Origin of the sequence: Nonomuraea sp. NPDC050691 (assembly GCF_040654455.1) — a bacterium.
Lineage (GTDB): Bacteria > Actinomycetota > Actinomycetes > Streptosporangiales > Streptosporangiaceae > Nonomuraea.
This window is the reverse complement of record NZ_JBFAIA010000042.1, coordinates 1-50,933: the sequence shown is the minus strand read 5'-3', so window position 1 is coordinate 50,933 and position 50,933 is coordinate 1. Positions and strand designations below refer to the sequence as shown.

Below are 50,933 nucleotides of genomic sequence, written 5' to 3'. Positions count from 1 at the left end.
GGCGGGCCGCGCGATCGCGCGGCCCGCCGCCGCTCCCACCGCCGCCACTCTCATCGCGTCTCAGCGCGTCCCGTCGAGTCGGGTCTCATCGGGGTGGGTCTCATCGCGGTGGGTCTCATCGGGGTGGGTCTCATCGCGGTGGGTCTCATCGCGGTGGGTCTCATCGCGGTGACGCTGCCTTCCGGACGCGGGGCAGCACCTCGGCGCCGAGCCGGCGGACGTTCTCCACGGCGCGGCGGTGGTCGCCGATCCCCTCGACCATGAGGATGATCCGCCGCACTCCCGTGGCCTCGGCCGTGCCGAGGATCGCCTCCGCGCACCGGTCCGCCGACCCGACGGGGTGCACGCGGGTCAGGAAGTCCACGTACGCGGGCACGTCCCGCGCGGGCCGCCTCCGCCCGTCCACCGGCACGTACCCGGCCAGACCTGGGACCAGCCAGCGCGGCATCGCCTCCTTGAGCTCCCGGACGGCCTGCCGCGTCGAGTCGGCCACATGCCCCACGGCCGCCGCCACATGCCCGCCCGAATGCCCGTCCGGCCCGGCACGAAGGGCCTCGTCCTGAGGGGCCGCGTTCTGGAAGGACTGGTACGCCGCCACGGCCGCCGCCTTCTCGCGGTCGTCCACGTGCATCCCGAGCAGCATCGGCAGCCCCCGCCGCGCCGCCAGCTCCAGCGTCGCCTCCGACGTGCAGGCGACCACGGGCCGCAGCGTGGCCGCGGGCACCAGGTCCACCTCCCTGAACCGGAAGAACTCCCCCTCGGCCGACACCCGCCCGCCCGACAGCGCCCGCACCAGCACGTCCAGCGACTCGCCGAAGCCCCGCTCGAACCGCTCCAGCCCGGTCCCGAACACCTCCAGGTCCATCCACGGCCCGCCCCGCCCCACCCCCAGCGTGAACCGGCCGCCCGACAGGTGGTGCAGCATGGCCGCCTGCTCGGCCAGCGCCACAGGATGCCAGGTGGACAGCACGCTCACCGCGGTCCCGAGGCCGATCCGCGAGGTGCGCCCGATCGCCACGGCGGCCAGCGTGGCCGCCGACGGGCAAACCCCGTAGGTCATGAAGTGATGCTCGGCGACCCAGGCGTCGTCGAACCCGGCCTCCTCGGCCGCCACCACCAGCTCGACGGTGTCGGCCAGCACCCGGCCCGGATCGCGCCCCGGGAAGCCGGCCGCCACCAGGAAGACGCCGACGCGCACCGGACCTCCTCGACCGAACCTAACCGAACAGGCTGACCTGACCCTCGCTCGCCGCCGGATCCCGGTGCCGCTTGAGATGGCGCCACTGCGGCAGGTCGTCGAGGTAGGACCACGACATGCGGTGGTGCTCGGTGGGCCCGAGCCGGGCCAGCGCCTCCTGGTGGACGGGCGAGGGGTATCCGGCGTTGTCGGCGAAGCCGTAGGCGTCGCAGCCGAGCGTCGCCATGTGGGCGTCGCGCCGGACCTTGGCCAGCACGGACGCGGCGGCCACCGAGACGCTGGCCGCGTCGCCCCTGACCTCGAGGCGCACCGGCCAGGGCGCGCCGATGTAGTCGTGGGAGCCGTCGAGGATGACCGCGCCCGGCCGTACCGGGAGGGCGGCGAGGGCGCGGCGGGCGGCCCGGCGCAGCGCCTCGGTCATGCCGAGCGCGTCGACCTCCTCGTGCGTGGCGTCGCCGAAGCCGATGCCGGCGGCCCACGAGCGCACCTCGGCCGCGAGCGCCTCCCGCCGGGCGGGGGTGAGCTGCTTGGAGTCGGTCAGCCCGGCGGGCGGCTCGGACAGGTCGGTGACGACCGCGCAGACGGTCACGGGCCCCGCCCAGGCGCCGCGGCCGACCTCGTCCACGCCGGCCACCGTGCTGACGCTGGGCTGGGAGAGCAGGAGGTGCTCGATGTCGTACGTCGGCGCCATAGCCGAACACGCTACCGCTCGGCGGGGCCGATCGGGTCGAGGTCGGCGGTGAGGTAGCGCGCCGCCACGTGGACGGCCCGCAGCGTCACCGACACCGACGGCCGGTGGACGCTCGACCCGCGGGCGACCGCGTGGACCTCGCGGCCCACCGGGTTGCCCGGGAACTGCCGCACCGCCACCCCGCGCACCCCCGCCGCGAGCGCGAGCGCCGGCACGGCGGCGATGCCGAGCCCCTTGGCCACCAGCGACAGGATCGTCCCCAGCCCCTCGAACTCCCAGGGCGTCGGCCGCGTGCCGCCCACGTCGGACAGGAGCCGGTCCACGGCCAGCCGCGACGGCTCGCCGTCCGGGGTGGCCATCCACGGCTCGTCGCGCAGCTCGCGCAGGTCGATCGGCACCTCGGGGTCGGCCAGCCGGTGCTTGCGCGGCACCACCAGCACGAGAGGGTCGCTCAGCAGCGGGAAGACGCGCAGGTGCTCGCTGTCGCGGACGCGGCCGTACCAGTCGTCGACCAGCGCGATGTCCACCTCGCCCGACTGCACCTCGCGCATGCCCCGGCCCGACCTGCTCTGCCGCAGCCGCAGCGTCAGCTCGGTGTGGCGGCGCAGCGAGCGGGCGAGCGCCGGGGCGAACGCCACGGCCGCCGTCGGGAAGGCCGTCACCACGACGCGTCCCGAGGGCGTGCCCGCGTGCGCGGACAGGTCCGACTCGGCCTCCTCGGCCATGGCGAGGATGCGCTCGGCGTGCGCCACGAGACGGCGGCCGGCGTCGGTGAGCTCGGCGCTGCGCGCGGTGCGGTCGAGCAGGGCCGTGCCGGTCTCCCGCTCCAGCGCGACGAGCTGCTGGGAAACCGCCGAGGCGCTGTAGCCGAGCGACGCGGCGGTGGCGGCGATGCTGCCTCGTCGCGCGAACTCGCAGATCAACATCAACCGCCGCAAATCAAGCATCGAACTTCCTTATGCCTACCCACGAAAAGCCTCGCTTGTTCTGATGCAATACTGCAAGCAGGCTGGGAACGTGACAAACATGAGCATTACCCTCTCCGCCACCCTGGCGGCCAACGAAGACATCGAACGAAGACGACGCGCCGGGGAACGCGTGCTGCACCTGGCCTTCGGCGAGGCAGGTCTGCCCGTCCACCCGGCGCTGCGCGACAGGCTGGTGGCCGCGTCCGGCCGCAACGGCTACGGCCCCGTCGCCGGCGCCCCCGAGCTGCGCGCGGCCGCCGCGGGTTACTGGACCCGGCGCGGGCTCCCCACCGATCCCGGCCTGGTCGTCTGCGGGCCGGGCAGCAAGCCCCTCCTGTACGGCCTGCTCCTCGCGATCGGCGGCGACATCGTGCTGCCCAAGCCGAGCTGGGTCAGCTATGCCGCGCAGGCCGACCTGGTCGGCTCCCGACCGCTCCTGGTGCCCCCGCCCGCCGGCGAGGGCGGCGTGCCGGACCCGGCGGGGGTCGCCGAGGCGGTGCGCCAGGCCCGGGCGCGGGGCCGCGCCGTCGGCTCCCTCCTCGTGACGTTGCCGGACAACCCGACCGGCCGCCTCGCCACCCCCGAGACCATCGGCCGCCTGGTGGACGTGGCCCGCGAGCTGGACCTCGTGATCATCTCGGACGAGATCTACCGCGACCTGCTGCACGAGCCCGCCCCTGCCTACGTCTCGCCCGCCGACCTCGCGCCCGAGCGCACCGTCATCACCACCGGGCTGAGCAAGAGCCTCGCCCTGGGCGGCTGGCGGATCGGCGTGACGCGGCTGCCCGAGGGCGCGCACGACCTGCGCGAGAGGATGCTCGCGGTGGCCAGCGAGATCTGGTCGGCGCCGGCCGCGCCGGTGCAGCAGGCCGCCGCGTACGCCTTCTCCGAGCCGCCGGAGCTGGCCGAGCGCGTGGCGCTCAGCCGCCGGCTGCACGGCGCGGTGGCGCGCGCGGTCCACGCCCGTTTCGCCGCGATCGGCGCCCGCACGCCGGACCCGCAGGGCGGCTTCTATCTTTATCCGGACCTCGGCCACCTTGGGCTCGGCGGCTCCGCGGCGCTGACCCGCCGGCTGCTGGACGACCACGGCATCGGTGTCCTGCCCGGTCACGCGTTCGGCGACGACCCCGAAGCCGCCCGCGTGCGGGTCGCGGTCAGCCTCCTGTACGGCGAGACGGCCGAGCAGCGGCTGGCCGCCCTGAACGCCTCGAACCCGGTCACGCTGCCGTGGATCTCGGCCGCGCTGGACCACCTGTCGGACGGTCTCGCGGGGCTCGCCGAGGCCCGTCCGGGAGCGGTGCGTGAACGGCGGCCGGCCCTCGTGCCGACCGCATGTCACGGTTAGGCGAAATCTTCGCCCAGAGGGTCTGCCCGAAACCCCGAATCAACCCTCTGACCTGGGCAAACAGCACATGATCCGAAACCCGCGAAAGAAGCGTGAAAGAAGGTGGCCGTTGCCTGGTCACAACCGGCCCGGTCAGCCCTCATCATGTGCTCATGCCCGCTCTTGTCACCCTGTCCGGGCGCTCCGTGCGCCTGGAACCTCTCAGCCCCGCGGCGGTCGACGACCTCGTCGCCGCGGCGAGTGAAGACCGCTCCACGTATGCCTTCACTCGCGTCCCGAACGGCCGGGACGAGATGGTCTCCTATGTGGAGGCCGCGCTGGCTGAGCAGGCGGGGGGCCGCACGATGCCCTTCGCCATCCGGTGGCTGCACACCGATCGCCTGATCGGTGCCACCCGTCTCATGAACCTGGAGTACTGGCAGGGCCCCATGCCCTGGCCTCCCGGCTCACTGGGCGCGGTGGGCGATATCCCGTCCGTGGCGGACATCGGCTACACGTGGCTGGGCGCGTCCGCCCAGGGCACGGGTGCCAACCGGGAGAGCAAGTTCCTGTTGCTCTCACACGCCTTCGAGGTCTGGAACGTCCACCGCATCACGCTCAAGGCTGATGTACGCAACGTCAAATCCCGGGCCGCCATCGAGGCCCTCGGCGCACACTTCGACGGGGTGCGGCGAGCGGAAAGCCGAGGCGCCGACGACACGGTCCGAGATACGGCGTTCTATTCCATCCTGAACTCTGAGTGGCCGGCCGTTCGTGAGCGGCTGGCGCGAAGACTCGGGCTGGTGGAGGCCGCCTAGGAACCATGTCCGTCCAGGCCCCGCCCGCATGATCAGGCGGGGCCGGTATTCCAGACACGGGAGGCATGACCGCCCCCGCGTTTCGGGGTCACGCCTCACTGACCCTCAGCATCTGGTCTGTCGCTCAACACCCGATCAACACCGAATCAACGCCTCCACCCGAAACGCCGGGCGTATTCCCGGCGAGGTAACGTACTCCCCGCGCGTGAGAAAGGCCCCCGTCACCTCTTCCGGGGAACGTCTCCTCGGACGGGAAGATTTACGGCGGACGGGCATGCCTATGTGTTAGGCAAGGTTCGCTCTATGATTTGGTAACAAATCGTTCCATTGCCCTGGAGACATACCGCATGGCTGGTCAGAGCGTCGAAGGCGGCCTTCGGTTCGCCGTGCTCGGTCCCGTGCGCGCGTGGCGTGATGGCGAGGAACTCGACCTGGGCACCCCCTTGCAGCGCTCCATTCTCGGGATGCTGCTGCTCCGCGAGGGCCGCGCGGTGACCCCCACCGAGATGATCGACGCCGTCTGGGGGGACGACTCGCCCCCGCGGGCCCTCGGCGCCCTGCGCACGTACGTCTCCCGGCTGCGCACGGTCCTCGAACCCGACCGGCCCGCCCGGTCCCGTCCCGAGATCCTCACCTCCGTGGGCCGCGGCTACGCGTTGCGTCTGCCCGACGGGGCGCTCGACCTGGTCCGCTTCGAACGCGGCGTCCACGAGGCAGAGGCGGCCCGCAAGGCCGGACGGCCCTCCGCCGCGGCCGAGGCGCTGCGCGCCGCACTCGCCCTGTTCGAGGGCGAGCCGCTGGCCGGCGCCGTCGGCCCCTACGCCGAGCACCAGCGCGACCGTCTCGTCGAGCGCCGGCTCAGCGTCGTCGAGACGCTCATGGACGTGGACCTGGAGCTGGGCTGCCACGCGGACGTGGTCTCCGAGCTGATCGCGCTCACCGCCGAGCACCCGCTGCGCGAGCGGCTGCGCGCGCAGCTCATGCTGGCTTTGTACCGGTGCGGGCGGCAGGGCGACGCGCTGGCCGTCTTCACCGAGACGCGCCTGGCGCTGATCGACGAGCTGGGCATCGAGCCCGGCCCCGACCTGTCCTCCCTGCACCAGCGGATCCTGGCCGCCGACCCGGGCCTCGCCGCCGCGCCCGTCGTGGTCACCCCCGCGATCGGCCCCGAGGCCGCCGAGGAGCCGGAGCCGGCCGAGGAGGAGCAGGCCCCCGAGCTGCCCCGCCCGGCCCAGCTTCCGGCCGCGGTGAGCGACTTCACCGGCCGCAAGGAGATCGCCGGGCGGCTGCGCGGCCTGCTGTCGTCGCCGTCGGCGGCCGAGGGCGTCCCGGTGGCGGTGATCTGCGGCATCGGCGGCGTCGGCAAGACCACGCTGGCCGTCCACGTGGCCCACGCCGCCGACGACCTCTTCCCCGACGGGCAGCTCTACGCCGACCTGCGCGGCTACACCGGCGAGGCGACCGCGCCCGAGTCGGCCCTGGGCGCGTTCCTGCGGGCGCTCGGCATCCCGCCCGACGTGATCCCCGAGGTGCCGGCCGAGCGGTCGGCGCTGTTCCGCTCGCTGCTGGCCGACCGGCGCATCCTCGTCCTGCTCGACAACGCCCGCGACGCCGCACAGGTCATCCCGCTGCTGCCGGGCTCCCCCGGCTGCGCCGCCATCGTCACGAGCCGGGTCAAGCTGGCCGACCTGCCCTCGGCCCGGCTGTTCGACCTCGACGTGATGGAGCCCGACGAGGCGCTGTCGCTGTTCTCGTCCGTCGCCGGGCCGGAGCGCGTCGCCGCCGAGCACGGGGCCGCCATGGACGTGGTGGCCGCCTGCGGGTTCCTGCCGCTGGCCGTGCGCATCCTCGCGGCGCGGCTGGCCGCGCGGCCGTCCTGGACGGTGGCCTCGCTCGTGCCGCGGCTGGCCGACGAGCAGCGCCGCCTCGACGAGCTGCGCGTCGGCAACCTCGCCGTGGAGGCCACCTTCGCCCTCGGCTACGGCCAGCTCGACCCGGCCCAGCAGCGCGGGTTCCGGCTGCTGTCGCTGCCCAACGGCCCCGACATCTCGGCCGGGGCCGCCGCCGCGGTGCTGGAGATGAGCGCGTTCGAGGCCGAGGACCTGCTGGAGTCGCTGGTCGACACGAGCCTGCTCGAGGCGCCCGCGCCGGGCCGCTACCGCTTCCACGACCTGCTCAAGCTCTTCGCCCGGCGCATCCTGCACAAGACCGAGTCGCAGCAGGCCAAGACGCTCGCGCTGCGCCGGCTGCTCGGCTTCTACCTGGCCTCCGCGCAGTCGGCGCACCGGCTGGCCTACGAGGGCAGCCTGATCGCCGACAATCTCGCGGCGGTCGGCACGGGCCGGACGTTCGGCGCCGCCGACGAGGCCGTGGCGTGGCTGATCGCCGAGGGCGACTCGCTCTTCGCCGCGATCAACCAGGCCGCCACCGACTCGCTCACGGCCGAGGAGCTCCTGCCGGCGGCCGACCTGCTGGTGGCCATGGAGCCGTTGATGGAGTCGGGCACCCACACCCGCGAGTTCGACCACGGCACCCGGGCGGTGCTGGCCGCGGCGCTGCGCATCGGCGCCGCCGGGAGCGAGCTGCGCGCCCGCTACGTGCTCGGCCGGGTGCTGTTCGCCGGCAACCGGCTGACGGAGGCCGAGGAGCAGTTCAGGATCGTCCACGAGCTGTCCGTCGCGCGCGGCGAGAAGATCGTCACCGGCGAGGTCAAGAACGCCCTCGCCGTGGTCGTCGGCCGGCAGCGGCGCCACACCGAGGCGCTGTCGTGGTTCGACTCGGCCATGGGCTGGTACCGGGAGAACGGCGTGCCCGCCGGCGAGGCGCTGGTGCTCAGCTACTCCGCGCGCGACCACCTCGGCCTCAACCGGCCGGAGGACGCGATCGCCGCCGCCGAGAAGGGGCTGGCCATCTTCACCGAGATCGGCAGCGGCGCCGGCACCGCCCGCGCCCGCTACCACCTCGGCATCGTGCTGTCCCGCGTCGGCCGCCTCACCGAGGCCGTCCACCACCACGCCGAGTGCCTGGCGTTCTTCCGGGCCAGCAAGCAGCGCGTGTGGGAGCAGCGGGTGTGCTCGCGGCTGGCGGAGACGTTCATCGCGGCCAAGCGCTACCCGGAGGCGGTGCGCCACGCGGAGCAGGCGCTCGTCGTGTCCCGGGAGATCGGCCATCCGTACGGCGAGGCGCTGTCGCTGACCGTGCTCGGCAGGGCGCTCAGGGGCCTCGGCAGCACCGCGCGCAGCACCGACTGCCTACGGCAGGCCTTCGACATCTTCTCCAGGCTCGGCGCTCCCGAGGCCGGAGACCTCAGGGCTCTTCTCGACTCCGCCCGGGTCGCCAAGCCCGCTTCCGAGTCCGCTTCCGGGCCCGTCGTCGAGTCCTGAGTACAGCGCGTCGTCCAGTCGCGTCATCCACACATGGTTGATCAAGGCTGTCCTTAGGAGTCCCCAGACCAGTGGTGCAGCCCGGCCGGTCATCTCGGTCGCCGCGCCTCGCCAGGGGGCCCGGATGTCGGGTCGCTCGGCACGGCGGCCAGCCGCCTCACATCGACGACCGGCCGGACCCGACGCCGGCCTCGAACCCCCCGGGACCGGCGTCGTGCTTCCGAGCTTCCTCCCGAGGGCTCAACATCGGATCAACACCGGATTGCCTCACCGGTCAACGCGGTTGTCACGTGGCTCGTACGGACGGATCGGCTCGTACGGACGATCAGAGGGTGAAGTAGCCCTCGGCGATGAGGGGGCGCAGGGCGTCGGCGTGCAGCACCTGACCGTCGCCGACCAGCTCGGCGATCACGTTGAGCAGCGGCCCCAGCGCCAGGTCGCCGTCGCACACCCCCGCCAGCGCGGCCTCGACCGTGCCGACCTCCCGGCTGCGGCGCAGACCGTCCGTCTGGCGCAGCACGATCCGCATCGGGTCCTCGGCGCCGGGCAGCCCGATGCGCTCGTCCAGCAGTCCCTCGGCCGTGCGCAGCCGCGCCGCCTGGAGGTCCTCGACGCGGTGGGCCGTAGCGATGGCGTCGAGCACGCCGTCCACGTAGTCGCCCACCGGCAGAGCGACCTGGTGCGTGAGCTGCTCCAGGCGCACCACCGGGTCGAGCGTGCCGGAGTTGCGCATGGAGATCCAGCCGAAGCCGACCGCCTCGATCTTCCGCTCGTCGAACCACGCCAGCCAGCGGTCGTAGTGCTCCGCGTAGCCGGGGGTGCCCTGCTCGGCCGCGTCGCGCAACCACAGCTCGACGTACTCGGCGGGGTCCTGGACGTCGCGCTCCACCACCCAGGCGTCGCACCCGGTGCCCGCCAGCCAGCCGCCGACCCGGTCGCGCCAGTCCTCACCCTCGACGTGCAGCCAGTTGGCCAGGAAGTGGGCCTGGCCGCCGGGGGCGAGGTGGCGGGGCGCCTGCCGTACGAGGTCGCGGCAGAACGCGTCGCCGTCGCCGCCCGTCTCGCGGTACGTCAGGCGGCCACCGGGCGAGATCACGAACGGCGGGTTGGACACCACCAGGTCGAACAGCTCGTCCTCGACCGGCTCGAACATCGAGCCCGTACGGGCGTCCACGCCCGTGACGCCCGACAGCTCCCAGCTCAGCCGGGCCAGCTCGACGGCGCGCGGGTTGACGTCCGTGGCGGTGATCTCCTCGGCCCGCCCCGCCAGGTGGAGCACCTGCACGCCGCAGCCCGTGCCCAGGTCGAGGGCCCGCTGGACGGGGCGGCGGGTGACGAGCTGGGCGAGGTTCGCCGAGGCTCCGCCGGCGCCCACCACGTGGCCGGGGCGCAGGGCGGGGTCGCCCGGGCGCACCTTGCGGTCGGAGACCACGTAACCGCCGGTCTCCCACGGCTGGAGGTGCACCTGGGCGCGAACCGTGCCGCCTTCGGCGCTGACCAGCCCCGACTCGCGCACGGCGGCCGGTACCCGGTGGGCCGGGACCGGTACGCCGAGCCACCACAGCCGGATGAGCGTGCCCAGCGGATCGCCGTCGGCCGTCGCGCGCAGCGCCGGCACCAGTTCCTCTCGGGAGAGCGCCGAGGCCGCCACGTCGCCCAGGCGCTCGCGGACGCCGTCGATCGTGTAGCCGATCTCCAGCAGGTGGTCGCGCAGTCGTGCCAGTTCCACAGAGTCCATCCTTTCATCGCATAGGCCCGCGCATGATCCGATACCTACAGTGACCGTACTGTTACCGAGATACCCAAGCGTTCTGCAAGCGTGGGACAAGCCGGGCGCGATATCTCTTAGGAACCCTGCTCGACCGTTCGAAAGAGGAGCGGCCCCATGCTCATCCCGTGCCTGGCCTGCGAGTCCCGGTTCGTGCCTGACGAGTACTTCCGCGCCTGCTCCGACTACAACCGCGGCATGGACCTGGTGTCGTGGACCTGCCCACGTTGCGGCAACCGTGACGATCTGCGGGTGCTGCCCGGCGAGCTGGGCTTCGGCTACCCGTACAGGGGACGGTTCGACGTGCACGCCCGGGTGCGGGTGCCCGGCCTGCGCAGGCAGCGCGGTGACCTGCGGCTCGACATCTCGCTGGACAAGGCGTCGTGGCGGGTGGCGACCCGGGTGCGTCAGGCCGCCTGACCGCGCCGGCCGGGCTTGGAACGCGCCAGAGCGCCCCCAGGCCGGTTCTCCTGGCCCTGTCAGCTTTCGGCGCGCTGACGCAGGCTCTGCCAGGCGGCCTCGCCCAGTCCCTTGATCTCCTCGTCGGTGGGCGCGTGGGCGCCGGCGAACCACAGCCGGCACATCTCCTGCGCCGGGCCGAGCCACAGGACGTAGCACATGGTCGGGTGGACGGGCTGGAGCAGGTCGTTGTCCATGTGGGGCCGCCACCAGTCGGAGACGCGGCGGAAGAAGCCGCGGCGCAGCTCGTGGACCTCGTCGCCGCCCGGCTCGTTCTTGCGCGGCGGCCGCTCGCTGACCAGGAGCCTGGCCCGCTCGGGGTGCTCGCCGGCCCAGCGCATGTGGAAGGCCACGACGGCCTCGATGCCCTCGCGGGCCGTCTCGTGGCTCTCCAGCTCGGCGACGAACGCCTCCTGGTAGGTCGCGAGGATCTCGGCGTACAGCACGCCGAAGACGTGTTCCTTGCTGGCGAAGTGGTGGTAGAAGCTGCCGACGCTGACGCCGCTCTCCTCGCGGAGGCTGGCCAGCGTGGTGGCCGAGACCCCGTCCTGGCTGAATCGGCGCAGGGCTCCCTCGATGATGCGGGTGCGCCCGTCGCGTCCGTTCTTGGCACTCTTCACATTGTCAATGGTGAGGCACCAGAACGTTATTCCGCAAATACGGACGTCCGGTTGATCATAGCCGTCACCTCGACCGACCCGGAGACCACCTTCATCACCGCGTCCGGCCACTGCCTGCGGATCATCCTCAGCACCCGCCGGTTCTCGCCCAGGACGTCCATGCCGACCGTGGTCGCGCCACGTACGGCGGCCCGGAGCAGCAGCGCGTCGATCAGGCGCGGCCCGAGCCCGAGGCCCTGCCACTGGTCCGCCACCACCACGGCGACCTCCACGTCGGCCGCGCCGCCCCGGTAGCTCATGGCGTGACCGATGATCTCGCCGTCGAGCGTGGCCACCAGGGCGTCCCGCCGCTCGTCCAGGGCGATGAGCGCGCGCACGAGGCTCGCGGCCGGGCGGCTGACGCCGGTGAAGAAGCGCAGCGTCTGGGTCTGCAGCGAGAGCCCGGTCAGGAAGCGCCCGATCCGCTCCTCGTCGTCGGCGCGGGCGGGGCGGATCTGAGTTCCTAACATGGACTCAGCTTCTCCCGAACCGCCTGAGTCTGTCAATTGAACTCAGGTAAGATATGAGGCATGATCCTGCCTTTCCGGGCTGACAACTGCTCCATCGAGCGCACCCTGGAAGTCGTCGGCGAGAAGTGGACCTTCCTGGTGCTGCGCGAGGCGTTCCGCGGGGTACGCCGCTTCGCCGACATGCAGGCCGCCACCGGCGCCCCCCGGCAGGTCCTCAGCGCCCGGCTGGCCCGCCTGGTCGAGGAGGGCCTGCTGCGCAAGGAGCCGTACCGCGAGCCCGGTCAGCGCCAGCGCGACGAGTACCGGCTGACCGACAAGGGGCGCGACCTGTATCCGCTGCTGGTCGCGCTCATGCAGTGGGGCGACAGGTACCTCGCCGACGCCGACGGCCCTCCGGTGCTGCTGACGCACCGCGACTGCGGGGCGGCGATCGAGCTGCACCTGCGGTGCGCCGAAGGGCACGAGGTGGCCGGGCCGCGCCAGGTCACGGCGCTCCCCGGGACGGGCGCCCGCCTCCAGAGCGCCTGACGGCGGCCCCGAGGCCGCGCGCCCCTCAGGCGCGCCACCCGCCCGGCTCGCACCGCCGCCTGCCCGGGTTCAGGCACGCCACCCGTCCGGGTTCAGCGGGCCGTCCGGAGGTTCAGCGGGACGGGCGCAGGTGCCGCAGGCAGGAGCGGAAGTCCAGCACCGTCAGCAGCGCCGCCGCCGACAGCAGCACCGCGACCGCCGACGTCCGCACCAGCAGGTACGTCTCGATCGACTGGCTCAGCAGCAGCCACAGACTCAGCGTCGCGTTGCCGAGCTGCGCGCAGCCCCACACGAGCGACTGCCGGCCGAAGAAGCGCCGCATGACCGGCTCCTCCATCACGTGCGGCGGCAGCGGCACGAGGTCCTCCGCCACCCGCCGGGCCAGCGGCCTGCGCACCCGCGCGGTGCCCAGGAAGGCCGCGCTCGCGCAGAACACGCCCAGCGTCGGCTGGAGGAAGAACAGCACCGGGCTGCCCGACAGCAGCGCCAGCACCGCCCGCACGGTCACCATGCCGGCCGCCAGCAGCACCCCGCCCGGCACGCTCGTACGCCGGACCAGCCGGTAGATCACGCCCCCGTACACCCACGCCACGGACACCACCACGCCCCCCACGAACCCGGAGACGATCAGGCCCGCGTAGAAGACGGCGACGGGCAGGATCATGCCCTCGAACACCCGCGGCAGGGCGTGGCGGAGCAGGACGGCGAGCTTGGGCAGCTCGAACGCGTGTCCCTCGGGGGGCGCGGCAAGCACGGTCATGGGGCTCTTGGAGGGCCTCTCGGGGGGCTCGGCTGAAGGGGCGTCCGCGGGTCCGGAGCGGGCCTCGCGGCACGAATCACGACCGTACGCGATGAACTGACTTTCGGTAAGGGTTTCGACCAGATTGCGATAAGGTCACGCCCGCGCCACGGCCATGGTGTACCGCCCCGGAACCCCGAGGTGAGGCGCGTGAGGGGGCACAGGGGGCGGTGCCTACCCTTGAAGGGTGTACCGGTTCCTGCTGACGCCCCGCTGGATCGCGCTCCACGTCGTGGTGTTGCTCGTGATCCCCGCCTTCGTGTTCCTGGGACGCTGGCAGTTCGGACGGTTCGAGGAACGATCGGCCAACAGCCACGACGTCACCGCCAACCTGGAGGCCGCTCCGGCGCCCCTGGAGAGCCTGGCCGGGCAGGGGGTCAAGCAGTCCGACCGCTTCCGCGCCGTCACGGCGACCGGCACCTACGACCCCGCCCACGCCCTGGTGGTGCGCAGGCGGCCCCAGGAGGGCCGGCCGGGCTTCTACGTCCTCACCCCGCTGAAGCTGGCCGACGGCCGCGGCGTGATCGTCAACCGGGGCTGGGTGAAGGCCGGGGCGACCGCGGACACGCCGCCGGACGTGCCTCCGCCGCCGAGTGGTCAGGTAACTGTCACCGGCCGGCTACGTCTCGGCGAGACCGAGGAGTCGAGCGGCATCAAGGAACGACCCGGTCTGCCTCCCGGCCAGGTCCTGCTCATCAACCCCGGCTCGATCGGCAAGGGCCTGCCGTACAAACTGCTGGACGGATACGTCGAGCTCACGCGGCAGCAGCCCGCCACCGATCCGGCGCCCGCCCCGGTGCCCGAGCCCGACGTGGGCGCCGGCGGCGGACTCAACTTCGCGTACGGCGTGCAGTGGTGGCTGTTCATCGGCGTGGCCGTCGGCGGCTGGATCCTGCTGATCAGGCGCGAGGTGGCCGACCGGAAGGGCGGCGAGAGCTCCGGATCCCCGGCGGATCCGGCGAACCGGAGTGAGTCGATCTCCGGTGGGTAGGAGGCGCGCCGGGGTTCGCATGAGCGGCATCCTCACGAAGCGGACCCCTCACGGCCCGGGATCGTCCGTCATCCCCCTCCCGGCGATCCCGGGTCTCGAACACCGCCCCGGCCCCACCGGCCCGCCGCACCCGCGCGCCCCGCGGCTCGCCGCCCGGCACCCCGCCGCACCGCACCTCGCGGCTCCGCTCGTCCCGCGCCCGGCCGCCCCGAACGTGGCGGCCGGGGCCGTCCGGAGCGCCCGGCGGCGCCGCGGTGGATACCCAACGGAGACTTCGCAGCTTGTTCGACGTTATCCCGCCGTCGTACGGTTACCTGCGTGACTACGCCGCTGCTCCCCGATCCTGACCCAAGGCGGCGCGACTATGTGATCATCTCCGCCGACGATCACCTGATCGAGCCCCCCGACCTCTTCGAGGGCCGGCTCGCGGAGAAATATGCCGAGGTCGCGCCCAAGGTCGTGGAGACGGAGGCCGGTCACCAGGTGTGGCGCTACGGCGGCGCCACCTACCCGTGCGCCGGCATGGACGTCGGCGCCGGGCTCCCCCGCGAGCAGTGGACCCTCGACCCCATCCGCTTCGAGAGCATGCGCCCGGGCTGCCACGACATCGAGGCCCGCATCGAGGACATGGACCTCGCGGGCGTCTGGGCGGCCCTGTGCTTCCCCGGCATGCTGGCCGGTCAGGCGGGCATGCCGTTCGCCAAGACCCGCGACCAGGAGCTCGGCCTCGCCCTCGTCCGCGCGTGGAACGACTGGCACATCGACGTCTGGGCCGGCACCTACCCGGAGCGGATCATCGGCCTGCAACTGCCCTGGCTGCCCGATCCCGACGTCGCCGCCAAGGAGATCCGCGCCAACGCCTCCCGCGGGTTCAAGGCCGTGGTGTTCCCCGAGTTCCCGACGCGGCTGCGGCTGCCGTCGATCCACACCGGCCACTGGGACCCGTTCTTCGCCGCCTGCGAGGAGACCGGCACGGTCGTCGCCCTGCACACCGGGGCGTCGAGCTGGTCGCCGGTGCCGTCGCCCGACACGCCCATCGAGGCGATCACCACGCTGATCCCGACGAGCGCGATGTTCGCCTGCGCCGACTGGCTGTGGTCCGGCGTGCCGCTGCGCTTCCCCAACCTGCGCATCCTCATCGTCGAGGGCGGCGTGGGCTGGCTGCCGCTGCTCGCCCAGCGCGCCGACTACGCGCTCGACCACCCCGTGGCGGGCGAGGCGCAGTGGGACGGCGGCCTCAAGCCCAGCGAGGTGCTGCGCCGCAACTTCTTCTTCGGCACGCTGAACGACCACTCCCTGTCGGGGGTGCGGCTGGCGGTCGGGCTCGACCACGTGCTCCAGGAGAGCGGCTACCCGCACTCCGACTCGACGTGGCCCGACACGCAGAAGTCCGTCGCGCGCAACCTGGGAGCGCTGCCACCGGCCGACATCGCCAGGGTCGCGTACGGCAACGCCGCCCGGCTGTTCGGCCACCCGCTGCCGTCACGCGCCTGGCTGCGCATGGAGGAGATCTAGCCCTCGCCTACTCCACCGCCGGAGCGCCGTCCAGGGTGCCTCGCACGATCTTGCGCTCGTGGTCGAGGTAGCGGCCGCTCTCACCGAGCAGCGAGCCCAGCAGCCAGAGGAACACCCCGAAGTCGTCGGCCACGCCGACCAGGACGAGGAAGTCGGGCACGAGGTCGATCGGGGAGATCAGGTAGAGCACGCCCAGCCCCATCATGGCGAGCTTGCCCTTGCCCATGCCCTCGTACCGGCCGCTGGTCACCGCGCCGATCAGCCGTGGGATCGCGCGCACTCGCGCCATCAGGCCGGGGGTGCCGGGCTTGGAGACGTCCCGGTACACCTTCCACGCGGCTGCGGCTCGTGCTGCTTTCGCCATCATGCGCCCTCCTCTACCCAGGCCTCTCACGACATAACGCGTCAGCCGGGGCGCGGGTTCCCGCGGACAGCTCGGAGTCCGGCGGTTCGCGCGTACGCCTCAGAGTTGGGGGGCGAGGTCCCGTACGGCCTGCTCCAGCGGAACCTCGCCGCCGGGGACGGGCGCGAGGACGGGGGTGTCCAGCCCGTTGGCGACGTACTCGCGGATCCGGGCCCGGCACGTCGCCGCGTCCCCGTGCACCACCAGGGCGTCGACCACCTCGTCCGGGATCGCCTTGAGCGCCGCCTGCCGGTCGCCCGCCGCCCACGCCTCGCGCATGGGCCGCAGCACCTCTCCGCGCCCCAGCCACTCGTGGAAGGCCGCGTACACCGGCACGGTCAGGTACGCGGCCAGCATCCGGCGGGCCAGCGCCCGTACCCGGTCCGCGTCCTCGCTCACGCACACGAACAGCCGGGCGATCAGCTCGGTGTCCGGCCCGATCTCCGCGCGCACCCGCCGGACGTCCTCGGGCGAGAGCCAGTTGGTGATGGCGCCGTCCGCCTCCTCCGCCGCCAGCCGCAGCATGCGGGGCCGCAGCGCGGCCAGCACGATCCTGGGCGGCTCCACAGGGGCCTTCTCCAGCCTGAACCCACCGATCTCGAACGTCTCGTACTTCTCGGTCACCTTCTCGCCCGCCAGCGCCCTCCTGAGGAAGCGCAGCGTGTCGCGGGTCCGCGCGTACGGCTTGGCGAACGTGCCGGCGTTCCAGCGCTCGACGATCGCCGGCGAGGAGGAGCCGATGCCGAGCACGAACCGGCCGGGCGCCAGGTCGGCCAGCGTGGCGGCGGACATGGCGAGCAGCCCCGGGCCGCGCGTCGAGACGGGCACGATCGCGGTGCCCAGCCGGACCCGGGGCGCCCACTGCGCGGTCAGGGCCAGCGGCACGAACCCGTCCACACCGCTCACCTCGGCCGACCAGACGTCGGTGTAGCCGAGCGCGGGCAGCTCCTCCACCAGTTCGCGGGACTCGGCCAGCGAGCGGTCCTGGAAGGGCAGGGTCATGCCCCAGTTCCGGCCCTGAGTCGTCTGCGGGGTCATCTGCTGCGTCATCGCGGCCTCCGGCTCGGCGTCCGTACCCGGTGACCATACCAACCGGACGGTATGCCGTCGCGGGGGCTCACGCCCGCAGTTCGTGGACCGCCGCGATGAAGTCCTTGGTGATCCCGCGCAGCCCCGGCAGGTGCGACAGCCCCACGAGCCGGTCCACCAGCGGCACGGTCACGTCGATCAGCCGGTACGTGCGCTCGCAGCCCGGCGAGGTGTCGTGCACCCAGAACAGCACCATGCCCATCGACAGCAGCCAGAGCAGCTCGGGCAGCTCCTCGCGCAGGTCCTCGTTCATGCGGTCGCGCGAGCCCTCGACGACCTGCCGGTAGACGGCGATCGACGCCTCGCGGGCCGGCGAGGTCTGCGCGCTGAACGGGCTCAGCGGGTTGGTCGGCTCCGCCGCGTGCTTGAAGAACTTCACCGCGAACTCGTGGTACGGCTCCGACACGCGCACCCACTCGCGCAGCACGCCGCTGAGCCGCGCGGCGAAGGAGGTCTCCGTGTCGAGCAGGTCGCGGCAGGCCACCTCGTGCTCGGTCTGGGCGCGGTCGTAGTACGCCTGGATCAACGCCTCCTTGCTCTCGAAGTAGTAGTAGGCGTTACCCACGGACACCCCGGCCTCTGCCGCGATGGCGCGCATGGTCGTCGCGTCGAAGCCGCGCTCCCGGAACAGTCGCAATGCCGTCTCGACGATGACCTCTCGGGTGCTCTCCGATCCTCGGTTTCGGGCTTCGGACACGTTCGTCACTTTACGGCTTCGTACCGGGTTAGGTCATGGAGCCGCACGGTGATCGACACCACAGGGCAAAAACCAGGAGGGACGCGGGTTATCCGGTGTGAAGCATGGGATTGATGTTTTCAGGCGGAAGGGCTATTTCCGCGAAAAGGCATCGACATGTGGATACGTGGAAGAGTGCGGCCTCTGCTGGTCGCGTTCCTCGGCATTGAGATCTCCATCATCGCGCTGGCGTCCACCGCCTCGGCCGCACCCGTGACCACGGACGGCGAACCGGGGGTGACGCCGCCCGTGATCATCAGGTCGTACTCCGTCGCCCTCCCGCGACGGGGCTCAGCCAAGCGCCGGGAGGCGCGCGTGGCGGACCTCGACCAGGTCCGCGTCCGCAACGCGCCGATGGTGCGGATGTCGCACGACCTCGCCGCGGGATTCCTGGAGGAGGCGGGGATGCGCTACAAGTCGTCCGGGCACTGCACGAACCGGCGCATCTTCACCTGCACGTCGCTCGACAAGGTCCGCACCGGCACGATCAACCGGATCATCGACCTGAAGCGCGAGAGCGGCTGCCCGATCACGGTGACGGGCGGCACCGAGGCCGGCCACGCGCCGGGCCGCTTCAGCCACGGCTCCGGCTACAAGCTCGACATCTCACACAACCGCTGCATCGACCGGTACGTCACCGACCACTACCCGCGGACCAGGACGCGCGGCGACGGCTCGGCCCTGTACCGCTCGGACGCCGGCACGGTCTTCGCCGACGAGTCGGACCACTGGGACATCCTGTTCCGCTGAGGCTCCACCTGAACCGACGGGCCACTTGAACCGACCGGCCACGTGAACCGACCGGCCGCGCATCCCCAGGTGGACGGCCCACGCACGCCTGAAGGGCGCACGCGGACCCTCGCGGGACCACGCACGCCCTTGACCTGCGGCTACGGCGTCAGAGCTCGCTCGCGACCAGTTCGGCGATCTCCGCCGCGTTGAGGGCCGCGCCCTTGCGCAGGTTGTCGCCGCACACGAACAGGTCGAGCGTGTTGGGGAAGTCGAACGCCTGCCGGATCCGGCCCACGTAGGTGGGATCGTTGCCGACCACGTCGAGCGGCGTCGGATAGACCCCGTTGGCCGGGTCGTCCATGAGCACCACGGTCGGCGCCGCCTCCAGCACCCGGTGGGCGTCGGCGACCGTGATGTCGCGTTCGAAACGGGCGTGGACGGCCAGCGAGTGCGTGGTCACCACGGGCACCCTGACGCAGGTCGCGGAGACCTTGAGGTCGGGGATGCCGAGGATCTTGCGCGACTCGTTGCGCAGCTTGACCTCCTCGGAGGCCCAGCCGCCGTCCTTGTACGAGCCCGCCCACGGCACCACGTTGAACGCGACGGGCGCCGGGAACGGCGAGTCGTCGGACAGCTTGTTGGCCAGGGCCTTGCGCACGTCGCCGGCCGTCTGGCCGACCGAGCGGTCGCCGGCCAGCGCCTCGACCTCGTCGTACAGCCGGGCAGGGCCGGCCACGCCGGCGCCCGACACCGCCTGGTAGGAGGCGACGACGAGCTCCTTGAGGCCGTACTCGGCGTGCAGCGCGCCCATGGCGGCCATCATCGACAGCGTGGTGCAGTTGGGCGTGGAGATGATGCCCCGGGGACGCTGACGCGCGTCCTGCGGGTTGACCTCCGGCACGACCAGCGGGACGTCGGGCTCCATGCGGAAGGTGCCGGACTTGTCGATCGCGATCGCGCCGCGCCCGGCGGCGATCGGCACCCACTCGGCGGCGACCTCGTCCGGCACGTCGAAGATGGCGATGTCGATGCCGTCGAACACCTCGGGGGCGAGGGCCTGGACGACGACGTCCTCGCCGCGCACCTTCAGCGTCTTGCCCGCCGAACGCGGGGAGGCGACGAGACGGATCTCGCCCCAGATGTCGTCACGGGTGGACACGATGTCGCGCATGACGGTGCCCACGGCGCCGGTGGCGCCGATCAGGGCGAGATTGGGCCTGCTCATCGTCCGGTACCTCCATACACCACGGCTTCGACCTGGTCGGCGTCGAGATCGAAGGCGCGGTGCGCGGCCGCCACGGCCGCGTCCACGCCGTCCTGCCCGACGATCACAGAGATGCGGATCTCCGAGGTGGAGATCATCTCGATGTTGACCCCCGCGTCGGCGAGGGCGGCGAAGAACGTCGCGGTGACGCCGGGGTGCGAGCGCATGCCCGCGCCGATCAGCGACACCTTGCCGATCTGGTCGTCGAACAGCAGCGACTCGTAGGCGATGTCACCCTGGATCTTCTTCAACGCCGTCAACGCCGTCGAGCTGTCGGCCGTGGGCAGCGTGAAGGAGATGTCGGTGCGGCCCGTGGCCGCGGCCGAGACGTTCTGCACGATCATGTCAATGTTGATCTCGGCGTCCGCCAGAGTTTTGAAGATCGCGGCAGCCTCTCCGACCTTGTCGGGGACCCCGACAACGGTGATCTTGGCCTCGCTCCGGTCGTGCGCGACGCCGGAGATGATCGGCTGCTCCATCTCGGTTCCTTCGGTGTAAGGGTCGGAGACGACCCACGTGCCTTCCTTGGTGCTGAACGAGCTGCGTACGTGGATCGGCAGGTCGAAACGGCGAGCGTACTCGACGCACCGCAGGTGGAGGATCTTGGCCCCGCAGGCCGCCATCTCCATCATCTCGTCGTACGAGATCTTGGGGATCTTGCGGGCCGCGGGCACGATGCGCGGGTCGGCGGTGAAGATGCCGTCGACGTCGGTGTAGATCTCGCACACGTCGGCCTGCAGAGCCGCCGCGAGCGCCACCGCCGTGGTGTCGGAGCCGCCCCGGCCCAGCGTGGTGATGTCCTTGGTGTCCTGCGAGACGCCCTGGAACCCGGCCACGATCGCGATGTGGCCGCGGTCGAGCGCCTCACGGATGCGGCTCGGCGTCACGTCGATGATGCGCGCCTTGCCGTGCGTGGAGTCGGTGATCACGCCCGCCTGCGAGCCTGTGAACGAGCGCGCCTCGTGCCCCAGGTTGGCGATCGCCATCGCCAGCAGGGCCATCGAGATGCGCTCGCCGGAGGTCAGCAGCATGTCGAGCTCGCGGCCCGGAGGCAGCGGCGACACCTGCTCGGCCAGGTCGAGCAGCTCATCCGTCGTGTCGCCCATGGCTGAGACGATCACGACGACGTCGTTGCCGGCTTTTTTCGTCGCGACGATCCGCTGCGCGACCCGCTTGATGCAGGACGCGTCGGCGACGGACGAACCACCGTACTTTTGCACAACGAGCGCCACGAGAGTCTCCCGGATTGGACTGTGAGCTGCCAGTCTACTGGCGGCCTCTCGTGCCGCCGCTGGCCCGTACCACTATGTGGGACGGACGGGGTCGCTCCGTGGACAGGGGGATCAGACCGCCGTGGTCTCCTCCGCGACGTCGAGACGCGAGTGCGCGGCCAGCGCCTGCAGGGCCCGCATGGCCGCGCCGGCGTGGTTGCCCCACGTGTTGAAGTAGGAGTACTGCCACCACCACAGCGCCTCGTGCGGCCGGCCCGCCTGGTAGTGCCGCAGCCCGTGGATGAGGTCGGCGGCCACCGCGGTCAGGTCGTCGGACAGCCGGTACGGCGTGACGTTCGTGTCCTTGTACGGGTCGAACACCTCGGCGTAGTCGTCGACCGCCCCCAGCCGCTCGGCCAGCGCGGTGCGCACACCGTCGATGTCGGGGTCCTCACTCAGCGGAGGCTCGTTGTTGCCCGAGAGGATCACATCCTCGTTCGCCCCGAGCTTGGCTCCCGCGAGACTCATCTGCGCGACCTCGACCAGCAGCAGCGACCAGATGGCGTCGCCGCCCTCGCCGCCCGCGACCCTGGTCAGGCCATCCAGGTAGTTCTGCGCGTGCGCCGCGATCTCCTCGGCCAGCGCGCTCCACTGGTCAGACATCCAACAGCCTCCGTCCTTCGAACGCCCGGCCCAGCGTCACCTCGTCGGCGTACTCCAGGTCACCGCCCACGGGCAGGCCGCTGGCCAATCGTGTCACCTTCATGCCCATCGGCTTGACCAACCGGGCCAGATAGGTCGCCGTCGCCTCGCCCTCGAGGTTGGGGTCGGTGGCGAGGATCAGCTCCGTGACCCGGCCGTCCGCCAGGCGCGTCATGAGCTCGCGGATGCGCAGGTCGTCGGGCCCGATGCCGTCGATCGGGCTGATCGCGCCGCCGAGCACGTGATAGGTGCCGCGGAACTCACGCGTCTTCTCGATCGCGACGACGTCCTTGGACTCCTCCACGACGCAGATCACATGGGTGTCGCGACGCGGGTCGCGGCAGATGCGGCACTCCTCCTCGGAGGCCACGTTGCCGCAGACCCGGCAGAACCGGGCCTTCTCCTTGACCTCCAACAGGGCGTGCGCCAGCCGTTTGACATCGGCCGGGTCGGCCGCCAGCAGGTGGAACGCGATCCGCTGCGCGCTCTTCGGCCCGACCCCCGGCAGCAGCCCGAGCTCGTCGATCAGGTTCTGGACGACGCCTTCGTACATGGTCTAGAACCCTGGCAGCTGACCGAGACCGCCGCCGCCGAGGCCCTGCGCGAGCGGCCCGAGCTTCTCCTGCTGCAGGTCGGCCGCCGCCCGGACCGCGTCGCGGACGGACGCGATCACCAGGTCGGCGATGGTGTCGGCCGTGTCCTGCGGGTCGCCGGCGTCGACGACACTCGGATCGATCTTGAGTTCGAGCAGCTCTCCCGAGCCGTTGACGACCGCCGTGACCAGGCCCCCGCCGGCCGAGCCCTCGATCTGCGCGTCGTTGAGCTCCTGCTGGGCGCTCACGAGCTGCTGCTGCATGAGCTGGGCCTGCTCCAGCAGCTGCTGCAGGTTGACATCCCCTGGGTTCACCGTCTGCGCTCCTCGTGGCTCCGCGTTCTTGACTGCCACGAGCCTACGGTGTTTGGCGCCCGTCATGTACTGGGGGCTTACCAGTGTTTCGCCTCAGGTGGTTCTGTTCGGCCGGGTCCCGGCCCCCCTCCAGTGTCCGAGACCCGGCCGGCACGCCGGCCGGAGCGGCCGCGCCGGGCCAGCGTTCGGTGCCCGACCGTAGACTCCCTCACGTTGCACACACGTTGCGACTGCGCAATCACTGTGCGCGATACGTCGAAGTACTTGCGCCGACCGCCTCCGAGCGCGGATGCTCGCCATACGGGTCGACTACTTGGAGTGGCCGATGAGTTACGCCGATCTCGATGCGTACTCCCGCCGCCTGCGCGCCGCCCACGACGACGCGCTGAGCGGAGCGGGCGGGCCCGCCGAGCCCGGCCCGGCGGCACGCGACAGGGCATCGGGTCCGGGCGCGACCCGTGGGAGCCGCGGAACCGGCGGGGCCGGTGGAGCTGCGAGCGGGCCAGTCACGATCGGCGGGGCTGGGAGCGGGCCAGTCACGATCGGCGGGGCTGGGAGCGGGCCAGTCACGATCGGCGGGGCTGGGAGCGGGCCAGTCACGATCGGCGGGACCGGCGGAGGCGAGAGTGCCCGGTGGCTCATCTCCACCTCCTGGCGCCGCTCCGTCGAGGCCGGCGTCGACCCGGAGGACGGCCCCGCCCCCCTCACCCTCGACCTGTCCCGCCTCGGCGACGTGCGCGACGCCCACCCGCTGCGCCCCCTGCTCCCGCTGCTCACCGAGACGCTCTCGCGGGTGGCCGACGAGTCCCGGCACATCGTGGTCGTCACCGACAGGGACGGCCGGGTGCTGTGGCGCGACGGCAATCCCGGCGTCATGCGCAGCGCCGACCGCATCGGCCTGAGCGAGGGCCACGGCTGGTCCGAGGAGCGCATGGGCACCAACGGCATCGGCACCGCCCTGGCGGTCCTGCGCCCGGTCAACGTCTACTCCGCCGAACACCTGCTGCGCCTGCTGCACATCTGGTCGTGCAGCGCCGCCCCCATCGTCGATCCCGACTCGGGCGAGGTGCTGGGCTGCGTCGACGTCAGCGGCACCGCGCCCAGCCTGCACCCGGCCACCGCCGCCCTGGTCGGCGCCGCCGCCCGGCTCGCCGAGTCACAGCTCGCGCTGCGCATGTACGAACGCGACGAGCGGCTGGTCCGCCGGTACGAGGAGCTGCGCGGCAGGCCCGGGATCCTGCTGTCGGCCACCGGCCGCGTCATCGCCGGCGACCCGGGCGGCACCCTCGGCCCCCGCGTGCAGCTCCCGGCCGCCGGCGACCGCCTGCCGCTGCGCGACGGGAGAACGGCGGCGCTGGAGCCGTTCTGCGGCGGCTACCTGGTGCGGACCACGACCACGGCGACGGCGACGGCGACGGCCACGGCCGCGACGACGGCCACGCCGCCCACGCTCCGCCTCGGCTTCCTCGGCGAGGTGATCCCCACGGCCGCCGTCGGTGAGCGCCGCCTGCCGCTCTCCCTCCGCCACGCCGAGATCCTCGCGCTGCTCGCGCTCCACCCCCGCGGCCTCAGCGCCGAACAGCTCTCCTTCCACCTGTACGGCGACGCGGGCAACCCGGTCACCATCAGGGCCGAGATCCACCGGCTGCGCGCCCAGCTCCGAGGGACCATCGGCGCCAAGCCGTATCGGCTGACCTCCCCGGTGGAGGCCGACTTCCTGGAGCTGAGACGCCTGCTGGCGGCCAACGCCCCCGCGGCGCTGGCACGCACGTACAAGGGCCCGCTGCTGCCGCGTTCGGAGTCACCGGAGATCCGCCGCGAACGCGACGAGCTGGAGGTCCAGGTACGCGCCTGCCTCCTGCTGCACGGCTCGCCCGACGACCTGTGGACCTACGCGCAGACCGCCAACGGCCGCGACGACCTGCAGATCCTCGAACGGCTCGCGGACTCCTTACCCTTCGCCGACCACCGCGCCGCCGCCGCCCGCGCCCGCCTCTACACCTGCTGACCGCTCACAGCGGCTCGCGCCCATGTTCTGAACCTGCAGGCCACCTTCCACAGCGGTTCCCGCACACCTCTACACCCTGCCGGCCCTCCAAACGGTCCGCGCGCCTCTACACCTGCCAGCCCGCTCACAGCGGTCCGCGCCCACCTCTGCGCCTCGTGCCCCTGCCGCCACGCCGCCGAAAGGCCGCACCGCCCACCACTTGCCGCTGCGGTGAGGCGACCGCCCCCTTCACCCGCGCAGTTCCCGACGCGCCCACGCGACTCCCGGCGTCATCGTGTGAGCATGCCCCGGCTCCCCCGAAACGCCCACCACTGCCCGCGCCTTTACGAGCGCGTCATGAAGCCACCATCCGGCATCGCAAGGAGGCCCCCCTCACCCCATCACCGCCCCTCACGGCGAGACCATCGCCCCCCGGGCGTCCTCAGGGCAAGGACACCTGAGCGAGCGCCCCGAGGCGGCGAGGGCCCGAGACGAGACGCGAACCCGGGGGTACGAGACACGGCCCGACGAACGAGACGCGAACCCCTGGGGCAACGCGTGGCCCAAGGGACGAGGCGTGAAACCCGAGGACGACGCGTAGACCCCGACGAACGAGACGCGAACCCCCGGGGTACGAGACACGGCTCCTGGGAGACGAGGCGCGCACCTCGGGGACGACGCGCGGAACCCCAGAGAGGAGACGTGAACCACGAGGACGACGCGTAGGCCCCGAGGGACGAGACGTGCACCTCGGGGATCGGACTCACAGCCCCCGGACGAAACACCTCGGACCCGGGAGAACTCCGACCTGCGAGGACAGGACGACGTCAGGTGTGGTCGATCTCGCCGATGACCGTGGCGCCGAGCTCCCGCTGGAGCAGGGCCATGCCGGACAGTTCGTCCACGTCGGCGTTGGCGTCGTTCAGCGGATCGACATCGTCGGCGTCGGGCACCCTGCCGCGGCCCGGCACCGTCTCCGGCCACGCGGACGCCGGGCGCGACCCCGGAGCCCGGGGAGCCCGGGGGCCCGCCTGCGCCGCAGCCTTGGCCGCGGACCGCGCGGCGGCCAGACCGGAGCCGACCACCCCGGAGCCTGCCGTGCCATTGCTCGTCGCGCCGTTGCTCGTCGCGCCGGAACCCGCCGTGCCGCCGCTCGCCAGGCCGGCCGCCGCCAGTGCGCCATCCTGCGAGGCCGGCTCTCCGCCCCACGACGCGCCGCCCCTGGCGGCATTGGTGTCGGTGGGATCGGGAGTGGGCGGCGAACCCATGCCGGGATCGTCCGGAGCGTCGGGCCACGACTCGTCGGTCGTCTGCCTGCCGTGCCCACCGGACGCCTGACCTCGGCCCGCCTGCTGCGCCTGAGTCTCCTGAGGCCCGGAACCACCTGGCTGGCCCGAGCCGCCCTGATGCCCCGAAACACCGTGCTGCCCCGAAACGCCCTGAGGGGCCGAAGCGGCGCCGGGCTCGCCGGCCTCCTGTGCGCCGCTCCCGTCGTGGGACGAGCCGTGCGAGCCCGTACGGCCGGACGGCGCGTGCGAGGCCGGGCCGCCGGGCGCGTGGGACGCCGGAGCGGCGGGCTGTTGCGGCACCGGTTGCGACTGGGGCCGGGCCGGGCCGGGCGGCGGACCGCCCGCGGGGCCACGCGACCCGCCCGCGACCGGGGAGCCGCCGACGACCGACTCCACCCGCCAGGTGCTGCCGAGGACGTCACCCAGCGCGGCGGCCACGACGGCGTCCTTGCCGCCGCCGGTGAAGTTCTTCATGGCGCCGACCTGGCTGAAGCCGAGGGTGACGAGGTTGCCCTCGACGCCGACGACCTGGGCGTTGGTGCTGACATTGGCCCAGACGACGATGCTTCGCTGCTTCAGCGCCGCCAGCACGGCGGGCCACTGCTGCTGGAGAAGGGCGAGCCCTGAGCCTCCACCGGCGCCCGGCTGTCCCGCCGGGGCGTGGCCGCCCGCCTGACCGGCCGGGGCGGCTCCCGCCGACGCGCCCGGGGCCGGGCCGGTGGCGGCGTGTTGTCCGTGTTGTGCGTGTCCCGAGGTCTGCTGCGCGGGCGCTCCGGGCCGCGTGGTCTCGGGCCAGCCGTCGTCCTGCTGCGCGGCACCGGGCGTGCCGACGGCCGGACCGCCCGCGACAGCACCGGCTTGACCACTCCCGGCACCCGGGTGACCGGCCCCGACGCCCGCGTGGCCGCCGGCCGTGGCCTGGCCCTCGACGCCCGCCCCCTCGGAGGCGGGTCCTCCCGCACCCGGCGCGTCACCTGCCGAACCGGGGTGGGCGGGCTGGACGGCGGGGGCGACGGGAGCGGCGGCGACGGGGACCACGGGACCGCCAGAGCCAGCCGGACCGCCCTGTCCGGCCGTACCCGTCACTCCACCCTGACCGGCCGTCCCGATGGCTCCGCCCGGGACCGGCGCACCCGCGCGGGCGGCCATCGCGGCGAGCGTGCCACCGCGCTCCAGGCGTTCGAGGCGCGCGAGCAGGGCCTCCTCGCCCTTCGCGGCGCCGGGAAGCAGCACCCGCGCGCACATCAGTTCCAGCAGCAGCCGGGGTGAGGTCGCGCCGCGCATCTCCGTCAGCCCGGCGTTGAACACCTCGGCGGCCCGCGTCAGCTCGGCGGGCCCCATCGAGCCGGCCTGCTGCACCAGGCGCTCCAGCTCGTCGGCCGGGCGGTCGAGCAGGCCGCTGGACACCGCCTCGGGGACGTTGGCCAGGATGACCAGGTCGCGGAAACGTTCCAGCAGGTCGGAGGCGAAGCGGCGCGGGTCGTGGCCGCCCTCGATGACGCGGTTGACCGTGTGGAAGACCCGGCCGCCGTCACGGGCGGCGAACGCGTTGACGATCTCGTCGAGCAGGTCGCCGTCGGTGTAGCCGAGCAGGGAGACGGCCTTGGTGTACGTGATGCCGGCGTCGTCGGCGCCCGCGAGGAGCTGGTCGAGGATCGACAGCGAGTCACGCGCGGACCCGGCGCCGGCCCGCACGACCAGCGGCAGGGCGTTCGGCTCGAAGGGGACGCTCTCGGAGGTGAGGATCTCCTCCAGCAGCGCGCGCAGCGTCGCCGGCGGCATCAGGCGGAACGGGTAGTGGTGGGTGCGCGACTTGATGGTGCCGATGACCTTCTCGGGCTCCGTCGTCGCGAAGATGAACTTCAGGTGCGGCGGGGGCTCCTCGACGAGTTTGAGCAGCGCGTTGAAACCCTCGCGGGTCACCATGTGCGCCTCGTCGATGATGTAGATCTTGTAGCGGGCGGCGACCGGGGCGAAGAAGGCCCGCTCGCGCAGGTCGCGCGCGTCGTCGACGCCGCCGTGGGAGGCCGCGTCGATCTCGATGACGTCGAGGTGGCCGGGGCCGGTGGGGGCGAGGGCGACGCACGACTCGCAGACGCCGCAGGGGTCGGGGGTGGGGCCCTTCTCGCAGTTGAGGGAACGGGCCAGAATGCGGGCGCTGGACGTCTTGCCGCATCCCCGGGGGCCGCTGAACAGGTAGGCGTGGTTGATGCGCCCCGAACGCAGCGCCTGGCGCAGCGGATCGGTGACGTGCTCCTGTCCCTTGACCTCGGCGAAGGTCCCGGGTCGGTACTTGCGATAAAGCGCAAGGCTCATGCGACCATCCCGCCTGCGAGGGGCCCAAACGAAGAGAACCCCTCGCACACCCGCCAGAGCCCGCTTATCCTTGCTGCCTTCCGGCCCTGGGGAGGTTCACAGGATGACGCCGCGCGAGGGGTCCGTGGACAGTCTAGCGGGATCCGGCAGTGCTCGCTGCAGCGAAATCCGCCACGGAAATCGTGGTCTCCCCACCACCGGAAGTCCGGTAAGCTCGTCGGCGGAGGATTCGCCTAGTGGCCGAGGGCGCACGCTTGGAAAGCGTGTATAGGGCAACCTATCAGGGGTTCAAATCCCCTATCCTCCGCCAGCTCAGAAGGGGTGTGCCGTCGTGACGGCACACCCCTTCCGGCTTTCCGGTCCCAAGTCTGCGTCACCGCAACGCGACCCCTCACACCGTGGCCCGCGCCACGAGTGCCGGCGTCATGGCCGACTCGCACAGGCCGCACGTCTCCGAGCGGCCCGCCCTCGTCAGCCACCAATCGTCGGCTACGGTGGCCGGCCATGGGTACGGACTGAGCGCCCGCGGCCGTGCGCGACGTCGCGCGCAAGGACCTCGGCGAGCTCGTACGGCTGGCACGCGCCCACACGCGCTTGGCCCACGCACTCGGTCACACGCTCCGCACGACCCCTCCTGAAGAGACGAACCCGCCGGAAGAGATCGACCACGACACGGTCCTCGCGCGGTGGCGGGACATCGACGAGCGGCTGCGCTCGCTGCTGGTCCTCGATCTGGACAACCCCCGCCGGGTCCTCGTCGTCGGCGCCGATCCCATCTTTCCGCCCGAGTGGCGGCAGGCGGCCTGGGCGACTGAGCACGGCGGACGGGTGTGCCCGGCGAGGTTCGTCCTGAGAAGGTGAATCCTTTCGCGCTGTCGAGGCCTCTTATGGGGGTGACGGTCACGCTGGGAGGAGATGCGGATGGGTGACGTCGTGATGCCGGCTGTGCCGCCGGCGCCACAAGGGGCCTCGTCGCGGTGGCGAGGGTGCGGACGTGGCTGACCGCGGCTGGGCGAGCACGCAGCTCATCGAGGCGGCGCAGGCCGGTGATCGAGAGTCGATCACCGCGGTGGTCCATGGCGCCCACACTCACGTGCGGCGCTTCGCGGAGCATCTCTGTGCGTCGCCGCAGGATGCCGAGGACGCCGCGCAGGAAGCGCTGATCATCCTCTATCGGAAGATCGGTTCACTGCGCGCCACCGGGGCGCTGGCTTCGTGGATGTTCAGAATCGTCCGGAACGAGTGCCTGCGCCGTGCCCAGTCGCTGTTCGACCGCTATGACGAACCCGGTGCCGGTCTGGTGACGTCGGCCGAGGAGGAGGTCATCCGGCGCCTGGAAGCCGAGCTCGTCGCGCAGGCGATCAGGGAGCTGCCGGACGTCCAGCGCCGAGTTCTGATCATGCGGGACGTCCTGGGCCACCCGGGGCGGCGAGTCGCGGAGACGCTCGGCCTGAGCAACGCCGCGATGAAGTCCCAGCTGCACCGGGCTCGCAGCAGGGTCCGGCTCAGTCTGGCCGGGAAGACCGACGCCACCGGCGTCCCGCGCGACCCCGGAACCACCGCCGCCTGACCTGAGCGCCGCTTTTCCACAACCCGAGCCGAAGGGGAGTTCCACCATGCTCGAAACCGGATCGCCCGCACCCGACGTGGTGCTGGAGGACACCGACGGCCACACCGTCCGTGTGTCCGACCACCAGGGCAAGCACGCCGTGCTGATCTACTTCATGCGGTCGACGACGTGCCCGGTCTGCAACTGGCACGTCCAAGACCTCGTCCGGCGTCGCGACGAGCTCGCCGCCGGCGATGTGCGGGTGCTTGTCGCGGTTCCCGAGGACCGTGAAACAGCGGCCGAGTGGAAGGCCAGGCGCCGGATCCCGTTCCCGGTCCTCGTCGGCCGCGGCGGCGGCACCCCGCACGAGATGATCGGCCTGAACAGGAAGGCTTTCGGTGCGCTTCAGCAGTCAGGCACCGTCCTCATCGATTCCCAGGGCGTGATCCGCCACGCCCACGGCGCCACCATGCCCACGGGTGGCTACCAGCGGAAGGAGATCACCGCCGCCGTCCAGGCTCTGCGCGTCGGAGGGTGATCGCCTGATCGGTCTCCGGGGGTTCATCCCGTCCACAGTTTTGCATCAAGTGGTGCAGAACCGGTAGCGTGCCCCCATGGCGCGACCACGGACGTTCGACGAGGACCGGGTCCTCGAACAGGCGATGCGGGCCTTCTGGCTGCACGGCTACGAGGGCACCTCCACGCGCGACCTGTGCGAGGCCACCGGCCTGGACCGCAGCAGCGTCTACAACGCGTTCACCAGCAAGCACGAGCTGTTCCGGCGAGCGCTGACCCGCTACACCGAGGCCATGACGGCCACCCAGACGGAGATCCTGGAGGACGGCGACCGGCCCGCCATCGAGCGGATCCGGGCGCTGTTCGCCAAAATCATCGACGACGAGTTCACGTTCAGGGGCGACGCGCCCAGCATCGGATGCCTGGGCGTGAACACGACCGTGGAGTTCGGCGGGCGCGACCCGGAGATAGCCCGGCTTCTCGAACAGGACGCGGCGCGCCGCCTGGAGACGCTGCGCGCGGCCGTCGAGGCGGGGCGCCGCGACGGCGACATACGCTCTCCCCGCGATCCGGCCGCGCTGGCCCGCTATCTGAACGCCGTGACGGCCGGCATCCGCGTCGCCGCCCAGGGCGGGGCCGACCGTGCCGTCCTGGAGGCCATCGCCGAGACCGCGCTGGACGCCGTCACCGCCACCGCCTGACTTCCCGCCGGCCCGGTTCCAGGGGCGTGCCCGCGTCCCCACCCACGCGCCGGCCCCTCCGGCGCCTCCCTCACGCCCGCATTCTGCACTGATCAGTGCAAAACTTGGGGAGCACCTCTTGCCCAGATCCGTGTACGTCCTGGCCTTCGGCATCTTCGCCATGGTCACCAGCGAATTCGCCGTCGCCGGGTTGATGCCCCAGATGGCCCGCGGTCTCGGCGCCACCATCCCGCAGATCGGGTACCTCATCACCGCCTTCGCGGCGGCCATGGCCGTCGGCGGGCCGTTCATGACCGTGGCCGTGTCGCGGCTGCGCCCCAGGGACGCCCTGATGACGCTGTTCGCCGTCTTCCTCGCCGGCAACGTGCTGGCGGCCGTGGCCCCGTCCTACCCGGTCATGATGGCGGCGCGGATCATCACCGGCGTCGCCTCGCAGGCGTTCTTCGGCGTGACGGTCTCGCTGGCCGTGCGGCTCGCGCGGCCCGAGGTGCGCGGCCGGGCCATCGCCGTGGTGATGAACGGGCTGATGGTCGGCACTCTGCTCGGCCTGCCGCTGTCCACGATGATCGGCGAGCGGTTCGGCTGGCGGGCGGCGTTCTGGGCGGTCGGCGCGCTCACCCTGGTCGCCGCGCCGGCCACCCTCTGGGGTGTTCCGCGGGCCGGACGCGACGACGGCGGCGTCGAGGGCGAGGGCCTGCGCGGCCAGTTCGCGGTGTTCCGCGGCGGACGCCTGCTGTCGGCGTTCCTCACCAGCACCCTGATCATCGGCGCCACGTTCTCCGCGTTCAGTTACCTCAACCCGATCCTCACCGGCCTGGCCGGGTTCGCCACCGGGACCGTCCCGTACCTGCTGGTCGCCTACGGCGCCGCGACGGTCGCCGGCAACCACGTCGTGGGCCGTCTCGCCGACCGGCACACGATCGCGGTCCAGGTGTACGGCCTGGCGCTGAACGCGGTGTTCCTGGCGGGGTTCGCGCTGCTGGCCCACGTGAACGTGGCGGCGGTGACGTTCATGCTGGGCGTCGGCCTGGTCGGCGTCACCATGAACCCGGCCATGGTCACCCGCGTCCAGCGCGCCGGCAACGCGGGCCCCCTCGTGAACACGGTCCACTCGTCGTTCATCACGCTGGGCGTGATCGTGGGGTCGTCGGGCGGCGGGCTGGCCATCGACGCGTACGGGCTGCGGGCGCCACTCTGGCTCGGCGCGGCGCTGGCCGTCCTGGGGCTGCTCACGCTGCTTCCGGAACGTGGCCGGGGCCGGGCCTCCCGGCGGCGGCGCGCCGCGACCGAGCCCGGCACGGCGAAGGCGCCCCTTCCCCCGGCCTGACGGGTGCCGGGCGTCAGGCCGCCAGCAGGGCCTTGGAGCGGTCGGTGGCCAGGCGGATGGCGATGCCGCCGAGGACGGCGCCCATGAAGTACCGCTGCACGCGCAGCCACAGCGGGCGGCGGGCCAGGAAGGCTGCCAGGGTGCCGGCGCTGATCGCGATGATCCCGTTGACCAGCGTGCCGATGGCGATCTGGACCGAGCCGAGCGCCAGGCTCTGGAGCAGCACGTGCCCCATCTCCTGGTCGATGAACTGGGGCAGCAGTGACAGGTAAAGGATGGCGATCTTGGGGTTGAGCAGGCAGGTGAACAGGCCCATGGCGAACAGCTTGCGCGGCGGCTCCGCGGGCAGCTCGCGCGGCTCGAAGGCGGAGGTGCCGCCGGGCCTGACGGCGTTCCAGGCCAGCCAGAGCAGGTACGCGGCCCCGGCCAGCTTCAGCGCGGTGTACGCGGCGGGCACGTACGCGAAGATCGCGGTCAGGCCCAGGCAGGTGGCGGTCAGGTAGATGGTGAAGCCCAGCGCGACGCCGGTGAGCGAGATCAGCCCCGCCCGGCGGCCCTGCGTGATGGAGCGCGACACGAGGTAGATCATGTTCGGCCCGGGCGTGAGGACCATGCCGAGGGACACGAGCGCGATCCCGATCAAGCCTGCGGTCATTCCCGAAGATTATCGGACATGTCCGGAAAGGGACATACGGGACCGGCCCGGGCGGCAGCCATCACCTCCGTGGAATCTCCAGCCCTCTTTCGGGAAGCTGAGATGCGGGCACACGAGAAGGGACGTTGGCGATGGACTTCCGAGACGACGTCAACCTCGACTCCTCCCAGGTGGAGGACGTCGGCGGCAGCGGCAGAGGTGGCGGCGGAGGAGGAGGCTTCCCCGGCGGCATGGTCGTGGGAGGCGGCGGCATCGTCACCCTGATCGTCATGGTCGTGGTGTTCCTGCTGAACAACGGCGGCGGAGGCGGCGGCGAGCAGCCCGCCCAGCGGCAGCCGGCCTCCAACCTGTCGCAGGAGTGCAAGACCGGCAAGGACGCCGACCAGTCGGAGAAATGCCGGGTGATCGGCGTGGTCAACAGCATCCAGGACTACTGGAAGGACGAGGTCTCGGGGTACCGGCCCGCCAAGACCATCCTGTACTCCGGCGGCGTCCGCACGGCCTGCGGCGCGGCCGACTCCTCGGTCGGCCCCTTCTACTGCCCCGGCGACCAGCGCGTCTACCTCGATCTGAGCTTCTTCGACGACCTGCACAGCCGGTTCGGCGCCAAGGGCGGCCCGTTCGCCCAGGCGTACGTGATCGCCCACGAGTACGGGCACCACGTGCAGAACCTGACCGGCGCGCTGGAGGGCGGCGGCTCGGTGGCGACGGAGCTCCAGGCCGACTGCTACGCGGGCGTGTGGGCCAAGAACGCCATCGACACCGGCTTCTACGACAAGCCGTTCACCGACACCGACATCGCCGAGGCGCTGGACGCGGCGGCGGCCGTGGGCGACGATCGGATCCAGCAGCGCACCCAGGGCCGCGTCGACCCCGAATCGTTCACGCACGGCTCCTCCGAGCAGCGGATGAACGCCTTCAAGCAGGGGTACGGATCCGGCAAGCCGGCGTCGTGCGCGACCGGGCAACTCGGCTGAAGACCCCCATCACCGGCATCGAGAATTCTCGCGAACGGCACATCGAGGCTGAATCTCTCCTAAACTCTATGGGGTGATCTTCAAGCTGGTCGGCGACGGACGCCCCTATCCCGAACACGGTCTGACCAACCGAGAGTGGGCGCAGATCCCGCCGCGTCAGGTCCGGCTCGACTCGCTGATCACCACGAAGGCGATGCTGGACCTGCACTCTCTGCTCGCCGCGGACTCCACCTTCTACGGCGACCTCTTCCCGCACGTGGTGCAGTGGCAGGGCGAGCTCTACCTGGAGGACGGCCTGCACCGGGCGCTGCGGGCCGCGCTGCACCAGCGCTCCATCCTGCACGCCAGGGTGCTGGAACTGCCCGCCTGACGCCGCTCCCGGCGGCCGCGCCGCGTCGGTCAGGTTCCGGCGCCGTGCGCCGTCGGCGCTTCGCGGGGCAGGGATTCGGTGGTGCGCAGGTATTCCCTCAATCCCCGTTCGGTGCTGTTGACGTGCAGCAGTGCAGCGGCCTGGCTGAGCGCGGCGTCACGGGTGGACAGGGCCGTGAAGATCGCCTCGTGCTCGGCGAGGGTGCGGCCGGCGGCGTCGGCGTCGACGAGGCCACGCCAGATGCGGGCGCGCAACGTACGGCCGGAGATGGCCTCCAAGAGGGTGAGCAGCGTGTCGTTGCCCGTGGCCGAGACGACGGCACGGTGGAAGGCCGCGTCGTGGGCGTTGAGCCGTTCGACGTCGTCGCGGGCCTCACGCATGGCGTCCAGGTGCTGTTTCACCTCGGCGAGTTGCTCGTCGGAGATCCGGATCGCGGCCAGCGCCGTGGCGACCGGTTCGAGGAGCCGGCGTACCTCCATCAGGTCCTGCAGGGCGGCCGAGTCGCCCTGCAGGAGCTCCACAGCCCCGCCGAGACCTTCGAAGAGCAGACTCGGCTGCAGGCTGGTCACGTACGTGCCGTCCCCCCGCCGGATCTCCAGGACTCGCGCGACGGCCAGTGCCTTGACCGCTTCCCGGGCGAGGTTGCGGGACAGGCCCAGTTGAGCGGCCAGATCCGGTTCCGGCGGGAGCTTCGAACCCGGCGGCAGGGCTCCGGTGCGGATCAGCTCACGGATCTGCTCAATGGCCTTGTCGGTCAAAGACAATGCGAACTCCTCTGGTGCCCCTTCCCGGCGGGCACGTCCGATCTGATCAATCGTCGGGCACGAAGGTCCTCCCAAAGGCCTTCGGGGATGTGCCGGCGGTGGAGTTCCGCGTTCCGCGCGACCTGCTCAGCATTCCGCATGCCCAGGGTGACGTTGATGATACGGGGATGGGTGTACGGAAAGGCAATCGCCGCTGCCGGGAGGGTCGTGCCATGCGCCGCGCACACCTCGGCGATCGCCAGGGCACGGGCGACCAGGGAAGGCGGCGCGTCCCGGTAGTCGTACTTCATGCCCGCGGCGGGCCGGTCGAGGGAGAGCAGTCCCGAGTTGAACACCCCGACCGCCACCACGTTCTTGTCCAGTTCCTGAGCAGCGGGCAGGACGTCGTCCAATGCCGACTGGTCGAGGAGCGTGTAACGGCCGGCGAGCATCACCACGTCGGCGGCGGTGTCACGCAGGAAGCGGGCGAGCATGGCTGACTGGTTCATGCCGGCGCCGATGGCGCCGATCACCCCTTGGCCGCGTAGTTCCGCCAGGACGGGCATGGCCTCCTCGGCGGCCTGCCTCCAGTGGTCGTCGGGGTCGTGCAGATAGACGACGTCCAGACGGTCGAGGCCCGTGCGCTCCAGTGTCGCCTCGATGGAGCGCAGTACCCCGTCCCGGCTGAAGTCCCACTGCCTGCGCAGGTCGTCCCGGACGGCGAAACCCTCGTCGTCGACCCCGCGCGGCCGCTCGTTGGGCACCAGCAGGCGGCCCACTTTGGAGGATATGACGTACTCGTTCCGCGGACGGTCCCGCAACGCGGCGCCCAGGCGGCGCTCGGACAGGCCCAGGCCGTAGTGGGGTGCGGTGTCGAAGTACCGGATACCTGCGTCCCAGGCCGCTTCGACCGCGGCTGCCGCGTCGAGAGCCGGTGTGACGCGGTGGAGATTGCCTATGACGGAGGCCCCGAAGCCGAGTTCGCTGAGCTCGACAGAGGTGTTCGTGATCTTCCGGTGTCGCAAGGTGTGCTCCCTGGGAGTGCGAGTCGGGCGGCCTCCGGCCGGCGCGTCAGCGTCTGACCGCGGCCGAGACGCCCGCCATGAGCGCCTCGACCTCGGGGAGCGATGCCATGGAGGCGTCACCGGGGGTGGTCATGGTGTGGGCGCCGTGGGCAGTGCCGTAGGCGAGGGCGCGCTTCAGAACGGCGGCCTCGACAGACAGTGCCGGCCCGGAGCCGGCCGGCAGGCCGCCTTCCTCCCCGCCGCCGGTCAGCAGCCCGTAGATCAGGCCGGCCGCGAAGCCGTCGCCGGAGCCGATGCGGTCCAGGACGCGCAGACCGGGCATCTCGGGGCCGGTGATGAAGCCGGTCCGCTCCGACCAGGCGGCCGAGGACCAATCGTTCGCCCCAGCGGAGGGGACCTCGCGCAGGGTCGTCGCCAGCACCTTCGCCTCGGGCACCAGGGCAGCCACGTCGGCGAGCGCCTCCGGCACCTCGTCGGCCGCGATGCGCGTCGCCCCAGGGCGCCTCCCGGCCAGGTCCAGGGCGCCCACCACGACGTCCGCGTGCCGGGCGAGCCGCAGGTCCACCTCGCGCGCCCGGTCGGCGCCGCCCCGGCCGTCCCAGAGGCTGGGCCGGTAGTTGGGGTCGTAGGAGACCGTGACGCCGTGCCGCCGGGCCGCCGTCATCGCCTCCTCGGCCACCTCCACCGTGGTGTCCGACAGGCCGGCGAAGATGCCGCCCGTGTGGAACCAGCGCGGGCCCGCCGCGAAGGCGGCGTCCCAGTCGACATCCCCCTTCCGCAGCTGTGACGCGGCCGTGTTGGCGCGGTCGCTGACGCCCAGCGCGCCCCGGACGCCGAAGCCGCGCTCGACGAAGTTCAGGCCGTTGCGGACAGCGCGGCCGATGCCGTCTCCGGGAATCCAGCGGATCAGGGCGGTGTCGACGCCGCCCTGCAGAATCAGGTCCTCGACCAGCCGCCCCACCGCGTTGTCGGCCAGGGCGGTCACGACGGCCGTGCGCAGACCGAAGCAGCGGCGCAGACTCCGGACGACGTTGTACTCGCCTCCGCCCTCCCACACCTGGAAGGAGCGGGCAGTGCGGATCCGCCCCTCGCCCGGGTCGAAACGCAGCATCACCTCGCCCAGTGCGACGACGTCGGCGCCGGGGAGGCACGTGGTCATGCCCTGCTCCTCTCCACGGCATCGGCGGTCACGGAGGCCGGCCCGGCGGTCATCGGCCCAGCCATCCGCCGTCGACGGGCAGGACGGCGCCGTGCACGTATGCGGCGGCGTCGGAGGCCAGGAACACGGTGGCGCCCGCGAGATCGTCGGCGGTGCCCCACCGCCCGGCCGGGATGCGGTCCAGGATCGCCCGGCTGCGCGCCGGATCGTCCTGAAGGGCCTGAGTGTTGTCGGTGGCGATGTAGCCGGGCGCGATGGCGTTGACGTTGACGCCGTACGGGGCCCACTCGTTGGCCAGCGCCTTGGTCAGGCCGGCGACACCGTGCTTGGCCGCGGTGTAGCCGGGCACATTGATGCCGCCCTGGAAGCTGAGCAGCGACGCCGTGAAAAGGATCTTCCCGTAGCCTCGGGACACCATGGCCGCGCCCACCGCCCTGGTCAGCATGAACTGGGCACTGAGGTTGACCTGGAGGACCAGCTCCCAGTCGGCGTCGGCGTGTTCGGCCGTCGGGGCGCGGCGGATGGTGCCCGCGTTGTTGACCAGGATGTCCACCGGTCGCTCACGTCCAGCGAGATCCGTGGCCAGGGCCCGGACGGCCTCGGTGTCGGCGAAGTCGGTGCGGATCGCCTCGAAGGTACGGCCTGCGGCGACGACGTCCTTCTCAACGGCGCTGCCGGACTCCTCCAGGTTCGCGCTGACGCCGATGACGTCGGCGCCGGCCTCGGCGAGCGCTCGGGCCATGGCCCGGCCGATGCCGCGCCGGGCGCCGGTGACAACGGCAAGTCTTCCGGTGAGGTCGAAGGCGGTCATACGGCTGCTCCCTGTGCGTCGCCGGTGCAGTCCACGAGGATCTTCATGACGTCGCCACCGGCCTCGAGCGCTTCGAACGCGGCGGGCGCCTGGGTGAGGGGTACCACCTTGCTGATCAGCCGCTCGGCGGGGAAGGCGGCGTCGGCAACCAGCGTGACCGCCTTCTCGAAGTCCGAACGGTCGTACAGCCTCGCGCCGACGAGGGTCAGTTCGCGCCAGAAGAACCGATGCAGGTCGACCTCACGAGGCCGGGGGTGGATGGCCACGAGGCACAGCCGGCCGCGTACGCCCAGCACTTGGACCGCGGTGTCCACACCGCCTGCCGCGCCGGAGACCTCGAAGGCGACATCCGCGCCTGCGTCACCGGTCCACTGCCGGACCAGCTCGGGCACGTCCTCGTCAGCCGGGTTCCAGGCGGTCAGCCCCAGCTTCTCCGCCAGGATCCGCCGGTGGCCGCTCAGTTCCACCACGCGGACTTCGGCACCGGCGGTGCGCGCGACCAGCGCGATCAGGATGCCGATGGGTCCGCCGCCCACGACGACCACCCGCTCACCGTCCCGCACTCGGGCCCGGCCGACGTCGTGCACCGCGACCGCAGTGGGTTCGACGAGCGCGGCGCGGTCCAGGGGGAGCGAGTCGGGCAGCCGTACGAGGGTGGCGGCGGGCACGATCCAGCGCTGCTGCATCGCGCCCGGGGAGTCGATGCCGATGAAATCCAGGTGCTGGCAGATGTGCCGATTGCCTGCGCGGCAGGCGGGGCAACTGTCGTCCCAGCGCAGCGGCATGACGGTGACCGCGTCGCCGGGCCGCCAGCCGTCGACGTCCGGCCCGACCCGGAGGACACGGCCGGACATCTCGTGCCCGAGGACCGCGGGTGTGCTGACCCGCGCGTCCATGTCGCCGTGGAAGATGTGCAGATCGGTGCCGCAGATGCCGACGTAGGCGGGGGCGAGCTCGACCTCACCCGGGCCGGGGGAGGCGGGTTCGACGGGTGCCGTGTCCAGGGTACGGGCAGCCGTGTAACGGACGGCGAGTGTCATCGTGTTCTCACGGTCCTTTCAGTGCGAACGCCGATGGTCAGCAGCAGGTTCGCGTAGGTACGGATGTCGGCGGTGACGATCGCCAGCGCCAGGTCGGGTGAGCGGGCGGCGTCGTAGAACTCGAAGCGGCCGAGTCTCTCCACCGGGACGGGCGCCAGCTTGCAGCGGTACTCGGTGATGGCCGGCGGCTCGGGTGCGCCCTCGGGAGGCACCATCACCTGGGCCGACTCGACGGGCAGGGCCCTCAGTAGGACGTCGAGCACGGCGGTGACGTCCAGCAGGCCGGGGGCCAGGTTGAGGTGGACCGTCCTGGCACGCTCACCGGTGGCGGTGTTGGCGGGGTAGTGGCCGTCGGCGAGCAGGACGCGGGCGCCGTGGCCGGCTCCGGCCAGGGCTTCGAGGATTCCAGGGTGCAACAGTTCGGTCAGGAGCATGGGACGGTCCTCCCGTCGGCAGCGGATGTCAGGCCGTAGAAGGCGGTCGCAGTGCCGGCGAGCACGGCGTCGGTCTCGATGGCGGAGCAGCCGCTCAGGAGGGCCTCGACGGTGGCGGCCCAGCGGTTCCAGCCCCCCGCCAGGACGCATACCGGCCAGTCGGAACCGAACATCAGCCGCTCGGGGCCGAAGGAGGAGAGCAGGACGTCCCACACCGGGCGGAGGTCGGCGATCGTCCATTTCTCGTGATCGGCTTCCGTGACCAGCCCGGACACCTTGCACCGCACCTGCGGGTGTCCGGCAAGCAACCTCACGTTCTGTTCCCAGGCGGCCAGATCATGCCGGACGATGGGGGGCTTGCCCGCGTGGTCCAGGACCAGCGGCAGGTCCGGGAGGCGTTCGGCCAGGCGGATCGCCTGGGAGAACTGGTGGCTGCGGATGAGCACGTCGTAGCCGAGTCCGCGCTCCCGCACCGCCCGCAATCCCCGCTCCACGGCGGGGCGTTGCAGCCATTCCGGGTCGGACTCGCTTTGGACGATGTGCCGCACGGCTCGCAGATACGGCCCTCCGGGCCCGGCCCGCAGTTCGTCGAGTACGTCACCGATCGCTGGAGAGGTCAGGTCCGCCCAGCCGACGACGGCGCCGATCAGCGGGTTCTCGTCAGCCAGGGCCAGCAGCTCGCGTGTCTCGGCCACGGACGTGACGCACTGGACGACCACCGTGCTCGTCAGCCGCCGGCCGGCGATGAGCCGGGTCGCGCTCGATCGCAGGTCGCCGGGGCCGAAGGTGCGGCGGATCGGCTCGTGGCCCGCCTCGTCCAGCCAGGGCTGGGGGCGGTGATCCAGGTCCCACACGTGATGGTGGGCGTCGACCAGAGGCGGGGCGTCAGACACGGGCGGTCCAGACGGGGCCGTCGGGGTAGGCGTACTCCTTGAGAGACTCCGGGTGCATCTGCGCGCTGAGTCCGGGCAGGGCCGGGGCGAGGTAGTGGCCGTCCGCGACGCGGACCGGGTCGACGAAGTGCTCGTGCAGATGGTCGACGTACTCGATGACCCGGTCCTCGACCGTTCCGGAGACGGCGACGTAGTCGAACATCGACAGGTGTTGCACCATCTCACACAGGCCCACACCGCCCGCGTGCGGGCAGACCGGCACCCCGAACTTGGCGGCGAGCAGCAGGATCGCGATGTTCTCGTTGACGCCGCCGACCCGTGCCGAGTCGATCTGCACGATGTCCACCGCACCTGCCTGGAGGAGCTGCTTGAAGACGACCCGGTTGGCGATGTGCTCACCGGTGGCGACCTTGATGGGACTGACGGCCGCGCGAATGGCGGCATGCCCGAGGATGTCGTCCGGGGAGGTGGGCTCCTCGATCCAGTACGGCCGGTAGGGGGCCAGGGCGCGCATCCAGTCGATGGCGGGCTGCACGTCCCATCTCTGGTTGGCGTCGACCGCGATGCGGATGTCCTCGCCCACCGTCTGACGAGCAGTGCGCATACGCCGTACGTCGTCCTCGAGGTCCGCGCCGACCTTCAGCTTGATCTGGGTGAAGCCGTCGGCGACGGCCTCGCGGGCGAGGCGGGCCAGCTTCTCGTCGGAGTAGCCGAGCCAGCCGGGGGTGGTGGTGTAGGCGGGGTAGCCGCGCTCCAGCAGGTCGGCGATGCGCTGCCGGCGGCCCGGTTCGGCGCGGCGCAGGATCTCAAGCGCCTCCTCTGGAGTGAGGGCATCGCTCAGCCAGCGGAAGTCGACCTGGGCGACCAGATCCTCTGGCGACATCTCGCCGAGAAACCGCCAGACGGGCTTGCCGGCCCGCTTGGCCGCGAGGTCCCAGGCGGCGTTGACCACAGCGCCGGTGGCCATGTGGATGGCGCCCTTCTCAGGGCCCAGCCAGCGTAGTTGGGGGTCGTGGACGAGGGAGCGGGAGAACTCTCCGAGGTCGGCGCAGACCTCGGCGACGGACAGTCCGACCACATGCGGGGCCAGGGCCGCGATGGCGGCGGCCTGGACATCGTTGCCACGCCCCGTGGTGAAGGCCAGGGCGTGGCCCTCCAGTCCGTCACCGGCGTCGGTGCGCAGGACGACGTAGGCGGCTGAGTAGTCGGGTTCGGGGTTCATCGCATCCGATCCGTCCAGATGCTCGGACGTCGGGAACCGGACGTCCATGACGTCGAGTGCGGTGATGCGGGCGGATGCGGACACAGCGGAGGACATGGCGGCAACTCCTGTGGCGGCAGGCGGCGATACGACCTCCTGCGACGAAACGAAATCGGGCGGCGTACGGCGGCGTGGACCGCCCGGTTCACTCCTGGACCTTGCCGCCCGTGATGCGGGAGATGGTCAGCGCGACCAGGATGATCAAGCCGTTGAGGGCGCCGATCCACTGGGCGGGGACGCCCGCGAGGGTGAGCACATTTTGGATCATGAAGAGCAGCAGGATGCCGCTGAAGGCGCCGAACATGGTGCCCTTGCCGCCGTTGAGGCTGATCCCGCCGATGACGGCGGCGGCGAACACGGTGAAGATGTAGCCGTTGCCCTGCGCGGAGGCGACGGAGGCGAGACGCCCGGAAAGCATCAGCCCGGCAAGTGCGGCCAGCAGGCTGCCCGTGACGATGACGATCCACAACACCCGGTCGGTACGGATACCGGCCGCCTTCGCCGCGTCGACGTTGCCGCCGATGGCGTACAGCGAGCGGCCGAAGCTGGTCCAGCCCAGGACGACGATCGCGACGGCGAACAGCACCAGGCAGATCCAGATGGAGGCGGGCATCCCGAACCACTGGGCGGTGCCCAGGTAGAGCATCGACTCCGGCAGTTGGAAGAAGGTCTGGCCGCCGGAGATGCCGGTGAGGACACCACGCAGGACGATCAGCATGCCGAGGGTGACGATGAAGCCGTTGAGACCGAAGCGGATGATCAGCAGGGCGTTGACCACGCCGATGAGCGCACCCACGGCCAGCGTGATGGGAATCGACCAGGCGCCGGGGAGGAGCCCGAGGCCGGGTCCGACGCCGGCCGGCACCACCAGCAGGGCGGCGACGCCGGGCGCGAGGCCCATGGTGGACTCCAGAGACAGGTCCATCTTCTTGACGATCAAGATCATCGTCTGGGCGAGGACCAGCAGGGCGATCTCGGACATGGTCTGCAGGACGTTGATCAGGTTGTCGCCCTGGAGGAAGACCGGGTTGACGATCTGGCCGACGATCGCGATCACGACGATCGCGGGGATCAGAGCGAGATCGCGCAGCCGGGCGACGGGTATCCGGCCGCCGAACAGCCCTTTCCGCCCGGGCTCGGGCTTCGTGGGCTTGGGGGCGGGCGTGTCCGCGAGGACGGTTTCAGGCATCGAGGTCCACTCCTTCCATCGCGGCCACAAGGTCGTGGTCGTGCCAGCCGCGGGCGATCTCTGAGGTCACTCGGCCCTGGAACATCACCAGGACCCGATGGCACATGCGCAGGTCGTCGAGTTCGTCGGAGGCGATGAGCACTCCAGTGCCGCCTTCCGCGGTCTCCTGGACCTTGCCGAGGAGGAACTCCTTGGAGCGCACGTCCACGCCTGCGGTCGGGTTGATCAGCACCAGCAGCCGGGGGTCGTCGGCGAGGGCACGGGCCATGACGACCTTCTGCTGGTTGCCCCCGGACAGCGCGGAGACCGACAGCTCGGGGCCTGAGGTCTTGATCGCCAGTTTCTCGATCATGCCCTCGGCGAGCTGGTCCCGGCGGTGGCGACTCAAGAACCCGCCTCGGCCGAGCCGTTTGGGCACGGACAGCGTGGCGTTGTCCGCGATCGACATGTCGGGTACGAACCCCTGGTGGTGCCGGTCCTGCGGGACGAACCCGGCGCCGGCGGCGAGCGCGGCGGGCACGCTGCCCGGCTGGGGCTGCCGGCCTGCGATCTCGACCTCGCCGCCGTCGGCGACCCGCAGCCCTACGACAGTCTCGGCGACCTCGATGCGACCGCTGCCGGCGGCCCCCGCCAGGCCGACGATCTCGCCGGCGCCCACCTTGAAGGTGACGTCCTCGTAGGCGTGGCCGGTGAGGCCCCGGACGCTCAGCGCCGACGTCGCGCCGACCTCGAGGGCGCTCGCCCGTTCCTCGCGCCTGCCGGCCGCCGCCTCGCCGGTCATGGCGGCGATGAGCTCGGTGCGGGGAAGTTCGGCGACCGGCGCCGTCAGTATGTGCTGGGCGTCTCGGAACACCGTCACCATGTCGCAGATCTCGTAGATCTCCTTGAGGTGGTGGCTGATGAACAGGAAGGTCACGCCCTGGCGCTGCAGGGTGCGTATCCTCTCGAAGAGCCGGTTGATCGCCGCGCCGTCGAGTTGCGCGGTCGGTTCGTCGAGGATGATGAACCGGGCTCCGAAGGACAGCGCGCGGGCGATCTCGACGAACTGCCGCTGTTCCACGCTGAGATCGCCGGCCGGAGCCTGCGGATCCACGTCCACCGACCAGGTCGACAGCAGTTCCTGCGCCCGGCTGCGCACACCCTGCCAGCTGATCAGCCCGCTCCGTGCGTGCTCATGCCGGTTCAGGAAGAGGTTCTCGGCGACGGTCAGCGTGGGGATGATCGTCGACTTCTGGTAGACACAGGCCACCCGCTGCCGCCAGGCGTCGCGGTCCGCGAGCCGGGGTGCCGGGCTGCCGCCGAAGGTGACCGTTCCCTCGTCCGGGGCCTGAAGCCCGGTGAGGACGGACACCAGAGTCGACTTGCCGGCCCCGTTGCGGCCGACCAGCGCGTGGGTCTCGTGGGGCATGATGGTGATCCGGGCGCCGTTCAGAGCCACCGTCGGACCGAATCGTTTGACAATGCCCGTCGCCTCGACGACGGGAGGGCCGGCCGGGGCTCTCCCGTCGTGCGCCGGGGCGGGCGCGGGAGTGAGGGCTCGCTCCCCGTCGCTCATCTCAACCGCCTTGTGTTCGTAAGCCGTTCTGTTTGCTGACGAGCTCCGAGACTCAGCCGAGGTTGTTGCCCCACAGGGACGTGTCGGTGCTCTTGAGGCTGGGGACACCGCCGTAGGCGGCGCCGTCGGCGGTGACGAGCGGGGCTGAGAGCTGGTCCTCCAGCAGGCCGTCCCTTACCTGGACGATGGTGCTGTCGTGGTCGGTCTTGCCCGGCTTGAACGTCTTCCCGTCCATGGCGGCCTTCAGGTAGTACAGGGCGTACTTGGCGTAAAGGTCGGCCGGCTGGGAGACGGTGGCGTCGATCTTGCCTTCGGCGATGGACTTGAGCTCTTCGGGGATGCCGTCGTTCGAGACGACGAACACGTGCTTGTCGTCCTCGGGACCGACCAATAGGCCCTTCTGCTTGAGCACTTGGAGCGTGCCAGACAGGGCGAAGCTGGACTGCATGTAGATGCCCTTGATGTCCGGGTGGGCGGTCAGGTCGGTCTGGAGCTTCTGCGCGGCGACGGCGCCGTCCCAGTTGGTGGCCTCTCCGAACACCGTGATGTTCGGGTAGTTCTTCTTCATGCAGTCGTTGAACGCCTCGGTGCGGTCACGGCCGTTGATGGAGGCGAGGTCGCCTTGCAGCATGACGACCTTGCCCTTGCCCGCCAGCTTGGTGCCCAGGTACTGGCATGCCTTCTCGCCGTAGGCGCGATTGTCGGCGCGGACGACCATGTAGACGTTGCCGCTGTCGGGGCGGGTGTCGACGGTGACGACCGAGATCTTCTTCGCCTCCAGTTGCGCGAGGGTCGGGGCGATGGCGGCGGTGTCCTGCGGAGCCATCGCCAAGCCCTTCACCCCCTGGCTGATGAACGTCTGCGCGTTGGCGGTCAGCTTGGCGACGTCGTTCTGCGAGTTGGTGGTCTTGAGCGAGAGGCCAAGCTCCTTGGCGTACTTGGGCGTGTACTTGATGTACGAGTTCCAGAAGTCGGTGTCGGAGCGTGGGTAGTCCACCCCGACCAGTGGCGTGTCACTCGACGTGGCCGTGGTGCCGGAGCTGCAGGCGCTGAGCAACACCAGCGCGGACAGGGCGGAGGCGGTGGAGTACAGGGGGGTCGTGAGTCTCATCGGCACTTCCTCGCGCTGATCCCGAAGCGGGGGATGTTTCATGTCGGTGGCGTCCGTGTGTCACCGACACGAAGAGATGGGATGTATTTAAGGCCGAATCTGGAGCACTGTCTACCCCTAAGGGCGTTTTACTGCGGCTCTCCCGAGAAATCTCCCACCTGGATGCCACCGGCAGCGAGTGAGAGAGGTAGATCCATCCCATCAATCCAGTTAACGTGTCCGTGGGCGATCCGGCCGTGCCGGCTGGCAGAGGCATGCCATGTCCACCGGCTGGGCGTGGAGCAGGCGGCCGACGACGCGCGACCGGAGCGGCGCCCCGTCCTTGGGGTGGAGCTCCTGCAGGGGTCCGCGCCGCCCGTCTGCGGACTCATCCCGCGGCGTGGATGACCGCCCGCACGGTGCCGGACCGCGCGGGCCGGGCGAAGACCGCGCCGGCGGCGGCCGGGTCAGTGATGTCGCACACCAGCGCGCCGGCTTCGACGTCCAGGGCGGACGACCCGGCGACAGCCGCGTCGGGGTGGCCTTGGCCGACGTCGAGGCTGATCACACGGTGGTCCACCCCTGAAATGCCCCCATGGTCGGGAAAAACGAAGGGCCTCCGACCTGTTCGCACAGGTCGGAGGCCCTTCGTGGCGGCGGTGGTGGTGGGATTTGAACCCACGGATGAGTTGCCCCATCACACGCTTTCGAGGCGTGCGCCCTCGGCCACTAGGCGACACCACCGCCGACGAGCTTACCGGATCCGGCGAGTGGCGAAGAACGTCGTGAGGACGGCGGCGCATTCGTCGGCCCTCACGCCCATGACGACCTCCGGCCGGTGGTTGAGCCGGCGGTCCCTGACGACGTCCCACAGCGAGCCCACGGCGCCGCCCTTCTCGTCGACCGCCCCGTACACGATCCGGTCCACCCGGGCCAGCACCGCTGCGCCCGCGCACATCGTGCAGGGCTCCAGTGTCACCACGAGCGTGCAGCCGTCCAGCCGCCACGTGCCCCGGGTGCGAGCGGCCGCCCGCAGCGCGAGCACCTCCGCGTGCGCGGTCGGGTCGGCCGCAGACTCGCGGTCGTTCCCCGCGGCGGCCAGCACCTCGCCACCGGCGGGCCCGAGCACGACCGCCCCGACGGGCACCTCGTCGCGCGCTCCCGCGGCCACGGCCTCGGCCAGCGCCAGCCGCATCGCCTCGTCGTAGGGGGACTCGTGCGCCGGCGTCACCGCAACCGGTCGAGCTCGTCGGCGAACGACAGCCGCTCGGCGATCACGGACAGGACGTCGGCCGGCAGCACGCCCTCCTCCATGCTCAGCTCCAGCAGCTCCTCCGAGGTGAGGCCGAGGTCGGTCAGCAGGTCGAGGTCGCCCGCCGGGCGGACGCCGAGCGCGTTGCCCTCCTTGTCGGCGCTCACGCCCGCGAACTCGGCGAACAGCTCACCGAGGCTGCCCGGCGCGATCGCGTGGGCGTCGGAGAGGAACACCCGGGGCTCCTCGTCGTCGACGTAACGCACGATGGCGAACCACTCGTCCTCGACCTCGACGCAGAGCAGCGCCAGCTCGTCACCGGACAGGCTGAGCGCCTCGGTCACTGCGTCGCCGAGGTCGTCGACGATCTCGGCCTCGCTCAGGTCGACCTCGGCCCCGCTCCAGCCGTCCGGGGTCCTGACGAAAGCCGCGGCGAACGTGTTGGGCATGTGTCCAAGCTCCAGGTGTCCCAGCTCAGGTTGTCAAGGCTCAGGTTGTCAAAGCTCCGGGTGCCCAAACCCCAGGGCTCAGCCGAAGACCGATTCGATGGCGCGCTCGAACGGCTCGGAGAAGCCGAGCCGCGCGGCGATGCTGGACAGCACGTCCTCGGGCAGCAGGTCCATGTCACCCGACAGGATGCCCAGCTCCATCTCGTCCAGACCCAGATCGGCGAAGATCGACAGGTCTCCCGCGGGGAGCGCGACCTCCTCGTCCTGGAGGATCTCCTCCAGCTCGTCCTCGTCGGGGATCGGCACGTCGAGGTACTCGAGCACCTGGCGGGCCAGCGGGAAGTCCCAGGAGGCGGCGATGTCGGAGAGGAACACGTCGACGCGCTCCCCCAGGACCCGCAGCGCCACGAAGAACTCGTCACCCACCGCGACCAGGCCGACCGTGCCGCTCTCGCTCGGCTGCTGGCGCAGGGCCTTGATCAGACCGTGCAGGTCCGACGTGAGCGCCACCGGCAGCATCTCGGCGTCCCAGCATTCGTCCTCGCGATAGACCACGATGGCGAAGTCGAACGCGTCCTCGTCTGTCATCGTCCACCCCACCCGATGTGGCCCGTTCGGGCTCCCAATGGTTCCAGAGAGCACCGGCCTCCGTGTGCCGGTCCGACCAAATTGTGATCAAAACCGGGGCACGACGTGCCGGTACGTCCCACACAAGATAGCGTTATCCCTTATGGAAACCCTCGTCGTCGACCATCCGCTCGTGGCCCACAAGCTCACCACGCTGCGCGATGTCCGCACGGATTCGCCCACATTCAGAAGGCTCGCGGACGAATTGGTGACGCTGCTGGCGTACGAGGCGACCCGCGACGTCCGCGTCGCCGACGTGACGGTGCAGACCCCGGTGGCCGAGGCCCACGGGGTGCGGATGGCGCGGCCGTACCCGCTGGTGGTGCCGATCCTGCGGGCCGGGCTCGGCATGCTCGACGGCATGACCCGGCTGCTGCCCACGGCCGAGGTGGGCTTCCTCGGCATGATCCGCAACGAGTCGACCCTCCAGGCCGAGACGTACGCCACGCGGCTGCCCGACGACCTGTCCGGCCGGCAGTGCTACGTGGTGGACCCGATGCTGGCCACCGGCGGCACGCTGGCGGCGGCCGTGCAGTTCCTCTTCGACCGGGGCGCCGAGGACGTCACGGCGATCTGCCTCCTGGCGGCGCCGGAGGGGCTCGCGCACATGGACGAGTTCTTCGCCGGCTCCGGCAAGCCGATCCGGGTCGTCACCGCGGCCCTGGACGAGCGGCTGAACGAGAACGGCTACATCGTCCCGGGCCTGGGCGACGCGGGCGACCGGCTGTACGGCGTCGTCTGACCTGCCCCCGGCCCTCGCCGGGCCGTCCACCCCTTACCGTCGAGAATCGCTCGCCTGAGAAATCACCTTTCCGTCACGCCGAGTGGTTCACTCGTTACATACTGTGGTTGCATGGGTACGTAGCGAGGGGAAGGCAGACTTCCGCATGGGCGCGAGGGGGCGCGAGATGAGCGAGCTGGCGGCGGCCGGGGTGTTCTCGTGAGCGAGCACACCGAGGCGGATCCGAGTCCGTACGCGGACGTCCCGACTCCGTACGCGGACGTCGAGACCACGCTGCGTGACGAGTTCGTCGGCGTTCACTCGGCGACCACCGTAACGCGCTGCGTCGAGGCGGCGCACTACGGCGCGCTGGAAGTCACCGGCTACGCGCATCCGAGCCTTGTGGAGCGGATCGCGCGCAAGCACCTTCACGTCCTCGCGCTCGTGGCGAGCGAGCGAGGCTAGGCAAGATCTCAACTAAGCCGTGAACAGACCTTTACCCGGGCTGCCGGGTGGGTAATGTAGACGGCGGGTGCAGTGGGTAACGGTACGGAGGCCACAGTGCAGGTCAAAAAAGTCCTCTCATGGAGCGGGATCGGTTTTGCGGCGTACTACCTGTTGGCTCGGCCGAACGACGCGGCGACCGCGGTCAAAGGGACGTTCGACTCGGTGTTCAACGCAGCCGACTCTCTGGCGCAATTCGTGAACAACCTGACATGAGACTTGTGACCCACGGGGACTCCGCCCCGTCGTCGGTCAACCGTTACCTGCTCCCCGACGAACAACAGGTCATCATGGTACGGCGTCACCCGGCCGTGCTGCTCCGTCCCGTCGCCGAGGTCTTCGGCGGCCTGATCATCGCCGGACTGCTCAGCAAGTTCTTCGGCGACTCCGGCGGCGGCACGGCCCTCGTGGTCGTCTGGTGGCTCTGGCTACTGCTTCTGATCCGTTTCGTATGGAAAGTCGCGGAGTGGTCAGTCGATTACTTTGTGGTGACTTCCAAGCGGATGTTGTCGACCACGGGCCTGATCACGCGCAAGGTCGCGATGATGCCGCTGTCCAAGGTCACCGACATGAGTTTCAAGCGATCTCTCCTTGGGCGCATGCTCGGCTACGGTGAGTTCATCCTGGAATCCGCCGGTCAGGATCAGGCACTCTCGACCGTGCCGTACATTCCCTACCCCGAGACCCTGTACCTCGAGGTCTGTCAGATGCTTTTCCCCAGCAAGGACAGCGGCGACGATTAATCCTGCGGTGGGGAATTCTTCACCTGGGGATACCAGATTCGGCTACTTCATGCAATCATTGCGTGTTGTTGACCCTTCCCCGCCTTGAGAGATGAGATGCCGAGTCAGGGAACCATCGGTGACCGCGTCCGCGGACTGCGGCTGAACAGGCGGATGTCCCAGGCCCAGCTGGCCGGGCCCGACCTGTCTGACAGTTATGTCTCGCTCATCGAGTCGGGTAAGCGAACTCCGACTCCGGTGGTCGCCCGGCTCCTGGCGGAGCGGCTGGGGTGCACCACCGAGTTCCTCCTGCACGGCATCGAGCCGCGCCAGCGGATCGACACGGAGCTGGGGCTGCGCCACGCCGAGCTGGAGCTGCGCCACGGCGACCCGGTCCTGGCTGCGGAGCGCTTCACGGAGATCGTGAAGGCCGCCGACGAGGAGAACGCCATGCTCACGGCGCACGCCCGCTTCGGCCGGGCGCGCGCGCTGGAGACGCAGGGCCGCCTCGGCCAGGCCGTCGAGGCGTTCGAGCGGCTGCGCAGGGAGGCCTCGGCCCACCCGGAGCGGCTGGCCGACCTGCCGCTCGCCGTCGCGCTGAGCCGCTGCTATCAGCGCGCCGGCGACCGGCTGCGGGCCCGTGATCTCGCCGCGCACGCGCTGGAGCAGGCCGAGCGGCTGTCGCTCACGCAGGGTGAGATCGCCGTCGATCTGGCCGCCGCGATCGTCGAGGCGCGCGAGGAGATGGAGAGCGACTCCGCCGAGTTCGCCTACGTGCGCCGGGTGCTCGACGCCAACGGCGTTCCTGGCATTGTGGACCGTTCCGGTGAGATCCACGCCCTGTGGCAGGCGAGTGTCGCCTCCGCCGCGGGCGACGACTCGGCGCTGGCCGTCCGGCTGGCCGACGACGCCATCACGGCGGGCCGCCCGGCGCGGATCGCGCTGCAGCTCGCGCGGGTCGCCGTGCACTGGGCGCGGCTCTCGACGACGCCCGTCGCCGAGGCCGAGCGGCTGGTGGAGGCGGCGGCCAGGGCGTTCGCGGCGGCGCCCGGCACCGGCCGGGAGCGCGGCCGATCGCCTCCAACGGCCCGTAGTCGCTCGTGGTGTTGCTGTCAGCACCTCCGAGCGCCAGAACCGCTGGTCGCCCAGGTCGGCG

At 71.3% G+C, this 50,933-nt stretch carries 53 protein-coding genes, 2 tRNA genes and 1 other RNA gene; 22 read left to right on the top strand and 34 right to left on the bottom strand.

Annotated features, from left to right (window positions below; all coding sequences use genetic code 11):
- Window positions 1–160: 160 nt before the first annotated feature.
- From AB0H81_RS18225 to AB0H81_RS18215, 3 genes are read right to left on the bottom strand one after another with little or no spacing between them, the layout of a single operon-like run.
- Window positions 161–1,198 (bottom strand): LLM class flavin-dependent oxidoreductase, encoded by a 1,038-nt coding sequence (locus tag AB0H81_RS18225; RefSeq protein WP_358375702.1) that lies wholly within the window; start codon window positions 1,196–1,198, stop codon window positions 161–163.
- 19 nt (window positions 1,199–1,217) lie between these two features.
- Window positions 1,218–1,889: a ribonuclease HII gene (locus tag AB0H81_RS18220; RefSeq protein ID WP_358375700.1), complete on the bottom strand. Its 672-nt coding sequence runs from the start codon at window positions 1,887–1,889 to the stop codon at window positions 1,218–1,220.
- Between the two features lie 11 nt (window positions 1,890–1,900).
- Entirely contained in the window at window positions 1,901–2,836 is a 936-nt protein-coding gene (locus AB0H81_RS18215; protein ID WP_358375698.1) for a LysR family transcriptional regulator, read from the bottom strand.
- A gap of 79 nt (window positions 2,837–2,915) precedes the next feature.
- On the opposite strand from AB0H81_RS18215, the gene AB0H81_RS18210 reads away from it, so the two are divergent.
- From AB0H81_RS18210 to AB0H81_RS18200, 3 genes are all read left to right on the top strand, one after another.
- Window positions 2,916–4,202 carry a pyridoxal phosphate-dependent aminotransferase gene (locus tag AB0H81_RS18210; RefSeq protein WP_358375696.1) on the top strand — a complete coding sequence of 429 codons (1,287 nt, stop codon included), beginning with the start codon at window positions 2,916–2,918 and terminating at the stop codon, window positions 4,200–4,202.
- Window positions 4,203–4,354: 152 nt separating this feature from the next.
- Window positions 4,355–4,999, top strand: a complete 645-nt coding sequence (locus AB0H81_RS18205) for a GNAT family protein (protein ID WP_358375695.1) — start codon at window positions 4,355–4,357, stop codon at window positions 4,997–4,999.
- A 347-nt stretch (window positions 5,000–5,346) separates the two neighbouring features.
- On the top strand, window positions 5,347–8,382 hold the full coding sequence (locus tag AB0H81_RS18200) for a BTAD domain-containing putative transcriptional regulator (protein WP_358375693.1): 3,036 nt from the start codon (window positions 5,347–5,349) through the stop codon (window positions 8,380–8,382).
- A 325-nt stretch (window positions 8,383–8,707) separates the two neighbouring features.
- On the opposite strand, the gene AB0H81_RS18195 is transcribed toward AB0H81_RS18200, so the two are convergent.
- Window positions 8,708–10,120 carry a methyltransferase gene (locus tag AB0H81_RS18195; protein ID WP_358375691.1) on the bottom strand — a complete coding sequence of 471 codons (1,413 nt, stop codon included), beginning with the start codon at window positions 10,118–10,120 and terminating at the stop codon, window positions 8,708–8,710.
- A gap of 147 nt (window positions 10,121–10,267) precedes the next feature.
- Between AB0H81_RS18195 and AB0H81_RS18190 the strand changes: the two genes are divergently transcribed.
- Window positions 10,268–10,570: a hypothetical protein gene (locus tag AB0H81_RS18190; RefSeq protein WP_358375689.1), complete on the top strand. Its 303-nt coding sequence runs from the start codon at window positions 10,268–10,270 to the stop codon at window positions 10,568–10,570.
- A gap of 59 nt (window positions 10,571–10,629) precedes the next feature.
- Here the strand turns inward: AB0H81_RS18190 and AB0H81_RS18185 are convergent, their stop codons facing one another.
- A complete protein-coding gene (locus AB0H81_RS18185) occupies window positions 10,630–11,229 on the bottom strand; it encodes a TetR/AcrR family transcriptional regulator (protein ID WP_358375687.1) in 600 nt (199 codons plus the stop codon).
- Between the two features lie 26 nt (window positions 11,230–11,255).
- Window positions 11,256–11,738 (bottom strand): GNAT family N-acetyltransferase, encoded by a 483-nt coding sequence (locus AB0H81_RS18180; RefSeq protein WP_358375685.1) that lies wholly within the window; start codon window positions 11,736–11,738, stop codon window positions 11,256–11,258.
- A 60-nt stretch (window positions 11,739–11,798) separates the two neighbouring features.
- Between AB0H81_RS18180 and AB0H81_RS18175 the strand changes: the two genes are divergently transcribed.
- A complete protein-coding gene (locus AB0H81_RS18175; protein ID WP_358375683.1) occupies window positions 11,799–12,266 on the top strand; it encodes a helix-turn-helix domain-containing protein in 468 nt (155 codons plus the stop codon).
- A gap of 112 nt (window positions 12,267–12,378) precedes the next feature.
- On the opposite strand, the gene AB0H81_RS18170 is transcribed toward AB0H81_RS18175, so the two are convergent.
- Window positions 12,379–13,026 (bottom strand): VC0807 family protein, encoded by a 648-nt coding sequence (locus AB0H81_RS18170; protein ID WP_358375681.1) that lies wholly within the window; start codon window positions 13,024–13,026, stop codon window positions 12,379–12,381.
- 226 nt (window positions 13,027–13,252) lie between these two features.
- Here AB0H81_RS18170 and AB0H81_RS18165 point away from each other — a divergent pair, with 226 nt between their 5' ends.
- Together AB0H81_RS18165 and AB0H81_RS18160 are read left to right on the top strand one after the other, a co-directional pair.
- Complete coding sequence (locus AB0H81_RS18165) at window positions 13,253–14,056, top strand: SURF1 family protein (protein WP_358375679.1); 804 nt, start codon at window positions 13,253–13,255, stop codon at window positions 14,054–14,056.
- A 318-nt stretch (window positions 14,057–14,374) separates the two neighbouring features.
- Entirely contained in the window at window positions 14,375–15,571 is a 1,197-nt protein-coding gene (locus AB0H81_RS18160) for an amidohydrolase family protein (protein ID WP_358375677.1), read from the top strand.
- A gap of 7 nt (window positions 15,572–15,578) precedes the next feature.
- Here the strand turns inward: AB0H81_RS18160 and AB0H81_RS18155 are convergent, their stop codons facing one another.
- The 3 genes from AB0H81_RS18155 to AB0H81_RS18145 form a co-directional block, all read right to left on the bottom strand.
- Window positions 15,579–15,938 carry a YkvA family protein gene (locus tag AB0H81_RS18155; RefSeq protein WP_358375675.1) on the bottom strand — a complete coding sequence of 120 codons (360 nt, stop codon included), beginning with the start codon at window positions 15,936–15,938 and terminating at the stop codon, window positions 15,579–15,581.
- Window positions 15,939–16,034: 96 nt separating this feature from the next.
- Complete coding sequence (locus AB0H81_RS18150; protein WP_358375673.1) at window positions 16,035–17,024, bottom strand: LLM class F420-dependent oxidoreductase; 990 nt, start codon at window positions 17,022–17,024, stop codon at window positions 16,035–16,037.
- A 67-nt stretch (window positions 17,025–17,091) separates the two neighbouring features.
- A complete protein-coding gene (locus tag AB0H81_RS18145; RefSeq protein ID WP_358375671.1) occupies window positions 17,092–17,760 on the bottom strand; it encodes a TetR family transcriptional regulator in 669 nt (222 codons plus the stop codon).
- 174 nt (window positions 17,761–17,934) lie between these two features.
- Between AB0H81_RS18145 and AB0H81_RS18140 the strand changes: the two genes are divergently transcribed.
- Window positions 17,935–18,549 (top strand): hypothetical protein, encoded by a 615-nt coding sequence (locus tag AB0H81_RS18140; protein WP_358375669.1) that lies wholly within the window; start codon window positions 17,935–17,937, stop codon window positions 18,547–18,549.
- 148 nt (window positions 18,550–18,697) lie between these two features.
- On the opposite strand, the gene AB0H81_RS18135 is transcribed toward AB0H81_RS18140, so the two are convergent.
- From AB0H81_RS18135 to AB0H81_RS18115, 5 genes are all read right to left on the bottom strand, one after another.
- Window positions 18,698–19,756, bottom strand: a complete 1,059-nt coding sequence (locus AB0H81_RS18135; RefSeq protein WP_358375667.1) for an aspartate-semialdehyde dehydrogenase — start codon at window positions 19,754–19,756, stop codon at window positions 18,698–18,700.
- A complete protein-coding gene (locus AB0H81_RS18130) occupies window positions 19,753–21,027 on the bottom strand; it encodes an aspartate kinase (RefSeq protein WP_175604105.1) in 1,275 nt (424 codons plus the stop codon). The genes AB0H81_RS18135 and AB0H81_RS18130 overlap by 4 nt, the downstream gene beginning before the upstream one ends.
- 111 nt (window positions 21,028–21,138) lie before the next feature.
- Window positions 21,139–21,669, bottom strand: a complete 531-nt coding sequence (locus AB0H81_RS18125) for a DUF5063 domain-containing protein (protein WP_175590160.1) — start codon at window positions 21,667–21,669, stop codon at window positions 21,139–21,141.
- Entirely contained in the window at window positions 21,662–22,261 is a 600-nt protein-coding gene (recR, locus tag AB0H81_RS18120) for a recombination mediator RecR (protein WP_175590161.1), read from the bottom strand. The genes AB0H81_RS18125 and recR overlap by 8 nt, the downstream gene beginning before the upstream one ends.
- A 3-nt stretch (window positions 22,262–22,264) precedes the next feature.
- The gene (locus tag AB0H81_RS18115; protein ID WP_358375665.1) at window positions 22,265–22,615 is read right to left on the bottom strand and encodes a YbaB/EbfC family nucleoid-associated protein; all 351 of its coding nucleotides are present in this window, start codon (window positions 22,613–22,615) and stop codon (window positions 22,265–22,267) included.
- 325 nt (window positions 22,616–22,940) lie between these two features.
- On the opposite strand from AB0H81_RS18115, the gene AB0H81_RS18110 reads away from it, so the two are divergent.
- The gene (locus AB0H81_RS18110) at window positions 22,941–24,623 is read left to right on the top strand and encodes a GAF domain-containing protein (RefSeq protein WP_358375663.1); all 1,683 of its coding nucleotides are present in this window, start codon (window positions 22,941–22,943) and stop codon (window positions 24,621–24,623) included.
- An 806-nt stretch (window positions 24,624–25,429) separates the two neighbouring features.
- On the opposite strand, the gene AB0H81_RS18105 is transcribed toward AB0H81_RS18110, so the two are convergent.
- Window positions 25,430–28,207 carry a DNA polymerase III subunit gamma and tau gene (locus tag AB0H81_RS18105; RefSeq protein ID WP_358375661.1) on the bottom strand — a complete coding sequence of 926 codons (2,778 nt, stop codon included), beginning with the start codon at window positions 28,205–28,207 and terminating at the stop codon, window positions 25,430–25,432.
- Window positions 28,208–28,236: 29 nt separating this feature from the next.
- Window positions 28,237–28,334, bottom strand: an RNA gene (gene ffs / locus AB0H81_RS18100) — signal recognition particle sRNA small type.
- Window positions 28,335–28,429: 95 nt separating this feature from the next.
- Here ffs and AB0H81_RS18095 point away from each other — a divergent pair.
- The 6 genes from AB0H81_RS18095 (at window position 28,430) to AB0H81_RS18070 (ending at window position 32,300) form a co-directional block, all read left to right on the top strand.
- Window positions 28,430–28,517: transfer RNA gene (locus AB0H81_RS18095), tRNA-Ser, on the top strand.
- A 221-nt stretch (window positions 28,518–28,738) separates the two neighbouring features.
- On the top strand, window positions 28,739–29,068 hold the full coding sequence (locus AB0H81_RS18090) for a hypothetical protein (RefSeq protein WP_358375659.1): 330 nt from the start codon (window positions 28,739–28,741) through the stop codon (window positions 29,066–29,068).
- Window positions 29,069–29,201: 133 nt separating this feature from the next.
- Window positions 29,202–29,777 carry an RNA polymerase sigma factor gene (locus AB0H81_RS18085; RefSeq protein WP_358375657.1) on the top strand — a complete coding sequence of 192 codons (576 nt, stop codon included), beginning with the start codon at window positions 29,202–29,204 and terminating at the stop codon, window positions 29,775–29,777.
- Between the two features lie 46 nt (window positions 29,778–29,823).
- A complete protein-coding gene (locus AB0H81_RS18080) occupies window positions 29,824–30,294 on the top strand; it encodes a peroxiredoxin family protein (protein ID WP_358375655.1) in 471 nt (156 codons plus the stop codon).
- A 76-nt stretch (window positions 30,295–30,370) separates the two neighbouring features.
- Window positions 30,371–30,973 carry a TetR/AcrR family transcriptional regulator gene (locus tag AB0H81_RS18075; protein ID WP_358375653.1) on the top strand — a complete coding sequence of 201 codons (603 nt, stop codon included), beginning with the start codon at window positions 30,371–30,373 and terminating at the stop codon, window positions 30,971–30,973.
- A 118-nt stretch (window positions 30,974–31,091) separates the two neighbouring features.
- Window positions 31,092–32,300, top strand: a complete 1,209-nt coding sequence (locus tag AB0H81_RS18070) for an MFS transporter (protein WP_358375651.1) — start codon at window positions 31,092–31,094, stop codon at window positions 32,298–32,300.
- 13 nt (window positions 32,301–32,313) lie between these two features.
- On the opposite strand, the gene AB0H81_RS18065 is transcribed toward AB0H81_RS18070, so the two are convergent.
- Window positions 32,314–32,955, bottom strand: coding sequence for a LysE family translocator (locus tag AB0H81_RS18065; RefSeq protein ID WP_358375650.1), 642 nt, complete (start codon window positions 32,953–32,955; stop codon window positions 32,314–32,316).
- A 131-nt stretch (window positions 32,956–33,086) separates the two neighbouring features.
- Between AB0H81_RS18065 and AB0H81_RS18060 the strand changes: the two genes are divergently transcribed.
- Both AB0H81_RS18060 and AB0H81_RS18055 read left to right on the top strand, forming a co-directional pair.
- Complete coding sequence (locus AB0H81_RS18060) at window positions 33,087–33,932, top strand: neutral zinc metallopeptidase (RefSeq protein ID WP_358375648.1); 846 nt, start codon at window positions 33,087–33,089, stop codon at window positions 33,930–33,932.
- A 73-nt stretch (window positions 33,933–34,005) separates the two neighbouring features.
- On the top strand, window positions 34,006–34,302 hold the full coding sequence (locus tag AB0H81_RS18055) for a type II toxin-antitoxin system VapB family antitoxin (protein ID WP_175604094.1): 297 nt from the start codon (window positions 34,006–34,008) through the stop codon (window positions 34,300–34,302).
- Window positions 34,303–34,331: 29 nt separating this feature from the next.
- On the opposite strand, the gene AB0H81_RS18050 is transcribed toward AB0H81_RS18055, so the two are convergent.
- The 16 genes from AB0H81_RS18050 to AB0H81_RS17975 form a co-directional block, all read right to left on the bottom strand.
- Window positions 34,332–35,066: a FadR/GntR family transcriptional regulator gene (locus AB0H81_RS18050; RefSeq protein ID WP_358375645.1), complete on the bottom strand. Its 735-nt coding sequence runs from the start codon at window positions 35,064–35,066 to the stop codon at window positions 34,332–34,334.
- Window positions 35,057–36,070, bottom strand: a complete 1,014-nt coding sequence (locus tag AB0H81_RS18045) for an aldo/keto reductase (RefSeq protein WP_358375643.1) — start codon at window positions 36,068–36,070, stop codon at window positions 35,057–35,059. The genes AB0H81_RS18050 and AB0H81_RS18045 overlap by 10 nt, the downstream gene beginning before the upstream one ends.
- 46 nt (window positions 36,071–36,116) lie before the next feature.
- On the bottom strand, window positions 36,117–37,229 hold the full coding sequence (locus tag AB0H81_RS18040; protein ID WP_358375642.1) for a sugar kinase: 1,113 nt from the start codon (window positions 37,227–37,229) through the stop codon (window positions 36,117–36,119).
- Window positions 37,230–37,278: 49 nt separating this feature from the next.
- The gene (locus AB0H81_RS18035) at window positions 37,279–38,040 is read right to left on the bottom strand and encodes an SDR family oxidoreductase (RefSeq protein ID WP_358375641.1); all 762 of its coding nucleotides are present in this window, start codon (window positions 38,038–38,040) and stop codon (window positions 37,279–37,281) included.
- The gene (locus AB0H81_RS18030; protein WP_358375639.1) at window positions 38,037–39,080 is read right to left on the bottom strand and encodes an alcohol dehydrogenase catalytic domain-containing protein; all 1,044 of its coding nucleotides are present in this window, start codon (window positions 39,078–39,080) and stop codon (window positions 38,037–38,039) included. The genes AB0H81_RS18035 and AB0H81_RS18030 overlap by 4 nt, the downstream gene beginning before the upstream one ends.
- Entirely contained in the window at window positions 39,077–39,514 is a 438-nt protein-coding gene (locus AB0H81_RS18025) for an RbsD/FucU domain-containing protein (protein WP_358375637.1), read from the bottom strand. Before AB0H81_RS18025 ends, AB0H81_RS18030 begins: the two co-directional genes overlap by 4 nt.
- Window positions 39,505–40,407 carry an amidohydrolase family protein gene (locus AB0H81_RS18020; RefSeq protein WP_358375635.1) on the bottom strand — a complete coding sequence of 301 codons (903 nt, stop codon included), beginning with the start codon at window positions 40,405–40,407 and terminating at the stop codon, window positions 39,505–39,507. Before AB0H81_RS18020 ends, AB0H81_RS18025 begins: the two co-directional genes overlap by 10 nt.
- On the bottom strand, window positions 40,400–41,725 hold the full coding sequence (locus tag AB0H81_RS18015) for an L-fuconate dehydratase (protein ID WP_358375634.1): 1,326 nt from the start codon (window positions 41,723–41,725) through the stop codon (window positions 40,400–40,402). Before AB0H81_RS18015 ends, AB0H81_RS18020 begins: the two co-directional genes overlap by 8 nt.
- Window positions 41,726–41,813: 88 nt before the next feature.
- Complete coding sequence (locus tag AB0H81_RS18010) at window positions 41,814–42,857, bottom strand: ABC transporter permease (RefSeq protein ID WP_358375632.1); 1,044 nt, start codon at window positions 42,855–42,857, stop codon at window positions 41,814–41,816.
- Window positions 42,850–44,295 (bottom strand): sugar ABC transporter ATP-binding protein, encoded by a 1,446-nt coding sequence (locus AB0H81_RS18005; protein ID WP_358375630.1) that lies wholly within the window; start codon window positions 44,293–44,295, stop codon window positions 42,850–42,852. Before AB0H81_RS18005 ends, AB0H81_RS18010 begins: the two co-directional genes overlap by 8 nt.
- Before the next feature lie 169 nt (window positions 44,296–44,464).
- Window positions 44,465–45,523, bottom strand: a complete 1,059-nt coding sequence (locus AB0H81_RS18000; protein ID WP_358375628.1) for a sugar ABC transporter substrate-binding protein — start codon at window positions 45,521–45,523, stop codon at window positions 44,465–44,467.
- Window positions 45,524–45,890: 367 nt separating this feature from the next.
- Entirely contained in the window at window positions 45,891–46,070 is a 180-nt protein-coding gene (locus AB0H81_RS17995; RefSeq protein WP_358375626.1) for a hypothetical protein, read from the bottom strand.
- A gap of 89 nt (window positions 46,071–46,159) precedes the next feature.
- Window positions 46,160–46,246 (bottom strand) — tRNA-Ser (locus tag AB0H81_RS17990).
- A 10-nt stretch (window positions 46,247–46,256) separates the two neighbouring features.
- On the bottom strand, window positions 46,257–46,697 hold the full coding sequence (locus tag AB0H81_RS17985) for a nucleoside deaminase (RefSeq protein WP_358375704.1): 441 nt from the start codon (window positions 46,695–46,697) through the stop codon (window positions 46,257–46,259).
- A gap of 32 nt (window positions 46,698–46,729) precedes the next feature.
- Window positions 46,730–47,203, bottom strand: a complete 474-nt coding sequence (locus tag AB0H81_RS17980; RefSeq protein WP_358375624.1) for a tRNA adenosine deaminase-associated protein — start codon at window positions 47,201–47,203, stop codon at window positions 46,730–46,732.
- A 78-nt stretch (window positions 47,204–47,281) separates the two neighbouring features.
- Window positions 47,282–47,791, bottom strand: a complete 510-nt coding sequence (locus AB0H81_RS17975; RefSeq protein WP_358375622.1) for a tRNA adenosine deaminase-associated protein — start codon at window positions 47,789–47,791, stop codon at window positions 47,282–47,284.
- A 142-nt stretch (window positions 47,792–47,933) separates the two neighbouring features.
- Here AB0H81_RS17975 and upp point away from each other — a divergent pair, with 142 nt between their 5' ends.
- The 5 genes from upp to AB0H81_RS17950 form a co-directional block, all read left to right on the top strand.
- Window positions 47,934–48,572, top strand: a complete 639-nt coding sequence (gene upp, locus AB0H81_RS17970; RefSeq protein ID WP_358375620.1) for a uracil phosphoribosyltransferase — start codon at window positions 47,934–47,936, stop codon at window positions 48,570–48,572.
- A gap of 198 nt (window positions 48,573–48,770) precedes the next feature.
- A complete protein-coding gene (locus AB0H81_RS17965; protein ID WP_358375618.1) occupies window positions 48,771–49,016 on the top strand; it encodes a hypothetical protein in 246 nt (81 codons plus the stop codon).
- A gap of 96 nt (window positions 49,017–49,112) precedes the next feature.
- Window positions 49,113–49,271, top strand: a complete 159-nt coding sequence (locus AB0H81_RS17960) for a hypothetical protein (protein ID WP_358375616.1) — start codon at window positions 49,113–49,115, stop codon at window positions 49,269–49,271.
- Complete coding sequence (locus AB0H81_RS17955; protein WP_175604087.1) at window positions 49,268–49,798, top strand: PH domain-containing protein; 531 nt, start codon at window positions 49,268–49,270, stop codon at window positions 49,796–49,798. Before AB0H81_RS17960 ends, AB0H81_RS17955 begins: the two co-directional genes overlap by 4 nt.
- A gap of 96 nt (window positions 49,799–49,894) precedes the next feature.
- Window positions 49,895–50,933 (top strand): helix-turn-helix transcriptional regulator (locus AB0H81_RS17950; protein WP_358375614.1); only part of this gene is annotated, 1,039 nt, incomplete at its 3' end.

What these genes read in the sequence shown, in the direction of transcription:
- AB0H81_RS18220 (WP_358375700.1), bottom strand. Translation starts at nt 1,889, where the DNA reads ATGGCGCCGACGTACGACATCGAGCACCTCCTGCTCTCCCAGCCCAGC.
- AB0H81_RS18215 (WP_358375698.1), bottom strand. Translation starts at nt 2,836, where the DNA reads ATGCTTGATTTGCGGCGGTTGATGTTGATCTGCGAGTTCGCGCGACGA.
- AB0H81_RS18210 (WP_358375696.1), top strand. Translation starts at nt 2,916, where the DNA reads ATGAGCATTACCCTCTCCGCCACCCTGGCGGCCAACGAAGACATCGAA.
- AB0H81_RS18205 (WP_358375695.1), top strand. Translation starts at nt 4,355, where the DNA reads ATGCCCGCTCTTGTCACCCTGTCCGGGCGCTCCGTGCGCCTGGAACCT.
- AB0H81_RS18200 (WP_358375693.1), top strand. Translation starts at nt 5,347, where the DNA reads ATGGCTGGTCAGAGCGTCGAAGGCGGCCTTCGGTTCGCCGTGCTCGGT.
- AB0H81_RS18195 (WP_358375691.1), bottom strand. Translation starts at nt 10,120, where the DNA reads ATGGACTCTGTGGAACTGGCACGACTGCGCGACCACCTGCTGGAGATC.
- AB0H81_RS18190 (WP_358375689.1), top strand. Translation starts at nt 10,268, where the DNA reads ATGCTCATCCCGTGCCTGGCCTGCGAGTCCCGGTTCGTGCCTGACGAG.
- AB0H81_RS18180 (WP_358375685.1), bottom strand. Translation starts at nt 11,738, where the DNA reads ATGTTAGGAACTCAGATCCGCCCCGCCCGCGCCGACGACGAGGAGCGG.
- AB0H81_RS18175 (WP_358375683.1), top strand. Translation starts at nt 11,799, where the DNA reads ATGATCCTGCCTTTCCGGGCTGACAACTGCTCCATCGAGCGCACCCTG.
- AB0H81_RS18170 (WP_358375681.1), bottom strand. Translation starts at nt 13,026, where the DNA reads ATGACCGTGCTTGCCGCGCCCCCCGAGGGACACGCGTTCGAGCTGCCC.
- AB0H81_RS18155 (WP_358375675.1), bottom strand. Translation starts at nt 15,938, where the DNA reads ATGATGGCGAAAGCAGCACGAGCCGCAGCCGCGTGGAAGGTGTACCGG.
- AB0H81_RS18150 (WP_358375673.1), bottom strand. Translation starts at nt 17,024, where the DNA reads ATGACGCAGCAGATGACCCCGCAGACGACTCAGGGCCGGAACTGGGGC.
- AB0H81_RS18135 (WP_358375667.1), bottom strand. Translation starts at nt 19,756, where the DNA reads ATGAGCAGGCCCAATCTCGCCCTGATCGGCGCCACCGGCGCCGTGGGC.
- AB0H81_RS18125 (WP_175590160.1), bottom strand. Translation starts at nt 21,669, where the DNA reads ATGTCTGACCAGTGGAGCGCGCTGGCCGAGGAGATCGCGGCGCACGCG.
- recR (WP_175590161.1), bottom strand. Translation starts at nt 22,261, where the DNA reads ATGTACGAAGGCGTCGTCCAGAACCTGATCGACGAGCTCGGGCTGCTG.
- AB0H81_RS18110 (WP_358375663.1), top strand. Translation starts at nt 22,941, where the DNA reads ATGAGTTACGCCGATCTCGATGCGTACTCCCGCCGCCTGCGCGCCGCC.
- AB0H81_RS18105 (WP_358375661.1), bottom strand. Translation starts at nt 28,207, where the DNA reads ATGAGCCTTGCGCTTTATCGCAAGTACCGACCCGGGACCTTCGCCGAG.
- AB0H81_RS18080 (WP_358375655.1), top strand. Translation starts at nt 29,824, where the DNA reads ATGCTCGAAACCGGATCGCCCGCACCCGACGTGGTGCTGGAGGACACC.
- AB0H81_RS18075 (WP_358375653.1), top strand. Translation starts at nt 30,371, where the DNA reads ATGGCGCGACCACGGACGTTCGACGAGGACCGGGTCCTCGAACAGGCG.
- AB0H81_RS18065 (WP_358375650.1), bottom strand. Translation starts at nt 32,955, where the DNA reads ATGACCGCAGGCTTGATCGGGATCGCGCTCGTGTCCCTCGGCATGGTC.
- AB0H81_RS18060 (WP_358375648.1), top strand. Translation starts at nt 33,087, where the DNA reads ATGGACTTCCGAGACGACGTCAACCTCGACTCCTCCCAGGTGGAGGAC.
- AB0H81_RS18040 (WP_358375642.1), bottom strand. Translation starts at nt 37,229, where the DNA reads ATGACCACGTGCCTCCCCGGCGCCGACGTCGTCGCACTGGGCGAGGTG.
- AB0H81_RS18035 (WP_358375641.1), bottom strand. Translation starts at nt 38,040, where the DNA reads ATGACCGCCTTCGACCTCACCGGAAGACTTGCCGTTGTCACCGGCGCC.
- AB0H81_RS18030 (WP_358375639.1), bottom strand. Translation starts at nt 39,080, where the DNA reads ATGACACTCGCCGTCCGTTACACGGCTGCCCGTACCCTGGACACGGCA.
- AB0H81_RS18025 (WP_358375637.1), bottom strand. Translation starts at nt 39,514, where the DNA reads ATGCTCCTGACCGAACTGTTGCACCCTGGAATCCTCGAAGCCCTGGCC.
- AB0H81_RS18015 (WP_358375634.1), bottom strand. Translation starts at nt 41,725, where the DNA reads ATGTCCTCCGCTGTGTCCGCATCCGCCCGCATCACCGCACTCGACGTC.
- AB0H81_RS18010 (WP_358375632.1), bottom strand. Translation starts at nt 42,857, where the DNA reads ATGCCTGAAACCGTCCTCGCGGACACGCCCGCCCCCAAGCCCACGAAG.
- AB0H81_RS18000 (WP_358375628.1), bottom strand. Translation starts at nt 45,523, where the DNA reads ATGAGACTCACGACCCCCCTGTACTCCACCGCCTCCGCCCTGTCCGCG.
- AB0H81_RS17985 (WP_358375704.1), bottom strand. Translation starts at nt 46,697, where the DNA reads ATGCGGCTGGCGCTGGCCGAGGCCGTGGCCGCGGGAGCGCGCGACGAG.
- AB0H81_RS17980 (WP_358375624.1), bottom strand. Translation starts at nt 47,203, where the DNA reads ATGCCCAACACGTTCGCCGCGGCTTTCGTCAGGACCCCGGACGGCTGG.
- AB0H81_RS17975 (WP_358375622.1), bottom strand. Translation starts at nt 47,791, where the DNA reads ATGACAGACGAGGACGCGTTCGACTTCGCCATCGTGGTCTATCGCGAG.
- upp (WP_358375620.1), top strand. Translation starts at nt 47,934, where the DNA reads ATGGAAACCCTCGTCGTCGACCATCCGCTCGTGGCCCACAAGCTCACC.
- AB0H81_RS17955 (WP_175604087.1), top strand. Translation starts at nt 49,268, where the DNA reads ATGAGACTTGTGACCCACGGGGACTCCGCCCCGTCGTCGGTCAACCGT.